This is a genomic window from Cellulosimicrobium sp. AB352, assembly GCF_049538415.1.
Lineage (GTDB): Bacteria > Actinomycetota > Actinomycetes > Actinomycetales > Cellulomonadaceae > Cellulosimicrobium > Cellulosimicrobium funkei.
The window spans coordinates 1-53,710 of sequence record NZ_JBMVFX010000028.1 but is presented as its reverse complement, the minus strand read 5'-3'; the positions used below and the strand labels follow the sequence as shown (position 1 = coordinate 53,710).

The following is a 53,710-nucleotide window of genomic DNA, read 5'->3' as shown; positions in this document are numbered from 1 at the left end:
AGGAGCGCGCGTCGTACTGCTCGGTGACGGTCGTCGACCTCCCCTCGGCGTCGGTGGCCACGACCGTGACCTCACCGGCCTCGACGGAGGACGCGCGGGAGGCGAAGGACTGGTAGGCGTTCTTCCCTGGTTCGACGCCGTTGACGGTCCTGGTGCCGAACGGCGTGTCGAGGCGCACCGTGAGGGGCGCGGCGTCGTCGTTCTGCGCACGGACCGCGACGTAGACCTTGCCGGCGAGGCAGCGGGTCTCGGTCGTCACGGTGACGGCCGGGCCCGCGGGAGCGCCGTCGCCCACAGTGAGGGTGAGCGTCGTCGTCGTGGTGCCGGCCGTGCTGACGTAGTCCGGGAGGACGAGGTCGCCCCGGACGACGTACACGCCCGGCGTCTCGACGACGCTCTCGTCGAAGTCCCACTCGACCCCGACGGCCTGGTTGTCGCGCGAGCCGTCGTTGTAGGAGACGAGGACCTTGGTGGGCAGCCACGGCTGCTCGCCGACGTCGACGCTCTGCTCGAACTGCTCGGCGCCCTGGATGGAGATGCCGCCCTGCGAGCTCTCCGGCCGCACGTACACCTGGGCCTCGGCGATGAGGCCGTAGGTCGTGTTGGTGCCGTAGACGGTGAACGGCTCGACGTTGGTCTCGGCGACCATGGCGGGCGTGATCGGCTGCCACGTGAACTCGACGGCACCGCGGCGCCCGCTCGAGTACACGACGTCGAGCGTCGAGGGGAGCTCCGGCACCTCGCCCGTGACGGTCCGCAGGATCACGGGGCTCGCCACGGAGTCGACGGTGTCGCCGTTGACGCGCCACCGCAGGATGCCGGTGCCGGCGCCGCCGGTCTGCACGCCCGTGATCCGGACCCGCAGGTAGCTGGCCTCGACGGGCTCGAACTCCAGGTGGTTGTACGCGTTGAGCTGGAGCGCGCCCGCGTACGTGGAGCCCTCGGTCAGGGTGACGGGCGTCCAGTCGGTGCCGTTCTGCGAGTGCTCGACCGTGTACGTGTCCGCACGCGGCATGCGCGTCCCGCCGTTGTCGTCGTACCAGTAGATGTCGGTCGACGCGACGAGCACCGGCGACTCCCACGCGTACCGGATCCACGCGGCGTTCTGCGCGCTCGTGCCGTTCGCGGGCTGTCCCCACGTGCCCCAGCCGTTGCCCGCACCGGGGTTCGAGCTCGCGGGCGTCGAGGACTCGTTGACCCGCAGCGGGTTCTCCCAGGAGGCGGACCCGCTCGTCGTGACGGTCGCGAGCGCCCCGAACTCGGCGGACGTCGCCTTCTCGGTCAGCTCGACCTCGACGTCGCGCTCGGTCGTGAGCTCGCCGTCGGACGCCGTGAGCCGGAAGGTGTACACCCCCGGTGCCGTGCCGGTCACCGTCGTGGTGAGGGCGTCGGCGGCGCCGAAGATGACGCTCGCCCCGTCGGGCGCGGAGACCGTCGACCACCCGTAGGTGAGCGTCCCGTCCTCCGGGATGCCGTCGTCGGTCACCGTGCCGACGAGCGTGGTGGAGAGGTTCCCGTCCTTCGACCGGTCGACGTTCACCCCGACCGCCGGGGCGTCGTTGACGACCTCGGGGACCTCGCGGCCGGAGTCGAAGACCTGGATCTCCGAGATCGCGGTCCAGGTCGACGGCGTGTTCGTGAACGCGACCCGGACCTTGTCCGACGTCACGGCCTCAAACAGCGCCTCGTTGAACTTGGGCCCGGGGACCTTGGGCGCCTTGAACGCGTCCGGCACGCTCGTCCAGCCGCCCGACCCGTCGGGCACCTGGACCGAGTACCGCAGCGGCTCGCGGTACCCGCCCGCCTGCCGGTCGCTGACGAACCAGACCTTGACGTTGTCGAAGGTCGTCGGCTCTCCCAGGTCGAGCTCCACGTAGCCCGTGTCGCCCTCCGTGCCGTAGTTGCCCCAGAAGGGCTCGTTGGCGGTGCTGCCGTCCGTGACCGCGGCGAGCGACACGGGCCGCTCCGTCTCCTTGATCGCGCCCGGCGTGTAGTTCATTGAGCCGGTGCTCCAGCCCGGGGTGTGGAACTGGCGCCACGGCGTCGGGCGCGCGCCCTGCTGGGTGTCCGACGACGACAGCTCCGCCCCGAGCGCGAGGTTGCCGGCGTCCTCGGTGAGGTCGATGCCCGCCGTCTTCAGGTACGACACGACGCGCTCGTCCTCGATCGGGGTGTCCACGGCCGTGGGCACGTCGGCACCCTCGTCCGCGACGACCTCGACCGCGAGACCCTCGTCCGACTCCACGACCTCGTTCGCCGCCGGGTCGTAGACGAACCGGCCGAGGCCGTCGGCCGCGGCCTTGCGCTCACCGTCGACGAAGAGGCTGTAGCCCTCGCCGAGGCCGTAGTGCGAGCCGTCCTCGTCCCAGACGATCGTCACGTCCTTGCCGTGGTACCGCAGGTTGTTGACCATGAAGTGGTCGTACCCGAGGTCGATCGGCCAGAGCTCGATCTTGTCGTCGGACCGCGGCTGGATGCCGCCCATGTCCTCGACGTAGATGTAGTTCATGTTGCCGAGCATCACGTGGTTCGGGTTGTTGCGGTTGAACGTCTGCGTGCTCGCGTTCCAGTTCGAGTAGTACTCGGCCTGGTTGGGGACGAGGGTGTCGCCGTTCGGGTAGATGCTCCACGCCATCCAGTCGAGGAGCTTCGCCGCGTACTCGGGCGTGACGTAGGTGTGGTCGGGGTCGTAGTGCCGCAGCGCGGACCGCACGCCCCGGTACTGGACCGTGAAGTTGATGTTGGAGAAGTTGTTCGACCCCCCGATGCCGTACTTGGCCCGGTCGTACTGGTTGGCCGTGTAGAACGGGAAGATCGGGAAGTTGTCCCCGTACCGCAGGAAGCGGAACCCGTCGACGTACGTGTCGGCGTCCTCGACCGGGATGAGGTTCTCGGCGTAGATGTCGTAGAGGTTCGACTCCTTCGCCGGGATGAGGTCGCGCTCGGCCTGGCTCAGCGGGTTCTGGTTCCCGCCCGACGTCGCGCCGTGCGACGTCCCCGCGAGGAACATGCGCGTCTCCTCGCTCCACAGCCGCCCGAGGATCGCGTCCCGGATCTCGTCGGCGGTCTGCCCCATCTCTGCGACCTTCTCCGGGTCCGCCCCCGCCATCGCGTAGAGCTGGCGGGCGGCGTCGAACGCGCCCCACACGTACGCGGACTCCGGGCGCTCGATCGTCCGCGCGCCCGGCGCCCCCGCGTCGACCTTGGGGTACCCGAAGCTGATCGCGTCGGAGTCGTTGCCCGGCATGTAGTTGGTGTCGTACGCGATGAGCTTGTCGTCGTTGCCGTCGTAGTGCTCGAGCTGCCCGGTGCCGTCGCCCTCGAAGTACGTCGCGAAGCGCTCGGCGACCGCCGGACCGCCGCCGTGCACGTTGTACGCCTCGAGGCCCGCGGTGCCGAGGTACTGCGAGTAGTGGTTGTTCCAGCTCGTGTGCCCCGGGCTGTCGAGGAACGCCGACGCCCCGGAGAGCTCACCGATGTTGAGGATCTGCCCGTACCCGAGGTACGGGTTGCGGATCCACTTGGTGTCCTGCAGGTGCATGGGCTGCGTGAGCGCCACCGAGTTCTGGTAGAGGTTCACGCCCTCGATCGTCGTCGGGTACTGGTACACGTAGCCGGGCTCGTTCGCGTCCAGGCTGTTGTACCGCTCGCCCCACCAGCGGTAGACGATCGCCTTCTCGATCGCCTCGTCCGGGACGTCGATGTACGGGATGTCCTCCGCCCACTGCCGGTTGAACTCCGTGACGCCCGTGCGGAACGCCTCCGCGGGGGTCAGCGCGGCGTACTCGTGGAAGCTCTCCACCGACTCGGGGAGCGTGTCGCTGGACAGCACGCCGAGCACGGACAGGTCGACCGAGCCGCCCGCCGGCACCGTGACCTCGCGGTCGAGGTTGGTCCCCGTGCGCTCGAACCCCGGGGCCTTGAGCCCCACGGTCACGGTGGACCACGGCGTGTCCACGAGCCCGTTGTTCGACCCGCTCGTCAGCGTGCGGGTCCCCGTGAGCTCGTCGGCCGCGTCGGCTGCGGCCGTCGCGAGCGGCGAGGACGCGCGCACCGTGAAGGTCACGTCGCTCGCGCCGGGGTTGGTGAAGGTCAGCGCGGACAGCGCCACGTTGTCGTACGTGATGAGCTTCTTGAGGTCCGCGACGACGCCCGTCGTCCCGACGGTGTAGCGCGCCTTCGCGTGGCTCGGCGCGTTGAAGCGCTGCGCCCCGACCTCGGTGATCGTCTGCCCGGGCACGGTCACGGTGTAGAGGTTGCCGAGGTTGTTCGGCCCGCCCGCGAACGCGGAGCCCGCGAACCCCATGACCGCCCAGTTGCTGTTGCCCCGCAGGTACAGCGACCGCCCGCGCGTCTGGAGCACGCTGTTGCTCGCCGTCCCGCTCACCCCGAGCACGCGGTCGAGGTAGTAGTCCGTGCCGCCCGCGGCCAGGTCCTTCTCGAAGATCGACCCGTGCATCGAGCCCGCGGTCCACGGGACGCCCGGCTCGAGGGCGGCGGCGACCTGGTCCAGGTTCCTGTAGACCGGGTCGCCGATGTCCATCGAGTCCGTCGTGCCGTCGGTGTAGACACCGATGTCGCTCTCGTTCCCCGGCACCACGTCGGCCTGTGCCGCCGGTGCCAGTGCGACGCCGGTGGCGGCCATCGCACCTGTCATCGCCGAGGCGACGACCCTTCTCCACGCTCTCCCCGACATCACCAAGTCCTCTCCATCGGGAACCGGAACAGGTCCGGGACGACGACGGCACCACGCGTCGCGCGGGTGGACTGCTTCGTCCGCCCGCCCCGCTGCGGGACGCGTGAACCCGATCGTCGTGCCGGCTCGCGCCGCGCCGCGGAAGTCCCGTACCCGGGGCTCGTGGCCCCCGCTCCCTCCGCGATGAGGTCGCCAGTCGCGAGCCAGTCAACCAGCCGGAAGCGACTACCGCAATGGTTTTCGGTCTCGACTTCGCGGTGCCGCCGGGTCAGCGCGCCGCGACCCTGCTGACGGATACTCGCTCTGCGCGCTGCGATATCGGACGCTGCGACGCGATCTCATCGACCGGCAGAGCCATCGACACGGCCAGTCTCCGAAAACTCTCTTCCATCCGTTTCGCCGAGGTGACCCACACAGGGGCGACCGCCCCGCCCCCTCGTGGGCGGAGCGCCGCGGGTTCCGCGAGGACGGGGCGGCGAGGAAGAGGGGCACGGGCGAGCACAGGGCACAGGGAGGAGCGGGGAAGGTCCGGCCGGCAGCGGGTCGCAGGGTGCGAGGAGCGCGACGTCGCCGCGCAGCGGGCTCGGCCCTACGCCCCGTCGGTCGTCGCGTCCGGCGGCGCGGCGCCCTCCGCGGGCGCCGTCCCGTCCGCGGGAGCCGTCCCGTCCGCGGGCGGGGTCCCCTCGGCGGGAGGAGCGGTCCCGTCCGCCGGGGTGGTGCCCTCAGCGGGTGCGGTGCCGTCGGCCGGTGCGGTGGTCTCGGCCGGGTCCGGCGTGGGCGCGGGCGGTGCGAGCAGGGTGAAGGTCACGGGCTCGCTCGTCGCGCCGTCGACGCCGGCGATGCTCACCACCGCCGTGTACGTGCCGGGGTCGACCTCGGGCTGGTCGGGCGCGCAGCCCTCGACCGAGCGGTGGCGGTCCCACCGCACGAGCCGCGACGGGTCCTCGTCGCCCGTGCTCATGAGGAGCAGGCGCTCGGTGGACCCGCAGTGGGCCGACGACCACACGAGCTCGTCGCCCGAGTAGACGAGCACCTGACGGCCCGCGTCCGACCCGTCGACGAGGCACGGCCGCCCGCCGGACTGCCGGACGGTCACGTCGAGCTGCACGGCGCGACCGGGCTCGTACTCCGCGGCGTTCGTCGTCACGGCGAGCTCGAGCGACGCCGCCGTGCAGTCGCGGGGCGGGCCCGCGGCCTCGGGCGTGGGGGGCGGGGACTTGCCCTCCTGCGCGCTCGCGTCGCCGCTCAGCAGCGGCCCGACGGCGCGGACGGCCACCTGGCCGAGCAGCACGAGGCCGACGACGAGCGCCACGAGGAGGAGGAGCGCGACGAGCCGACGCCGCACCAGGGCGGCGCGCGTGGGCGCGCCCGGCCCGGTGCTCGGGCGGGTGCTCGGCCTCGGGGTGCGGTCGGTCCGCGGCGTGCTCACGGGTCCTCCGTCGTGCTCGTGCTGGTCGGGACCACGCTAGCCGTGGGGGCGCCCCGCGGGACCGGTGCCGCGCCGACGGCGGCCCAGGTCGGGGCACAATGTGTGCGGCCCGACCCCGACCCTCCCGAGGACCCACCACCCGTGCCAGCCCCCGCCCCCCGCCCGGCGCGCGCCGACGGCCCCGCCCGCACGGCACCCTCGACCGCGCTCTCGACCGTGGCCGGAGACCCGCACGCGGGGCTGCGCGACGCCGTCGGGCGCTGGTTCGGCGCGACGGCCCGCGACCTGCCGTGGCGCGCGGCCGACCGCACCGCGTGGGGCGTGCTGGTGAGCGAGGTGATGCTGCAGCAGACGCCGGTCGTGCGCGTCGAGCCGGCCTGGCGGGCGTGGATGGAGCGCTGGCCCGAGCCGGCCGACCTCGCGGCCGCACCGACCGCCGACGTGCTGCGCGCGTGGGGCCGGCTGGGCTACCCGCGGCGCGCACTGCGCCTGCAGGAGTGCGCCCGGGCGATCGTCGAGCGGCACGACGGCGAGGTGCCCCGCGGCGAGGAGGCGCTGCGCGCCCTGCCGGGGGTCGGCGAGTACACCGCCGCGGCGGTCACCGCGTTCGCGCACGGGCGCCGCGCGGTCGTCGTCGACACGAACGTGCGCCGCGTCCTGGCGCGGGCGGTCGGGGGCGTCGCGCTGCCCGCGCCGTCGTACACGGCCGCGGAGCGCGCGACCGCCGCCGCGGTCGCCCCGCCGGACGACGACGACGCGGTGCTGTGGGCGGCCGCGTCGATGGAGCTCGGCGCGCTCGTCTGCACGGCGCGCGCGCCCCGGTGCGGCGTCTGCCCCGTCCGCGACGCGTGCGCGTGGCGGCTGGCCGGGCGCCCCGGCGACGAGCACGCGGCCCGACGCCGCACGCAGGCCTGGGCCGGCACCGACCGGCAGGCGCGGGGCCGGGTCATGGCGGCGCTGCGCGACGCGCCGGGCCCGGTGCCGCGCGGCGTCGTGGCCGAGGTGTGGCACGACGCCGCGCAGCTCGACCGGTGCGTGGCGAGCCTCGTCGAGGACGGGCTCGTCGAGCAGGTCGACGGGCCGGGCGGGGTGCTCTACCGGCTCCCCGCCTGACCCGGCGTCAGACGGTCGGGAGCCACACGCGCATCGTCGACGGACCCCGGCCCGCCCAGTCGTGGTACGGCACGAGCCGCACGTCGACGGGCTCCGCCGGGGCGACCCCGGCGCGCGCGGACCCGGTCCGTCCCGGGGCACCGCCGTGCAGGGGCGCGTACGGCCAGTGGCCGGGCGCCGGGTCGACGAGCAGCCCGCGGACGACGACGTGCCCGTCCTCCTCGCGCGGCGCGACGGCGACGTCGACGCGCAGGTCGGCGACGTCGCGGCCGCCGGGCAGGTCCACCGACTCCACGCACAGCACCTCGGGGCCCCGCTGCACGGCCACGCACCCGCGCACGGCGTCGATCCGGTCGTCGGGCACGAGGAACCGGGGCGCCACGTCGAGATCGAGCGTGACGACGCTCCCCGGCCGCAGGTCCGGCACCGCGACGGTGCCCGCGGGCACGTGGCGGGCGGGGCCGTCGTCGACCACGAGCAGCCCCGAGCCCGACCACGCGGGGACGCGGAGCGTGAGCGCCCACCGCTCCGGCGCCTCGACGACGCGCACGCGGACGCGGCCCGTGGCCGGGTAGTCGGTCTCGACGTCGAGCGCGACCGGCTCTCCCGACGGGAGCGTCGCGCGGACCTCGCTCGGTGCGTACTGGTGGAGCTGCACCCCGCCGTCGTCGACGGTGGCGAGGTACCCGGCGAGGCTCGCGAACGTGCGCGCGACGTTGGGCGGGCAGCACGACACCTCGAACCACGGCGCGCGCAGCGACGACTCGGCGCGCTTGCTCACCTGGTCCGGCGCGGCCGGCTCGCCCGGGACGCGCTGGTGGAGCGTGTTCGCGTAGTAGAAGGCGCGGCCGTCGTGCGCGGGCGACGTCGCGACCACGTTGAAGAGGGCGCGCTCCACGACGTCGGCATAGCGCGCGTCGCCCTGCGCGAGCAGGAGGCGCCACGCGACCATGACCGACCCGATCGACGCGCACGTCTCCGAGTAGGCGCGGTCCGGCGGCAGCACGAAGTCGTCGCCGAACGCCTCGTCTTGGTGGTGGGACCCCTGCCCCCCGGTGACGTAGGTGCGCGCGGCCTGCGTGCGCTCCCACTGCCGCGCGACCGCGGCGACGAGCTCGTCGTCCCCGGTCTCCACGGCCACGTCGACGGCCCCCGCGGCGAGGTAGTTCGCGCGCACCGCGTGGCCCCGGAACACCGTGGCCTCGCGCACCGGGACGTCGTCCTGGTAGTACGAGCGGCCCCACTCGATGTCCGCGAGCGTGCCGTGCCCACGGCGCTCGACGAAGAGCGCCGCCTGGCGCACGTAGCGCGGCTCGTCGAGCGCGCGCCCGAGCTCCGCGAGCGCCACCTCGACCTCCGCGTGCCCGCACACGCCCTGGATGCCGTCGGGCCCGAACGTCTCGCACACGTGGTCGGCGGAGCGCCGCGCGACCTCGACGAGGAGGTCGTCGGGGTGGCCGGTGCGCACGCGCGCGACGGCCGCCTGCAGGAGGTGGCCCTGCACGTAGAGCTCGTGGCCCCACTCGAGGTCCGTGTACCGGGCGGGCTGCCCCGGGTGGCCGAACCGCGTGCACAGGTACCCGTCGGGTGCCTGCGCCGCGGCGACGCGCTCGACGATCGCGGCGAAGCGGCGCTCGAGGGCGTCGTCGGGCCGGCGCCCGAGCTCCCAGGCCATCGCCTCGAGCAGCTTGTACACCTCGGAGTCGCTGAACTCGCGGCCGCGCCGCGTCGTCGCGACGTCGCCCCGCACGACGGCGTCGAAGTTGCCGAGCCAGCCCTCGGCCTCGAGCCAGTGCTCGATGTGCGCGAGCGTCGCGGTCCGGTTGACCTCCTGGCGCTCGCCCCAGAACCCGCCCGTGATGCGCACCTGCGCCAGCCCGAGCGGCTGCAGCCGCCCGGTCGCGGGGACGACCGGGCGTCCGCCGTCGGTCGGGCGGGCACCGGTCCCCGTCGTCCGGGGCACCGTCGGGGTCGTGGTCATGGCAGCACCTCCCGAGGCGACGGGGTCGCCTCGTCGTTCGTCGGGGACGACGCCGGACGGCGTCGGATCGGTAGGCCGCAGGGCGGGGTCGAGGTCGGGGACGTGCGTCGTCATCCCTTCAGCGCCCCGGACATGAAGCCGCGCACGTAGTGGCGCTGGAGCAGCAGGAACAGGACGATGCACGGCGCCGCGAGCACGACGACGCCCGCCTGGGTCGCGCCGTAGTCGACGATCCCCATGACCTGCTGGCGCATGTTGGCGACCGCGAGCGGCAGCGGCGCCTTCGTCGAGTCGGTGATGAGGATGAGCGGCGCCACGAAGTCGTTCCACGCGGCGAGGAACGCGAACAGGCCCACGGTGATGAGCCCGGGCTTGACCGCGGGGACGAGCACGCGGCGCAGCGCCCCGAAGGACGAGCACCCGTCGACCATCGCCGCCTCGTCGAGCTCACGCGGGACGGACTCGAACGAGATCCGCATCATGAACGTCGCGAACGGGAGCTGGAACATCGTGAGGACCAGCGCCAGGCCGAGCAGCGAGTTCTGCAGGTGCAGCGTGTTGAGCAGCACGTAGAGCGGGATGAGGAGCGTCGCGTACGGCACCATGAGGATCGCGAGCGTCACGAGGAACAGCACGTCGCGCCCGGGGAACCGGAACCGTGCGAACGCGAACCCGCCGAGCAGCGAGACGGTCAGCGTGAAGAGCACCGTGAGCCCGGAGACGACGACGGAGTTCCACAGGTACTGGCCGATGCCGGCCTGGTAGCCCGCGAGCGTCACGTAGTTGCCGAAGCCCCAGCCGTCGACCTGGTTGCTGCCGGGCTGCGGCGAGAACGACGCCACGCCGGCCCACACCAGCGGGAAGAGGAAGACGATCGCCAGCCCCCCGGTGAGCACCCAGTACGGGGTGCGCGTGAGGATGCCCGCGATGCGGGCACGAGGAGCCGGCGCGGGACGTGCCCCGGGTGCGGGGCGGGCGGGGGCGGTTGCCGTGACGGCCATGTCACTTCTCCTCGGGTGCGCGCATGCCACGGACCTGCGCGACGTTGATGAGCACGAGGGCCGCGAGCACGATGATCGACAGCGCGGCGGCCACGCCCAGGTCGTTCTGCCCCTGGAAGGCGATGTTGTAGATGAGCTGGACGACGGTGATGGTGCTGTTGTCCGGCCCGCCCTTGGTGAGGATGTAGAACTGGTCGAACGCGAGCAGCGACCCGGTGACGCAGAGGATCGTGCAGAGCGCGAGCGACGGGCGCAGCAGCGGGACGGTCACGCGCGCGAACGTCTGCCACCGGTTGGCGCCGTCCATGCGGGCCGCCTCGTACACCTCGTGCGGGATGCCCTGGAGCCCCACCATGAGCAGCAGCATGTAGAAGCCGGCGAAGCGCCAGACGATGAGGAACACCGTCGACCAGAGCGCGCCGTCGGGGGACCCGAGGAACGAGACGGGCTCGTCGACGAGCCCCAGGCGCTCCAGCAGCGGTGAGATCGGGCCCACCTGCGGCGAGTACAGCGCGTAGAAGAGCAGCGACGCGGACGCGAGGCCCAGCGCGCTCGGCACGAGGATGGACGTGCGCAGGAAGCTCTTCCACCGGCTCGACTCCTGCACCAGGAGCGCGAACCCCAGCCCCAGCGCGATGAGGAGCACGGTGGCGATGGCCGTGTACTTCAGGGTGAAGACGACGGAGTCCCAGAAGAACCGGTTCTCGACGGCGTCGCGGAAGTTGTCGGGGAAGTTCACGCCGCGGTTGCCCGCCAGGAGCGGCCAGTCGGACGCCGACATCTGGCCGACGAGCAGCACCGGCAGGACGAAGAGGACGAGGACGAAAACGGCCGTCGGCGCGGCGTAGGCCCACCCGCGGGCGGACTGCGACCGACCGGGTCGACGGCGGCGCGCGGCGCCCGCGGTCCCGGCGGCGCGGGGCGGTCGGTCGTCGCTCGGGACGGGCCCGCGGGCCGCCGGGCCGTGCGGCACGGGTGGTGGCGGCGTCGAGGGCGCGGACTGCACGGACATGGCTGGTCTCCTGGGACGGGGGCGAGGGAAGCCGGACCGGGCTCGCCGCCGCGCGGCCTGCGGGCGGCGGCGAGCACCGTGGTCGACCGGGTCGGTGGTCGGGCGGTGGACCCGCGGGAGGTCGCCGGCGGCGCCGGGACCTCCCGGGGCCTCACTGCGACAGGACCGCCGTGATCTCCTCGTTGTCCGGCTCGATGCTCGAGCCGTCGCCGAACACGGCGTTGCGCACGAGCGTGAGCCACGGGCTGTTCGGCGCGTTGAACGCCTGCTGGAAGTTGCGCGCGACGGGCGTGCGGCCCTGGCTCGCGATCTCGTTGATCGTCATGACGCGCGGGTCGGCGGACGAGAACTCGTTGTCGACCAGGTCGGCGCGGGACACGACGTCGCCGTTCTTGGCGAGCACCTGCACCTGGGCGTCCTCGGACATCATCCAGGACAGGAAGTTCCACGCCTGGTCCGACTTCTCGCTGTCCTTGGAGATGCCGATGCCGTCGCCGCCCACGAAGGTCGACCCGCCGCCGTCGGGACCGGGGATCGGCGCGACGCCCACGTCCACCGTCTCGTCGGCCGTCGACAGGAGCGTCGCCGGGTACGGCATGACGCCGACCTTGCCCTCCTGGAAGGGGGCGACCCACGTGGCGCCCGTCTCGTCGCGCGTGCCTGCGCCGACCGCGTCGGAGTCGACGAGGTCCTTGTAGACGGCGTACACGTCCTGCGCGGTGTCGCTCGCCAGGAGCGACTCGGCGCCGCCGTCGCCGAGGACGTCCTCGTCCGCGGCCCAGATCGACGGGAACCACGTGAAGACGAGGCACCCGCCGCAGTTGCCGCCGAAGAACGTGCCGTCCACCCCGCCACCGAGCGCGTCGACGGCCTTGGCCTGCTCCGCGAACTCGGCGAGCGACGTCGGCGGCGCCTCGGGGTCGAGGCCTGCCTGCTCGTAGAGGTCCTTGTTGTAGAAGAGGACGGAGACGTCGAGGACGAACGGGAGGATGTACTCCTGGTCCTCGTACGTGCCGGCCTCGAGGTGGCCCGGGTTGATCTCGTCCGCGAAGTCGAGCTGGTCGATGCGCCCGGTGACGTCCTGGTAGAGGCCCTGCTCGACCCAGTTCGGCACATACACGATGTCGGCCGCGAACAGGTCCGGCAGGCCGCCGCTGCCCGCGGCGGCACCGACCTTCGCCACGTAGTCGTCGTTGGGGACGATGGTGAGCTCGACCTCGTTCTCGTGGCTCGCGTTGTACGCGTCCACCAGGAGCTTCGCCTGCTTCTCGAGCGGCGCGCGCGTCCACAGGGTGAGCGTGCTGCCGTCGTCGACGCCCTCGACGCCTCCCTCGCCCGTGCCGCCCGTCGCGGCGTCGTCGCCGCCGGAGGCGGACCCGCACGCGGCGAGCCCCAGCGCGACGAGGCCGGCGAGCGTCGTCGTGGCCACGGACCTCTTCCACGAGGTCCCGCGGTGGTGTGTCATCTCGTGTCTCCTCGTACTCGTCTTCGAGCCGTTGCACCTGCGCCCCGTGCTCGCGCTTCGGGCGAACACGTTTTCGGTCACGGTGTCGCGCTGCGGCGCGCTCCACCTGGCCGACCCTCCCCTCAGGCGGCTAGTGTTCGATGTCCTAGCGTCGACCGTGAGCCGGGTGCTCGCGTCGTCGCCTGGCGCCGAAACCAACCGAAAAGGTTTTCTGAATGTATGGCAGCGCGATAGCCTCGTCAAGCAGGGCAGCGGGTTACAGTTCGATCACGGCTCGATCGTCGAGGGCGCAGCGCAGCGCACCGGCAGGAGGGGGAACGGCCTCATGACGACCCAGAGCGGGAGCGCCTCGCCGCGCGCGGCGACCCTCACCGACGTCGCACGCCTCGCCGGCGTGTCCATCGCGACCGCGTCCAAGGCGATCAACGGCCGCGACCAGGTCAAGGCCGAGACCCGCCTGCGCGTCCTCGAGGCCGCCGAGCGCCTTTCGTTCGCGCCCAACGCGCTCGCCCGCGGGCTGCTGAAGGGCCGCACGGGCACGGTGGGCCTCCTCACGAGCGACCTCGAGGGCCGGTTCTCGATCCCGGTCCTCATGGGGGCCGAGGACGCGTTCGGGGCGGGCCGCGTGTCCGTCTTCCTCTGCGACGCGCGCGGCGACGCCATCCGCGAGCAGCACCACGTGCGCGCCCTGCTCTCCCGGCGCGTGGACGGCCTCATCGTCGTGGGGTCGCGGACCGACCCGCGCCCCCCGCTCAGCGCCGACGTCCCCGTCCCGGTCGTCTACGCCTACGCGCCGTCGGAGGGCCTCTCCGACGTCTCGATCACCGCCGACAACGTGGGCGCGGGCCGCCTCGCCGTCGAGCACCTGCTCTCGTGCGGGCGGCGCCGCGTCGCGCACGTCTCGGGCGACCCCGGGTACAAGGCCGCGCAGGACCGCGCGGCGGGCGCCGAGGCCGCGGTGGCCGCCGCCGGGCTCGAGCTCGTCGGCGGTCAGACGTTCTTCGGCTCGTGGAGCGAGGGCTGGGGACGCGGCGCGGCGCGCATGATCGTCGAGCAGCACGGCGACGTCGACGCGTTCTTCTGCGGCTCCGACCAGATCGCTCGCGGCGTGCTCGACGCGCTGCGCGAGCTCGGCCGCGACGTCCCGGGCGAGGTGTCGGTCATCGGGTTCGACAACTGGGAGGTGCTCACGACGAACGCCCGCCCGCAGCTCACGAGCGTCGACATGAACCTCGAGCGGCTCGGGCGCGTCGCGGCGCAGCGCCTCTTCGCCGCGATCGACGGCACGGTGCGCCCGGGCGTCGAGGAGCTCCCCTGCCGCGTGGTGACCCGCGCGTCGACGGTCCCGATCAGCTGAGCACGGCGTCCGCGGCGGCGCCGCTGCCGCGGTCGTCGACGTCGTCGAGATCGAGCAGCATGCGCGTGTTGCCGAGCGTGTTGGGCTTCACGCGCGCGAGGTCGAGGAACTCCGCGACGCCGTCGTCGTGCGAGCGCAGGAGCTCGGCGTACACCTCGGGGGACACGGGCGTCCCCTCGATGGTGCGGAAGCCGTGCGCGCGGAAGAAGTCGACCTCGAACGTCAGGCAGAACACGCGCCGCAGGCCGAGGGCGCGGGCGCGGGCGACGAGCTCGACGACGAGCGCGTGCCCGACGCGGTGCCCGCGCCACGCCGGGTCCACCGCGAGCGTGCGGATCTCCGCGAGGTCGTCCCACATGACGTGCAGCGCCCCGCACCCGACGACGCGCCGCGCGTCCGCGCCGTCCGCCGCGTCCGGGTCCGGCACCTCGGCGACGACGAACTCCTGGACCGCCTCGTAGTACCCGACCATCTCCTTGGCCAGGAGGATGCGGTCCTCGGCGTAGGGCTGCACGAGCGCACGCACCGTCCGCACGTCCGCGGGCAGGGCGGGACGGACACGGACGGCGGAGGTCGTGGGCACCGCGACACTGTACGCGCGCGGAGCACCTGCTGCATAGTCATGCATCAGGACGCATATCTGCGCTCTGCGCTCACGAGCCCCCGACGAGGTGGGCCGCCGTGATCTCGTCGACGACGAGGTCGGTCACCACGCCCGCGCGCAGGGCTGCGCGCAGGGGCGCCACCTTGTTGTCGCCCGCGACGGCGCACACCCGCCGCGGCACGCGCCGCAGCTCCTCGGGGGCCGGCCCCGTCGCGCGCTCGTTGAGCGCGATGTCGCGGTAAGTCCCGTCGGCGCGGAGGAACACCGTGCAGACGTCGCCGACGACGCCCTCGGCGTCGAGGACCGCGATGTCGTCGGGGTCGAGGTACCCCGCGGAGTACACGTGCGACGGCACGCCGCCCGCGACGGCCCCGACGGAGAACAGCGCGATGTCCGCCCGGTGCTGCACGTCGAGCACGCGGCGCACGGACCGCTCGCGCCACATCGCGCGCTTCGTCTCCGCGTAGTCGAAGAACGCGGGCACTGGGAAATGGTGCACGTGGGCGTCGAACGCGCTGCCGAAGCCCGCGATGAGGTCGCCCGCGTAGTGCACGCCCGACGTCCGCGTGTTCGCCGCCCCGTTGAGCTGCACGACGGCGCTCCCCCGGGTCGGCTTGCGCGGCAGGTGCCGGGACACGGCCGAGAGCGTCGTGCCCCACGCGATCCCGAGGATCATGTCGGAGTCGAACCACGTCGACAGCAGGCGCGCGGTCGTCAGCGCGACCTGCTCGAGCCGCTCGACCTGCGGCGCCTGGTCGGGCACGGGGACCACGTAGGCGTCGATCCCCCACGTGCTCGCGAGGTGCTGCCCGAGCCCCGGCCCGCGGCTGCGCGCGGGCCGCAGCGAGATCTCGACAAGACCCGTGTCGCGCGCCCGCTTCACCAGCCGCGACACCGTGGACCGCGACGTGTGCAGGTGCTTGGCGATCGCCTCCATCTTCATGTCCTGGAGGTAGTACATCGACGCCGCGCGCAGGACGTCCTGCTCCCGATCGACCATCGCGGTCTCCTTCCCGTCACCCCCATTCTGCACGTTCGTGCACCACGGTTGCGCGGGCGTTCGCCGCGTGGTGGTCTGGAGCGTGTGCCTCCGCGCCGGAGACCCCGGTGCACGCACGGCGGTTCCCGCTCGCGCACCCTGGTCGGGCGTGGGACCGTCGCTGTGAGCGCACCGTGGGCGCGATCGTCCCGCGGCGTGCCGCAGCACCGAGGGACGAGAGAGGAAGACGGATGGCATCCACGAGACTCACCGCGGACTCCCGGCGGCAGGCGCTCGCCGCGCTCGAGGCCAGCACCAGCGCGGACGCCGAGCTCGACGTCCTCGTGATCGGCGGCGGGGTCACCGGTGCCGGGATCGCGCTCGACGCGGTCACGCGCGGGCTCTCCACCGCGATCGTCGAGGCGCAGGACTGGTCGGCGGGGACGTCGAGCCGGTCGAGCAAGCTCGTGCACGGCGGCCTGCGCTACCTGCAGATGCTCGACTTCCACCTGGTCAAGGAGGCGCTCACCGAGCGCGACCTCCTGCTCAAGGAGATCGCGCCGCACCTCGTGCGCCCCGTCCCCTTCCTGTACCCGCTCGAGCACCGCGTGTGGGAGCGTGCCTACGTCGGCGCCGGCATCGCGCTCTACGACACGCTGGCGAGCATCGCGCCCGGTCGCCGCGCGATGCCGCTGCACCGGCACCTGTCGCGCAGCCGCATGGAGAAGAAGTTCCCCGACCTCGCGCACGACGCGGCCGTCGGCGCCGTCCAGTACTGGGACGCGTCGGTCGACGACTCCCGACTCGTCTCGACGCTCGTGCGCACCGCGGCGTCGTACGGCGCGCACGCGGCCTCCCGCACGCAGGTCGTCTCGCTCACCAAGGGCTCGACGGGCGCCGTGAACGGTGCCGTGCTCCAGGACCTCGAGACGGGCCGCGAGATCACCGTCCGGGCACGCGCCGTCATCAACGCGACCGGCGTCTGGACGGAGGACACCGAGGCGCTCGCCGGCAGCGAGGGCGGGCTGCGGGTCCTCGCGTCCAAGGGCATCCACATCGTCGTGCCGCGCGAGCGCATCAAGGGCCAGGTCGGGCTGATCCTGCAGACCGAGAAGTCGGTCCTGTTCGTCATCCCGTGGTCCCGCTACTGGGTGATCGGCACGACCGACACCCCGTGGGAGCAGGAGCTCCAGCACCCCGTCGCGACCGCGGCCGACATCGACTACGTGCTCGAGCACGCGAACGCCGTGCTCGCCCACCCCCTGACGCGCGACGACATCATCGGCACGTGGGCGGGCCTGCGGCCGCTGCTCCAGCCGGGCACCAAGGAGGGCACCAGCTCCGCGAAGGTCTCGCGCGAGCACACGGTCGCCTCCCCGACCCCGGGCCTCACGGTCATCGCCGGCGGCAAGCTCACCACCTACCGCGTCATGGCGAAGGACGCGGTGGACTTCGCGATCGGCCAGCGCGCGAGCGCCCTGCCGTCCATCACGCACAAGATCCCGCTGCTCGGCGCCGTCGGCCTCGACGCCGTGCGTCGCCAGGCGCGGCCCTGGGCGTCCCGGTACGGCTGGACCCCGGCCATGGTCGACCACCTCCTGCACCGGTACGGGTCGAACCTGCGTGAGCTCGTCGAGCTGTGCGAGGCGCAGCCCGACCTCGCCCGCCCGCTCGAGCACGCGCCGGCCTACCTGCGCGCGGAGGTCGCGTACGGCGTCTCCCACGAGGGGGCGCTGCACCTCGAGGACCTGCTGCTGCACCGCACGCGGCTCAACTACGAGGTGCCCGACCGGGGCCTCGCCGCGCTGCCCGAGATCGCGGCCGTCGCCGCCGAGATCCTCGGGTGGGACGACGCGACGCGCGACGCCGAGATCGCGAGCTACACCGCCCGCGCGGAGGCCGAGGCCGCCGCCGAGCAGGAGCCCGACGACGCGTCCGCCGAGCGCACCCGGCTGGAGGCGCCCGACGTGTCGCCGCTCCAGCCGCTCCGCACGACCTGACAGCTGCACATCGCCGCGAGCGAGCCCCGGGTGCCGACCGACGGGTCGGTCCCCGGGGCCCCGCACACCGACCCCACGGGGCGCACGCCGACGGCGGACCGACCCGAGGACCCGGCGCTCAGGTGCGTCGGGACGGTTGAGACAGAGAAGTCCACCACGAAAGAGAGAGCACGATGGATCAACTCCTCATGAACGCCTTCTGGTCCGAGATACTCGGCACGGCGACACTGATCCTCCTCGGCGCGGGCGTCGTCGCGAACGTCGTCCTCCCGAGGACCAAGGGCTTCAACGGCGGCTGGCTCCTCATCAACTTCGGATGGGGCCTCGCGGTCTTCGCCGGCGTCTACGTGGCCTACAAGTCGGGTGCGCACCTCAACCCGGCCGTGACCATCGGCCTCTTCACCGCCCAGGAGCCGTTCTTCTCCGCGACCGGCCCCGAGGGGCTCGTGACGGCGACCATCGAGCCGACGGTCGGCAACATGTTCCTGTACTTCGGGGCCCAGATGATCGGTGCCTTCGTCGGCGCCGTGCTGGCGTTCCTGGCGTACAAGAAGCACTTCGACGAGGACGCGCCCGGCGCGACCAAGCTCGCGGTGTTCTCCACCGGCCCGGAGATCCGCTCCTACGCGTGGAACTTCGTCACGGAGGTCATCGCGACGTTCGTGCTCGTGTTCTTCGTCGTGGCGTCCGGCAAGACCCCGTCGGGCCTGGGGCCGCTCGCGGTCGCGCTCATCGTGGTCGGTATCGGCGCGAGCCTCGGTGGTCCCACCGGCTACGCCATCAACCCTGCCCGTGACCTCGGTCCCCGCATCGCGCACGCGGTGCTGCCGATCCGGGGCAAGGGCTCGAGCGACTGGGCCTACGCCTGGGTCCCGGTCGCCGGTCCGCTGGTCGGCGGCGTCCTCGCCGGCCTGCTCGGGGCCGCCTGGGTCTGACCGACCCGGACGACCGGACCTCTCCCCCGCGTGACCGGGGAGCCGGGGGCCTCCCCGGTCACGCGACCCGCGCCGTCGGGCGCCGGGCACCTACGCCGCAACCACACCCACACCGACGTGAAGGACTGAACGCACCATGGCCGACTACGTTCTCGCCATCGACCAGGGGACCACGAGCTCCCGGGCCATCGTCTTCAACCACTCCGGGGAGATCTACTCCACCGGGCAGCTCGAGCACGACCAGATCTTCCCGCGCGCGGGGTGGGTCGAGCACAACCCCGAGCAGATCTGGAACAACGTGCGCGAGGTCGTCGGTCTCGCCCTCACCCGAGGCAACCTCACGCACGAGGACATCGCGGCCGTCGGCATCACGAACCAGCGCGAGACGGCCGTCGTCTGGGACAAGACCACGGGCAAGCCCGTCTACAACGCCATCGTCTGGCAGGACACGCGCACCCAGAAGATCGTCGACGAGCTCGGCGGCGACGAGGGTGCCGAGAAGTACAAGTCGGTCGTCGGCCTGCCGCTCGCCACCTACTTCTCCGGCCCGAAGATCAAGTGGATCCTCGACAACGTCGAGGGCGCGCGCGAGAAGGCCGAGAAGGGCGACCTGCTGTTCGGCAACACCGACACCTGGGTGCTGTGGAACATGACGGGCGGGACCGAGGGCGGCGTGCACGTCACCGACGTGACGAACGCGTCGCGCACGATGCTCATGGACCTCGACACGCTCTCCTGGCGCGAGGACATCGCCGCGGACATGGGCATCCCGCTGTCGATGCTCCCCGAGATCCGGTCGTCGTCCGAGGTGTACGGCCACGGCCGTCCCCGCGGTCTCGTCCCCGGCGTCCCGATCGCCGGCATCCTCGGCGACCAGCAGGCGGCCACGTTCGGCCAGGCGTGCTTCGAGGTCGGCCAGGCCAAGAACACGTACGGCACCGGCAACTTCCTGCTGCTCAACACGGGCACGGAGAAGGTCATGAGCAAGAACGGCCTGCTCACGACCGTCTGCTACAAGATCGGCAACGCACCCGCCGTGTACGCGCTCGAGGGCTCGATCGCCGTGACCGGCTCGCTCGTGCAGTGGCTGCGCGACAACCTGGGCATGTTCGAGGACGCGCCCGACGTCGAGTGGCTCGCGGGCAAGGTCCAGGACAACGGCGGCGCCTACTTCGTGCCGGCGTTCTCCGGCCTGTTCGCGCCCTACTGGCGGCCCGACGCGCGCGGCGCGCTCGTGGGCCTCACGCGGTACGTCAACCGCAACCACATCGCGCGCGCCGCGCTCGAGGCGACGGCGTTCCAGAGCCGCGAGGTCGTCGACGCGATGAACGCCGACTCGGGCGTCGACCTCACCGAGCTGCGCGTCGACGGCGGCATGGTCGCCAACGAGCTCCTCATGCAGTTCCAGGCCGACCAGCTCGGCGTCGACGTCGTGCGCCCCAAGGTCGCCGAGACGACGGCGCTCGGTGCCGCGTACGCCGCGGGCATCGCCGTCGGCTTCTGGAAGGGCGAGCAGGACGTCATCGACAACTGGGCCGAGGACAAGCGCTGGAGCCCGTCGATGGAGTCCGGCGAGCGCGAGCGCCTGTACCGGAACTGGAAGAAGGCCGTGACGAAGACCATGGAGTGGGTCGACGAGGACGTGGAGCAGTAGCCCGTCCCGGGACCACCCGCCGAGGGGGTGGGGAGCACGGCGTCGCGGCGCCGGGCACCCCACCCCCTCGTCGTCCTCCCACGGGGCGAGTCGCGCGCGTCGTGCCTAGCGTCGAGGTGCCGCGCCCCGCGGCCCGACGACGGGAGACGACATGACCGGCACGCACCACGAGCAGCCCCACGCGAGCTCCGACGAGGTCGCGAAGGTCCGCGACCTGATCAAGGACGAGAAGATCGCCATGCTGACCACCGTCGCGACCGACGGGAGCCTGGTGAGCCGGCCGATGGGCGTCCAGGCCGTCGACTTCGACGGCGACCTGTGGTTCTTCGCCGCCGCCGACTCGCACAAGGTCGCCGAGATCGCGCGGGACTCGGCGGCGAACGCGGCCTTCTCGGGCTCGACGTCCTGGGTCTCGGTGTCCGGGCGGGCCGCGGTCGTCCGCGACCGCGAGAAGATCCGCGAGCTGTGGAACACGGTCGCCGACGCGTGGTTCCCCGACGGCCCGGACACGCCCGGCGTGGTGCTCGTCCGGCTGCACGCCGACTCCGCGGAGTACTGGGACTCCCCCGGCGGCCGCGTCGCGACGCTGTTCAGCCTGGTCAAGGCGAAGGTCACCGGCTCGCGCTACGACGGCGGGGAGAACGAGACCGTCGAGCTGTGACACGTGCCGCCGGCCGCCCGGAGCGGCGCGGCTAGGGTGGCGGGGTGAGCGTCGCCCGCGAGACCGCGTACACCCTGCCCGGCATCCACGTCACCGACCGCGAGCTCGAGGTGCCGCTCGTGTGGGACGACGACACGGACCCCCGCCGCCTCACGCTGTTCGTGCGCGAGCTCGTCGACCCGGTCCGGCGTCACGACGACCTGCCGCTGCTCGTGTTCCTCCAGGGCGGCCCGGGCGGCAAGGGGCCCCGGCCCACCGGGCCGGACGGCTGGGTCTGCACCGCGCTCGCGACGCACCGGGTGGTGCTGCTCGACCAGCGCGGCACCGGCCGGTCCTCGGCCGTGCGCGGGGCGGCGCTCGCCGCGCGCGGCCCGGGGGCCGCACAGGCGGAGTACCTCTCCCACTTCCGGGCGGACGCGATCGTCGCCGACGCCGAGCACGTGCGCCGGACGGTGTACGGCGGGCGGCGGTGGACGTCGCTCGGCCAGTCCTACGGCGGCTTCCTCACGATGACGTACCTGTCCCGGGCGCCCGAGGCGCTCGCCGCGTGCTACGTCACGGGCGGGCTGCCGGGCCTGACGGCGGACGCGCGCGAGGTGTACCGCCGCACCCAGCCGCGCGTCGTCGCGAAGAACGCCGCCTACCGGGAGCGGTACCCGGACGACGCGGCCCGCCTCGCGCGCGTCGCGGACCTCCTCGCCGCCGACGACGTGCGCCTGCCCGACGGCGACCGGCTCACCGTGCGCCGGCTCCAGTCGCTCGGCACGGACCTCGGGATGAAGCCCGGCCCGGAGCGCATCCACTGGCTCGTGGACGAGGCGTTCGACGCGGACGCGCCCGACACCCTGACGGACACGTTCCTCGCGGAGGTCGCGGCGGCGACGTCGTTCCGCACCAACCCGCTCTACGCCGTGCTCCACGAGTCGATCTACGCGCAGTCGGGCACCGGCCCGACGGCGTGGGCCGCCGAGGCGGTCCGCGCCGAGGAGCCGGCCCTCGACCCGGCGGCGCGACCGCTGCTCCTCACCGGCGAGATGATCTACCCCTGGATGCTCGAGGAGATCGCCGCGCTCCGGCCGTTCCGCGCGGCGGCGGAGGCGCTCGCCGCGCGCGAGGAGTGGCCCGACCTGTACGACCTCGACGTCCTCGCGCGCAACGAGGTGCCGGTCGAGGCGGCGGTGTACTTCGACGACATGTTCGTCGACGCCGGGCTCTCGCTCGACACGGCGGCGCGCGTGGGCAACGTCCGCACGTGGGTGACGAACGAGTTCGAGCACGACGGCCTGCGCACGGGCGACGTCCTCGCGCGCCTGGTCGAGCGGCTCGCCGCCCGCGGCGGCCCGCGCGCCTGAGGTGTGCCGCGCCCGGCCGGCCGGGCTGCGGAGCAAGGCCCCCTGACTCCTGGTGGACAGAGTCAGGCCATCTGGTCGCGGCGCGCGCGCAGCACCCACGCCCCGGACACGAGCGCCCCGCCCAGCACCAGCGTGAGCAGGTCGAACCCGGCGTCCCCGCGCGGCGGGGCCGGTGGCACCGCGGCGAGCGCCTCGCCCGCGGCCACGACGACGGCGCGCGACGGGTCCGCCGTGCCGACCACCGGCGCCAGGTCGAGCGCGGGCCCGTCCGCCGTCGTCGGCGCGGACGCGTCCGGTGTCACAGCGGGCGCCGGGGCGGCCGGAGCAGGCGACGCGGGCGGGGCGGCGGGCGCCTCGGGGACGGCCGGCCCGTCGAGCACGAGCTCCCACGACGTCTCGCCGACGAGGACGTAACCGTCGAGCGCGCGCGCCGTCACGGTCACCGTGCCCCGGGCGGGATGGCGGCCCGGGGCGAGGACCCGCTCGTCGAGGACGAACTCCACGCCGTCGGCCCGCGGCACCTCGACCTCGGCCGCCGCGCCCGGGCGCGCGGCGACGACCACGGGCGCCGGCGCCCGGACCTCGGTGAGGCCGGAGAACACGAGCTCGACGGCGCGCGACCCGTCCGACCCCGGCAGCACCGGCTCCGCCTCGCCCTGCGCCGCGAGCCGCAGGCCCGCGGCCGGGGAGAGCGTCAGGACGACGCGCGCCACGTGGTCGAGGTACCCCTCGACGGCGTGCGTGCTGCCGGGCGGGAGCACCGCACCGGTCGCGTCGCGGACGACGAGGCCCTCGGCGTCGGGCACGGTATACGTGTCCGCCTCGCCCGGGCCGTCCTGCGCGGCGGGGAGCACCGCCGTGACGACGGGGAGCAGCTCCGTGACCGCCTCGGCGGCGGACCGCCCGTCCGGGAGCTGCAGCACGTGGCCGTCCTCCGCCGCGGCCGTCGCCCGCAGGACGCCGCCGTCCCGCGGCGCCTCGACGGTCCGGTACCCGTCGACCACCACCACGGTGCACGCCATCGGCTCGCCGCCCAGGGACCAGCGCACGCCCTCGACCACCGGCACGAGGTAGACCGCGTCCCCGGCCGCCGCGCGGACGAGGACCGGCGGCAGCACGACCACGCGGGGCGCGGGCTCGCCGTCGGGCACGGTGGGGTCGGGGCCGGGGGGCGTCTCGCCCTCCTCCGGGGCCGCCGGGTCGGGAGCGGGGACGGAGGGAGACGCGCCCTCCTCCGGAGCGGCCGACCCGGGCGCGGGAGGCTCCGGTCCGTCCGGCACGGGAGCACCGGGCACGGCAGGCACGACGGGCCCGACGCCCACGGTGCCGGCGCCCGCGCCGGCACCGGAGTCCATGCCCGCGCCGGGGTCCGTGCCCGATGCCGCGTCGGGGCCCGTGCCGTCGGCCGCAGCGGTGGACGCCGCCGCACCCGCGGCACCGGGCCGGCCGTCCTCCACGACCCGCACGAGGGTCTCCGTCGCCACGGGCGCGACGCCCGGGTCTGCCGCGGCGCGGGCGACCGGGACGGCGTGGGCCGTCGTGGACGCGCCGACCAGGACGGCGCCCACCAGCACCGCGGCGAGCGCGGTCCGCGGGCGGGCCCGGTGCACAGACATGGGCGTGCGGCTCCTCTCCGGTCGCGTCCGCGGGTGGGCGCGCCCGAGGCCCCTATGCACGCGACGGGCCACGCTGTCCGCATCGTCCCCGCGCGTCCCGTTTCGTCCGGGCTGGAGGGAGCCGCGGGCGACCCGGTTCGAGCGCTTCACCCGCCTTCCCCGAGAACCGGCGCACCTCCTCGCCTAGGGTGAGAGCGGATCACGGCGCGGTGCCGGCTCTCGGGGCGGAGCCGTGGCCGGACGCGGTTCGCCGCCGTCCGTCCGCCCGCCCGTGGAGCGGGGGAAGCACGGAGGCAGCATGTCGGTGACGGACACGACGACGTTCCGTCTGTACGGGGCGCCACGCCCCCCGCACACCGAGCTCGTCCGCGAGCGCCTGCTCGACCGGCTCGAGGTGGACGCCGCGCTCCGCGTGGTCCGCGGCCCCGCGGGTGCGGGCAAGACCTCCCTCCTCGCCGAGTGGTCCCGACGCCGGGCCACGCCGGGGCTCTGGCTGTCCGTCATCCCGGAGATGTCCCGGACGGACCTCTGGCGCGCGGTCGCGCGCCGTGCCGCGCGGGCCGGGCTCGAGGCGTTCGAGGCCGCGCTGGGGCCGGCGGAGCTCGCCCCCGAGGACGTGCCCGGCCGCCTGGCCGACGCGTTCCTCGCGGTGCCCGGGGAGGTCGTGGTCGTCATCGACGACTACCAGGACGTCACGGACGCCGCGGTCCACGAGGACGTCCTCGCCCTGCTGCGCCTGTGCCCGAACCTCTCCGTGGCCGTGGCCACGAGCACGGTCTCCCCCCTGGAGGCCGCCTCGGTCGGGCTCGAGCTCGACCGGACCGTCATCACCGCGGACCAGCTGCCGCTGACCCGGGACGAGACGGCCCGCATGCTGCGCCAGGCAGGCGTGGACCTCGACCCCGCCGAGGCGCACGTCCTCACCGGCGGCCAGCCGCTGTACCTGCGGGTCGCGATGCTCGCCGCGGAGATGGCCGGTTCCCACGGGACCCCGGCGCACGTCCAGGTCGCCGACGAGCTGCTGCGGGCCGCGCTCGAGAAGCAGCTCGAGGGCGCCGAGCGCCCTCGGCTCGAGCAGGTCCTGCGGCGGTGCGCGGTCGCGGACGTCCTCACCGCCGACCTCGCCGTGGCGCTGACGCGGGAGCCCGCGGCGCCGCAGCTGCTGTGGATGCTCGAGGAGCGCGGGCTGGGTGCGTGGGAGCGACGTCCCGCGGGCCGGGTCTTCGTCCTGTTCCCGGTGGTGCGGACGTTCGTGGCGGAGCGCGTCCGCGAGGAGCACCCGGACGAGTGGGGGCTCGCCCAGCTCGCCGCCGCGCGCTGGTACCTGACGAACGGCTATCCCGTCGAGGCGCTGCGGCACGCGGTCGGCGCGGGCGACCTCGGGCTCGCGTCCTCGGCCGTCTCGCGGTACTGGGGCGAGCTGCTCGAGCCGCAGGCGCTGGCCCGCCTCGACGTCCTCAAGAGCCTCCCGCAGACGGACCTGCGGCGCTGGCCGCTGCTCGCCGGGGCCCTCGCGATCCACCACGACAGCGTCCCCGGTGAGCGCACCGAGGCGATCGAGACGTACCAGCTGACGCTGGCCGCCCTGCGCCCCCGGGCGAGGACGACCTCGACGGCGGAACGCGTCGTCCTGGACGTGCTCGAGAGCGTCGCGCTGCGCTCGACGAACGCGACGCAGCGCGCGCTCGAGCCGGCGCGCCGGGCTCGGCAGACGCTCGACGAGCTGGGTGTGGACGAGCGCCGGGAGCTCGTCCGCGAGCTGCCCCGGCTCCGCGCCGAGGTCGCGATGTCGTTCGCGCGGGCGGGCGCGGACGACGAGGCGCTCGCCACGCTCGAGGACCTCGGCGGCTCCCCCGCCGTCGACCCCCGCACGCTCTACGGCCTGTCGCTGCGTGCGCTCGTGCTCGCGCTCCGCGGCGACCTGCCGGAGGCCGTGCGCGACCTCGAGGTCATCGAGGCGTCGCCCCACGCCGAGGTCCGCGCGGGGCGCGACGACCACCTGTACCGCATCGCCCGCGCGATCGTGTGCCTCGAGCGCTTCGACGCCCGCGGCGCCCAGGCCCACCTCGACGTGCTGCGACCGCACCTCGCGACGCTGGAGACCCGCCCGGTCGTCGCCACGGTCCAGGCCTACGTCGACCTGGTGTCCTTCGAGCCGGCCCTGGGCATCGAGCGGCTGCGCCGCTACATCGAGTCCGAGCGCGGCCGCCGACGCATCTCCGCGCGCGACATCGACCACCTCGACTACGTGAGCGGCCTGCTCGGGCTCGCGCGCGGCCAGGTCGGCGCGGTGCACTCCTGGCTCAAGGTCGCCCCGGCGACGTCGTCGCTCACCTGGCTGCTGCGGGCCCACGCGGCGCTGCTCACCGGCCGGTGGAGCACCGCGCGGGACGTCCTCGTCGCGCACACGCCGCCGCGGACCGCCGCGCCGCGCCTGCGGGCCGCGCACGCCGTCCTGCTCGCCGCCGCGCTCACGCACGCGGAGGAGGAGACGCAGGCGCGCGACGCCCTGGACAAGCTCGCCGGCGTCGCCGAGGACCGGCGGCTGCGGTTCGCCCTCGCGCTCCCCGCCCGGCACGACCTCCTCACGCTGGTCGAGCTCGCGGCACGGAGCAAGGACCAGACGGCGCAGCGCCTCATCGGGGACGCGGAACCCGTGCCGGAGCTCTTCGCCGCGACGGCCGACCTCCCCCAGCCCCTGTCCGACCGCGAGGTCGTCGTCCTCGACACCCTCATGCGCCACGCGACCGCGGTCGACATCTCCCGGAGCCTCACCGTGTCCGTGAACACGGTCAAGAGCCAGCTCCGCTCGATCTACCGGAAGCTCGGCGTGCGCCGGCGCGAGGACGCCCTCGCCCGCGGGATCGAGCTGGGACTGCTCCCGGCCCAGCGTCCCCTGCCCGCGAGCGGCACGGACGGGCGCTGAGGCCCGAGCCGGTCAGACGAGGTCGTCGACGATCTTGGCGGACGCGCGCATCTCGGCGCGCGCGAGGTCGTCGTCGATCTCGCGTCCCGCAGCGATGAGCGCCGCGCGCGGCAGCCACGAGAAGACCACGAGCACGGGGTAGCTGTCCTCGCCCACGTACACGCGGCGACGCCAGGCGGCCCACGCCACGGCGCGCGTGAGCGTGCGCACCGGGTCCTCGAGCTCGTTCGCCGCGTGCGCGGCGTTCTCCCACCCGTGCTGCGCCTCGCTCATGACCCGCGCCCCGCCGTGCCCGAGCGGCCGGGCGAGCGCCGCGAGGCCGATGTCCTCGGCGATCACGACGGCCTCCGACGGGACCAGGTCCAGGCCGTCCCGGTACGTGCCGAACGTCGCGGGGTCCAGGTGGCGCCACGGGTCGTCGTCGGGCAACGAGTCCAGGAGGTCGGTGAGGGCGCCGGCGAGGAGCGTCATGGCACGCAGCGGGTGCGCCTTCGCCTGCGCGCGCATCGCGGCCATGGTCGCGAGCCGGTCGTCGGGGTCGATGAGCGGCTCCACGAGGCCCACGGCCCAGATGGCCCAGGTCGTGTCGTCCCATGGCGCGCCGGCGCCGTCCTCCTCCGGGGTCACCGCGACACCACCCCGCCCGGGGCGTCGGCGGCCCGGCACGGCGACGCCGTCGAAGCGCAGGACGCTGCGTGCACCCGGTCCACCTCCTGATCTCGTCCTGCCCTGTCCAGCCGGCGAGCCCGTCGCCGAGGACAGCATCCCACCGTGGCGACGTCCGCGAAACACCCGCGGCGGGCGAAGCGTGCGGAGATCACCCGCTGCCCGGGGCACCTGAGGGTGAAGTCCGGTGTGAAAGACGGTGTCCCGCGCGCCAGGAGCCCCTCCGGGTCCGCATGCTTGGACCGTGACCGACCGGACCCTGCTCGACCCGCGCCCGCAGCGGGCGCGCGACGCGCGTCCCGTGCGCGCCGTCGACGAGGGCCCGCGGGAGGACGACGACCCCGGGGCGCTCCGGGACGAGGTCGCCCGCGTCGTCGCGATCGAGGACGACGACCGATACCGCACCGAGGTCTCGTCCCTCCTCGCCGCCCATGCGACGCAGTGGCGCCGGATCGCGGCGCGCCTGTGCCGCACCAACTCGGTGCCCGCGGCGCAGCACCTCGACGACGTCGCGGCGATCGTCGTGGAGACCGCCTGGGAGATGCTCGAGCGGTCCCGGCGCGACCCCGCGTACCTGCGCAGCATGCGCTCGTTCCTCGCCATCGTCGTCTACACGGCACGGCCCCGGGTCCGCTCGTTCCTCGACCACGCGACCGCGCCGGCGTCGGGCATGGTGGCCGCGCAGCGTCGCCGCCGCGAGCTCGCGCGCACGCGCTCGGAGCTCGCCGCGCTGCGCGGCGCGGCGCCCACGGTCGAGGAGGCCGTCCGCGCCACGAACGAGCGCCTCGGCGCCCACCGAGCCGACGTCGTCCGGCAGGGCATGGTCGTGACGGAGGCCGACGAGCTCGTGCTGCGTGGCGCGCTGTCGTTCGACGAGGCCCTCGACTCCGCGCGCACGACCGACGCGCACGCGGACTGCGTGCTGCACGCGGTCGAGGTCCCGGCGCTCGTCCGCTCCGTCGTCGACGCGGCGCACGCGGAGGACCCGGTCCGCGGACGGGTCGCGGCGCTCTGGATGTCCGAGGCGTACGGGGGCGGCGGGCCGCTACCGGGCCACGACACGGTCGTGTGGATCGCCCGGACCCTGGGTCTGCCCCGGCACCGGACCGTCGCCCACATCGACCGGGTCCGGGTGCTGGCGGCGCAGCACCTCCGGGACGTCGGCATCGTCCTCGACGCCGTGGACAGCGTGTGAGCGCGAGCGTCGCTCCACGACCCGCACCTGCCGGGAGGCCCGCGGCGTACCGCGGCGAGCAGGAGAACCGCACCGTGGCGCGCACGGGGACCAGGGGGCGGCCGCAGGGCGGGCGCAGGAGCACGGGGGCAGCAGGACATGTCTGACGAGGGACCCGGGTCTCGACGCTCGGTCGTCGAGGACGCACGCGTCGTCGCCGCGACGGTGCCGGAGGGCGAGCGCGAGCGCGCGGTGGCCGGCCTCGTCGCCGCGCACGCCGTCGGGCTCGCGCGCGACGCCCGGCGGCACGTCCGCGCCGCCGGGGTCTCGGGGACGGACCAGGTCGCCGCGCTGCGGGCCGTGACCGACGCCCAGCGCGCCGTGCTCGACGACCTCGTCGCCGGCCGTCGTCCGCTCGAGGGCCGCGCCTGGTCGCCCACCGTGCGCTTCGAGGCCCTGCGCGCCGTGCGCGCGCTGGCCGCGGAGGGCGCGGTCGCCGTCCCTCCGTACCGCCACCGCCTCGCGGCCGACCGCGCCGCCCTGCTGCTGCTCCGGGAGACCGCCGCCGTCGTGGACCGTCCTGCCCCGCGGGAGGTCGTCCGCACGGGTGCCGTGGCGGCAGGACTCCCGCCCACGCCGCACCCGCTGGACGAGGCCACCGCCACGCGCCCGCTCCCGACGTCCCGGTCGGCAGCGACGGTCTCGTCGGCGCACGCCCCCGCACGCCCGGAGCGTCGCCGTGCGCTCGGGGTCCGGGGCCGCGCGCGCTCCAGCGGCCCGGGTCGTCCCGTGCGCTGGGGCGCCGCCGCGGTGCTCTCGGCGGCGACGCTCGCGTTCGGGGTCGTCGTCGCGCCCGCGCAGGACGAGGTCGGTGGTGGCCCGGGCGTCTCGGCACGGCCCGAGCAGGTGCTCCTGGGCACGAAGCCGGGCACCGGCTCGACCGCGTGGGCGCCGCTCGACGGCGTCGGCGCCGCGTCCGTCCGCCTCGACCTGTCCTCCCCGGTGCTCACGGGCCTGGCGCCGTCGCCGGCACCCGCCGTCGAGCTCGTCGACGAGCCGGCGGACGAGCCGGTCGGTCCGCGGGTGGACGACGCCGTCGACGAGCCCGGCGGCGAGCCCGTGGTCGAGCCGCTGCCCGTGGTCGTGCCGGCCGCACCGGGCCCGGCCGTCCCGGAGACGCCCGCGCCGGCTCCCGCCCCCGCCTCGGGAGCGGCGCCGGCACCCGCACCGGCTGCTCCACCTCAGCCCGCACCCCCGGCTGCGGCGAAGCCGTCGCCGAAGCCGACGCCGAAGCCCGCGCCGGCCGTCCGGCCCGCACCGACGCCCGTGCCCGCGCGACCGGGGCCGCCCGTCACGCGCCCGGCTCAGCCGAAGCCCGACCGTCCCGCACCGCGGTCCGACGAGGCGCGCGGCTCGTCCCGGCCGGGGACGGCGAAGCCGCAGCCGCAGACCCGCGACGACCGGCGCACCGACAAGGACGCGGGCCGGCAGGACCGCGGCCACGGTGGCGGCCGCGGCGGACGCGGGTAGCGCTCGGCGGGCCTCCCGACGGGAGGGGCACCCCCGACGGCTGCTCTTCGCCGCCGAGGACCCCGCACGTCCCGTGCGGCGCGTCAGGAGGGCGCGTCGAGCCCCAGCAGCGCGCGGGCGCGCGCCTCGCCCCCGGGCGCCCCGAGCGCGGCGGCCCGGTTGTCCGCGGCGACCTGGTCGACGATCTCGGCCCGGTGGACCCGCACCTCGCGGGGCGCGTCGATCCCGACGCGCACCCCGTCCCGGCCCACCGACACGACCGTGACCACGACGTCGTCGCCGACGAGGATCCGTTCTCCCACCTTGCGTCCCAGCACCAGCATCGCCACGTCCTCCTGACGTCCCGCGTGTCATCCTGACCGTTCGGAGGACCTATGCGGGCGCGGCCCGGGTCAGCCTGCGGGCCGCAGCTCGGGGAGCCCGAGCGCGAGCACGGAGTCGGGCGTCGTCGTCAGCTCGCGCCCGACCACAACCATGGCGCGGACCAGCACGAGCCGCTGCACCTCGGCGACCCAGCGCTCGGTGTCCGCGGGCTTGCGCGAGGCGTCGACCACGACCGCGACCTGCTCGGCGCCCAGCTCGTCGACGACCCGCGCCACCCCGGCCGCGTCCACGCGCACCCCGACGGCCACGACCGTGGCGCGGGCGGCGCGGACCCCGCGGGCGCGCGCCTCGGTCGCCGCGCGGCGGTCGTCGACGCGCACCGTGTCGCCGTCGGTCGCGCTGCCCGCGCAGGCCGTGAGCAGGCCCTCCCGCTGCGCCAGCGCGCGGGCCGCCGCGACGACGTCGGCGGCCAGCCCGACGAGCGCCACGAGGTCGCCCGGCGCCGCGCGCGGCAGCGGCGACACGGGCGCGGGCGGGGCGGTGACGGCCGCGGGCGGCGGCTCCGCCGTCTCGGCCACGAGCTCGTCGAGCAGCGCCGCGAAGTCGTCGCCGCGGGTCGAGACCTCGACCGCGGCCGACGGCGCCGGGCGCAGCGCGTCGCCCTCGTCGGCGTCGTCGAGCAGCGCCGCGATGCCCGCCCGGCGGGCGGCGGGGAACCGGACCGGCCCGACGGCGGTCCGGGGCGGCGCGTCGCCCACCTCGACGACCGCCTCGTAGTGCTGCCGCCCGAAGAGCCCCTTGAAGCCGCCCGTGATGACCCGCTCGGCGGAGACGATCCGCGCGTCCGGGCCGTGCAGGCGCCGTGCCTGGGCGAGCACGGCGTCGAGGGACTCACCCTCGAGCCGCAATCGCCGGGGCATCGTTCACCACCCCGACCGTCTCGATGAGCGCGTTGCCCGCCGTCACCTCGGTGTACGACAGCACGGCGAGGTCGGGCACCTGCGTCGCGACGAGGCGCCGGACCGCCGCGCGCAGCGACGGCGCGCACACGAGGACGACGTCCTCGCCGGTGGCCCGGGCCGCCTGCACGCGGTCGCCCACGGACGAGCGGAACGCGTCGAGGCGCGCCGGGTCCACGACGATCGCGGTGCCCTGGTCGCCGCCGGGCTGGCGGCCCGCGAGCATCGCCTGCTCCAGGGCCGGGGCGATCGTCACGACCCGGATCGTGCCCGCGACCGTGTGCCGGGCCGGGATCGCCGGCCCGAGCGCCGCGCGCGCCGCCTCGACGAGGTGCTCGGGGTCGGTCGAGCGCTTCGCGGCGAGCGCGAGCGCCTCGTAGATCCGGGGCAGGTCGTTGACGGCGACCTGCTCCTCGAGCAGCCCCTGCAGGACGCGCTGGACCTCCGCGAGCGACAGCAGGGCCGGCGTGAGCTCGTCGACGGCCGACGGGTTGGTCCGCTTCACCTCGTCGGTGAGCACGCGCACGTCCTCGCGGGACAGCAGCCGCGCCGCGTTCGCGGCGATGAGGGCGGACAGGTGCGTGACGAGCACGGAGACCCGGTCGATCACCGTGGCGCCCGCCATCTCGGCGCTGTGCCGCATCTCCACCGGGACCCACTTGCCGTCCATGCCGAACACCGGGTCGACGGTCGCCAGCCCGGGCAGGGCGGCGAGGTCGTCGCCGAGCGCGAGGACCTTGCCGGCCGGCGCCTGGCCGCGACCGGCCTCGACGCCGGCGATCCGCACCGCGTAGGTCGACGCCGGGAGCTCCAGGGAGTCGCGCGTGCGGACGGGGGGCACGACGACCCCGAGGTCGGTCGCGATCTTGCGCCGCAGGGCGCGGACCCGTCCGAGCAGGTCGTCGTGCGCGCCGGTGACCAGGTCGACGAGGTCGGGCGCGAGCAGGATCTCGAGCGCGTGCACCCGCATCTGCTCGAGGAGGTCCTCGGTGCCGTCGCTGCGCGTGCCCTCCTTCTCGATCTGCTCGGCCGCGGCGCGCGCCACCTCGGCCCGCCGCTGGCTCGCCTTGATCTGCTGGGCCGCGATGATCAGGCCCACCCCGAGCACGAGGAACGGGAGCTTCGGCATGCCCTCGATGAGCGCCATGGCGAACGCCGCGACGCCCGCGATGGCGAGCGCCTGCCGCGACTGGACGAGCTGGCTCGACGCCTGCGAGCCGACGTCGCCCTCGCCGGAGTTCGAGCGCGTGACGATCATGCCCGTGGCGACCGCCATGAGCAGCGCGGGGACCTGGGTGACCAGCCCGTCGCCCACCGTGAGGATCGAGTACGTGTCGACGGCCTCCATGGCCGGCGTGCCGTGCATGACGACGCCGATCACGATGCCGCCCAGCAGGTTGATGAGCGTGATGACGATGCCCGCGATGGCGTCGCCCTTGACGAACTTCGACGCGCCGTCCATCGCCCCGTAGAAGTCGGACTCCGCGGAGATCTCGGCGCGGCGGGCCCGCGCGTCCTGCTCGCTGATGAGCCCCGCGTTGAGGTCGGCGTCGATCGCCATCTGCTTGCCGGGCATCGCGTCGAGCGTGAAGCGCGCCCCGACCTCGGCCACGCGCTCCGCGCCCTTGGTGATCACGAGGAACTGGATGACGACGAGGATGAGGAACACGACCATGCCGATGACGAGGTTCCCGTCGACGACGATGTGGCCGAACGCGCCGATGACCTCGCCCGCGTAGCCGTCCCCGAGCACGAGCCGCGTCGAGGCGACGTTGAGGCCCAGCCGGAACAGCGTCGCGACGAGCAGCAGCGACGGGAACACCGAGAAGTCGAGCGGCTTCTTGACGAACATCGACGTCAGCAGGATCACGAGCGACAGCAGGATGTTGACGATGATGAGCACGTCGAGCAGGGCCGCGGGGATCGGCACGACGAGCAGCAGGACGATGCCGACGACGCCGAGCGGCACGGCGATCATGGCGAGGGATCGGTTCTTCACGCGGAACGCTGGTCCTTCCGGGTCCGGGGCGTCGGCGGCTGCTGACGCGACGTCCTATGCAGGTCGTGGCCGCCGCAGCGCGCGCCGACGGCTCGGCCGGGCGAGGTCATGCGGCCCGCGCGTCGTCGGTGGCGGGCCACTCGCCCGGCGCGATCGCCGGGCGGGCCATGCGGTGCGGGACGGACGAGGCCGCCGCGCCGCGGCGCGTGAGCGCCATGACGAACGCGAGGACGCGCGCGACGGCCATGTAGAGCTCGACGGGCACCTCCTGCCCGACGTCGCACGCCCGGTGCAGGGCGCGCGCGAGCGGGACGTCGCGGACCATCGGCACCCGCGACTCCTCGGCCTTCTCACGGATGCGGGCGGCGACGTGGTCGGCGCCCTTCGCGACGACGCGCGGCGCGGAGCGCCCGGGCTCGTACCGCAGCGCGACGGCGACGTGGGTCGGGTTGACGACGACGACGTCCGCGTCGGCCACGGCGGCGAGCATGCGGTTGCGCGTCATCGAGCGCGCCATCGACCGGCGCTGCGACTTCACGAGCGGGTCGCCGTCGGTGCTCTTGTTCTCGTCCTTGAGCTCCTTCTTGGTCATGCGCGTCTTCTTGCGGTTGCGTCGTGCCACGACGAGCACGTCGAACAGCGCGAGGGTGAGGCCCGCCGCCGTCGCCCAGACCAGGAGCGAGCGCACGCCGGAGCCCGCCGCCTCGAGCAGCGACGCGATCGGCAGGCCGCCCGCGGCCAGGAGGACCGGCATGAGTGACTGGACGACCGCGTAGAGCACGACGCCGACGACCGTCGTCTTGAGCAGGGCCTTGGCGCCGTTCCACAGCGCCTGCGCCCCGAACATCCGCTTGAGCCCGCTCATCGGGTTGAACTGGTCGGCCTCGGGGCGCAGCCGCTTCAGGTGCAGGCCGCCCTGCGCGACCGACGCGAGCAGCACGGCGACGGCGATCGCCCCGAGGAGCGGCAGCATGGTCGGCACCACGGAACCGAGCGCGTCCTGCGCCAGCTGGAGCGCGACCGCGGGCTCGGGGTTCTCGATCACGGTGCGCAGCGACAGCACCTGGTCGGTCGCGGCCCGCGCCGCGGCGCTCACGGTCAGCGGGATCACCGCGCCGGCGATCCCGACCCCGACCCAGGCCGTGAGGTCCTGCGACTTGCCGAGCTGGCCCTTGGACCGGACCTCCTTCATCTTCCGGTCGGAGGCCTGCTCGGTCTTCTCCTCGGTGGAGTCGGCCATCAGCCCACCCCGCCCATGCGCTCGACGGCCTCGGCCGTGAGCACCGAGACGACGTGGGGCAGCGCGACGAGCACCGTCCCGACGAGCGCGAGCGTGAGGAAGATCTTCAGCGGGAAGCCCATCGCGAACGCGTTGAGCGCGGGGGCGACCCGGTTGACCAGGCCGAGCCCGGCGTCGGCCAGGAAGAGCACGACGACGATCGGCCCGGCGATCTGCAGCCCCGCCACGAACGACCCGGTGAGGGCCTCGACGAACGACGCCGCCGGGACGCTGGCCAGGCCGCCCACCGGGACGGCCTCGTAGGAGCGGGCGAGGCCGAGCACCATCAGCTGGTACGCGTCGGAGACGAACATGAGCACGACCGCGAGGAGCGCGAAGAGGCGCGTGAACTGCGACCCGTTGACGTTCGTCTGGGGGTCGTACGCCATGCCGAGCGAGAACCCGCCGAACAGGTCGAGGTGGGCGCCGGCGGCGGTGATCGCCGAGAAGACGACCATGACGAGCGTCCCGAGCATCGCCCCCGTGACCGCCTCGGCGACGAGGTGCGCGAGGAACGTCGCGGTGCCGGTCGCCTCGTACCCGGGGGCGGCACGACCGGAGACCACGAGCCCGAGCGACACCGCGAGGATCGCGCGGACCTGGCGCGGGATGGCGTGGTGCGAGAACGGCGGCGCGATGGTCATGAACGCGGCCATGCGGACGCCCGCGAGCATCGTCGCCTGGAGCCACGCGAGGTCGATCTCGAGCTGCACGGGACGTCAGCCCCCGTTCAGCAGCGACGGGATGAGGTCGAACATCTCGTGCGTGAACGTCACCATCTCGCCGATCATCCAGTTGCCGCACACGACGAGCGCGACGGCGACCGCGAGCGCCTTGGGGACGAACGAGAGCGTGATCTCCTGGATCTGCGTGACGGACTGCACGATCGAGATGGCGAGCCCCACGACGAGCGACGTGACGAGCACGGGGGCCGCGAGCTTGGCGGCGAGGACGAGCGCCTGCGTGGCGACGTCGAGGACGGCGGCGGTCTCCACGGTCAACCCATCCCGTACGAGCCGATGAGCGAGGTCGTGATGAGACCCCACCCGTCGACGAGGACGAAGAGCAGCAGCTTGAACGGCAGCGAGATCATCGTGGGCGGCAGCATCATCATGCCCATGCTCATGAGGGCCGCGGCGACGACGAGGTCGATGACGAGGAACGGCACGAAGACGACGAACCCGATGATGAACGCGGCGCGGAGCTCCGAGATGACGAACGCGGGGACGAGCGTCGTGAGCGGGACGTCGACGGGGGTCGCCGGGTTCTCGAGGTCGGCGGCGCGCGTCATGAGCGCGAGGTCCTCCTCGCGCGTGTGGGCGAGCATGAACTCCCGCAGCGGCACGGCGCCCGCGTCGAGCGCCTGGCTGAAGGTCGTGGTGCCGTCGAGGTAGGGCTGGACCGCGGCGTCGTTGATCTCGCCGAACACCGGCCACATGACGAACAGCGAGAGGAACAGCGCGAGCCCGGCGAGGACCATGTTGGGCGGCACCGTGGCGGTGCCCAGCGCGTTCCGGGTCAGGGCGAGGACGACGAAGATCTTGGTGAACGACGTCATCATGAGCAGCAGCGTCGGCGCGAGCGACAGCAGCGTGATGCCGACCAGCGTCACGAGGGACGACGACGGCTCGCCGTTCGGCCCGTTGATCTCCACCGAGAGCGTCGACCCGCCGTCCTGCGGGTCGACCGGCTGGGTGGGCGGGGCCGGGTCGGTCGGGTCGACGACCGCGGCGCCCGCGTGGGGCGCGAGCAGGACGGTCGCGACCGCGACGAGGAGCAGGACCGCCCCGACGAGCACCGCGACGCGCAGCGCGCGGCGCGACGGGAGGGCGCGGGTCACCGGGCACCTCCTCGCACGACCCGCGCGGCCTTGCGCCACGTGTCGGGCGCGAGGAAGGTGCGCAGGGCGCTCGTCGGCACGGGCGGCGCGACGACGACGGCGGTCCCGGGGGTCCCGACCCGAGGCCCCGAGACGGCCGGGGGCGCGGCGGCGGGCACGTCGGCGCGCACGTCGGCGGGAACCGAGCCGGGCTCGCCGTTCCACGCCGGGGCGTCCCCGTTCGCGGGCGGCTGCGCGAGCCACAGTCGTGCCGCGGTGACGGCGTCGTCGAACGACGGCTCGTCCGAGGTCGGAGCACCGGGCGTCGCGTCCGCTGCGGGGACCGCGGTGGGCGGGACGTCGGACGGGACGGGTGTCGGGCCGTCGATGACGGTCACGGACGACTCCGTCACGCCGAGGAGGTACCGCCGGCCCCCGGCCTCGAGCAGGACCGCGGCGCTCTTCTGCGACAGCCCCTGGCGCGCGACCACGGTCAGCTGCTCCTGGCGCCCGCGCGGCGCGGAGCGCGAGGTCTTGCTCGCGACGCGGTACGAGACCCACAGGAGCCCGAGCACGACCGCCAGCGAGAAGGCGACGCGCAGCACGGTGGTGACGTCCATGCCGGTCAGTCGTCCGCGTCGAGGATCTTGGTGATGCGCACCCCGTAGTCGCCGCCGTCGACGACCACGACCTCGCCCTTGGCGATCGTGCGCCCGTTGAGCTGCACGTCCGCCGGCGCCCCGGCGGACCGGTCGAGCTCGACGACGGCGCCCGGCTCGAGGCTGAGCACGTCCCGCACCGGCATCCGGGTGCGGCCCACGATCACGGAGAGGCGCATCTCGACGTTGGAGATGCGCGCGAGCCGCGCGCCGGTCACGGCCTCGTCGGGCAGGCTCTGGAGCGCGCGGCGCGTGCGCACGACGAACCAGCCCGCCGTCGGGCCGTCGTCCGTGGAGAGCTCGAACACGACGGACTCCGGGTCCTCGAAGAGCGCGGTCGCGTCGGCGACGCGCACCTCCCCGAGCACGCCGACGCCGGTGGTCGCCCCCGCGGCCTCCAGGGCGGGGCGCAGGACGTCGGTGACGTCGAGCGCCGCCTCCTGGGAGGCGTCGGCGAGCGCGTCCTGGTCGATGAGTGCGAGCGCGAGGTCGGTGCCGGAGTCCCCCACGTACGAGGCGACGACCGCCCGCGCGGCCTGCGGGCCGACGGGGGCGCCGCCGCGCAGGGCCGCGCGCAGCGGGGTGCTGGTCGGGACGAGCTCGACGAGCGCGTGGGCGGCGGCCGACGCGGCCTCGACGACGGACTGCTCGACCGGGGTGGCGGTGCTCATGGGTCAGTTCTCCTCGGTGGTGACGATGCGGCAGGCGAGGCGGGAGCCGGACGAGCCGACGGCGCCGCGGGCCAGGACGTGGCCGTCGACGATGACGTCGAGCGGGCGGGACTGGGCGTGGGGGACGTGCACGACGTCGCCGACGGCGAGGTCCAGCACCTCGGTCGGCGTCATGGACGCGCCGGTGAGCTCGACGGTGACGTCGACGAGCGAGCGCGCGACGTGCTGGCGCGTGCGCCGGGTGGCGTCGGCGGGGTCGTCCGCCGGGTTGGCCTCGCCGAGGTGCGGCAGCAGCGCGACCGACGGCACGGCGAGGGTCGCCCGGCACGCGCGCTCGCCGACGCGGAGGTCGAACTCGGCGACGATCATGAGCTCGGCGGTCGGGGCGGCCTGGGCGAACTGCGAGTTGTGCTGGATCGACGAGATCCGCAGCGGGTTCTCGAGGAGCCGGCCCATCGAGTGGCGCAGGTCGCGCAGCGTCTCGGTGAGCAGCGACGTCACGAGCGTGCGCTCGACGTCGGTGAACTTGCGGTCGACGACCGGGATGCTCGGTCCGGCGCCGAGCATGTGGGCGATCCACGTGAGGGCGTCCGTGTGCGGGAACTGCAGGACGGCGCGCGGGCCGATCCCCTCGAGCTCGCACACGACGAACGTCGTCGTCACGGGCAGCTCGGCGACGTAGTCGTCGTAGGTGCGCATCGCGACCGCGGCGAGGTTGACCTGGCTCACGACCCGCACGCGGGCCGTGAGCTGCGTGCCCCACTGGCGCGCGAAGCTCTCGAACGCCATCTCGAGGATGCGGTGGTGCTCGCGGACGAGCGTCGTCGGGCGGCGGAAGTCGTAGACCTCGACCTTGCGGCTCGGTGCGGGCTGCTGGACCCGCTCGGGTGTCGTCGTGCTCACGACCGCTCCTATGCGGGCGCGCACGACGCGAGCCTGCGCGACGCCGCGCAGGCTCGACGGACCCCGTCACTCCCCCGGTGCGCCCGCCTCTCCCGCCGTCTCGGCGGCCCGCGCGAGAGCCCGCGCGTCCGCCTCCGCGGCCGGGACGTCCGCCGCGCTGAGCTGCCCCGAGAGCACCTGCGGGATGAGCGCGCGCACGGCCTCCGGCGCGGACGAGAGCACCATGATGTCGACGCGGCGGTTCGTCGCGAGCGCCTCGGGGCTCGTGCCCTCGGCGAGCGGGCGCGCCGAGCCGAAGCCCACCGCGGCGATCCGGTGCTCGGCGAGGCCGTCCTGCTCGACGAGGTGGCGCAGCACGGCGGTGGCGCGCGACGAGGACAGCTCCCAGTTCGACGGGAAGACCGACGTCACGGTCGAGGTGTAGTCCGCGTTGCCCTCGATGCGGATCTCGTGCGCGGTCGGCGCGAGCGCCGGGCCCACGACGTCGAGCACCGCCCGCGCCTCCTGCGTGAGGTCCGCGCTCCCGGGCGAGAAGAACGTGTCCGCGGACACGAGCCGCACGGTCAGGCCGCGCTCGTCGATGTCGAACCGGACCGTGTCGGACCGCCCGTGCGCGGCGAGGTCGCGGGCCATCGCGTCGCGCAGCGCCGAGAGGTCCGACACCTCGTCGAGCGCGCGCTCGAGGTCCGTCTCGACGTCGACCGGCTCCTTGGCCGGGTTCTCGACGACCTCCTCGACGACCGCGGCGTCCTCGACGTTGCCGAAGCCCTCCGCGAGGGAGGACTTCAGCTCCTGGTACTTGCCCTGGTCGACCGAGCTGATGGCGAACAGGACGATGAACAGGCACATGAGGACGGTCACCATGTCCATGTACGACACCATCCAGCGGCCGGAGCCGCCCGTGTCGTGCCCGCCACCGCCGCCCCCGCCGCCGTGGCCGCCCCTGCGACGCCGCGCCATCAGGCGGCCTTGTCCTCGGGCAACGACCACTCGGGGACCATCGTCTTGAGCCGCTCGTCGATGACCCGGGCGCGCGAGCCCGCCTGGATCGACATGTAGCCCTCGAGGAGGACGTGGAGCCGCTCGATCTCGAGGTCGGACAGGCGCTTGAGCTTCGCGCCGATGGGCAGCCAGATGAAGTTGGCGGAGAGGATGCCCCACAGGGTCGCGATGAACGCCGCGGCGATCATGTGCCCGAGCTTCTCGGGCTCGGACAGGTTCTCCAGCACGTGGGTCAGCGAGACGACGGTGCCGACGATGCCGATCGTGGGGGCGTAGCCACCGATCGCGTTGAAGAAGTCGTACGCGACGGCGTCCTCGCGGGCCTTGGTCTCGATCCGCTCCTCGAGCAGGGTGCGCAGCTGCTCGGCGTCCGAGCCGTCGGCGAGCGACTGCAGCGCGCTGCGCTGGAACGGATCGTCGGTCTTCTGGGACTCGGCCTCGAGGGCGAGCAGGCCGCCGTCGTTCTGGACGATCTCCGCGGCCCGGACGACCTCCTCGATGGCCTCCGCGGGACGGGGCGCCTTGCCCGTGAACGCGCGCGGCAGCGTCTTGAAGGCCCGGACCGAGTCCTTGAGCGTCCCCGACGCGACGGCGGCGAAGATGCTCGCCCCGAAGACGAGGATGATCGGTGCCGGGAGCAGGATCGAGGTGATCTGCGACCCCTCGAGGTACACCATCGCGATGAGCGAGCCGAACGCGACGAGGATGCCGATGATGGTTGCGGGGTCCATGGCCTACTTCGTCCTCGTGTCGGGCAGGGGTGCGAGGGCGACCGGGCGGTCGCCGGGGGCGGGGGCGTCGTCGGGCGCGGACCGGACGACCTCGAGCGGCGCGCGCTCGGCGGGGGCGGGCAGGGAGCGCGCGAGCGCGAGCACGCGCGCCTTGTGCTCCTCGACGAGGCGGATCACGACCTCCATGGGCTCGGTCACGATGTAGCGCGAGCCGTCGATGAGCGTCACGCGCGTGTCCGGGTTGGTCTCGACGCGGGCCACCAGGTCCGCGTTGATCGCGATGCGCTCGGAGCTGAAGCGCGTGAGGACGATCACGGCTCTCCCTTCGGGTGGGACGGGTCCGGGTCAGGTGCGGACGGGTTCGGGACGGAGGTGCGGGTCGGAAGGCGGTGCGGGGTCCAGCGCGGGGTTCGGTGGGGTGCCTCCCGGTCGGGCCGGGAGGCACCCCACCGCGCCCGGGTCAGCGCTTGAGGTTGACGAGCTCGGTGAGCACCTCGTCGGACGTCGTGATCACGCGCGAGTTCGCCTGGAACCCGCGCTGCGACACGATGAGGTTGGTGAACTCCTGCGAGAGGTCGACGTTCGACATCTCGAGAGCGCCCGCGGTGATCGAGCCGAGGCCCGGGTCGCCCGCGGCGCCGACCAGCAGGTCGCCCGAGTACTGCGTCGCCGCGAAGAGCGAGTCGCCCGCCTTCTCGAGCCCGCCGGCGTTGGTGAACGTCGCGAGCGCGACCTGGCCGAGGACCTCGGTCCGGCCGTTCGAGTAGCGGCCGACGATCGAGCCGTCGCCGGAGACGGAGTACGACGTGAGCGACCCGGCGGCCCCGCCGTCCTTGCTCGCGACGGCGACGTTGGACAGCCCCGCGTACGAGGTGAGCCCGTCGAGGCCGACCGTCACGCCGCCGACGGCGAGGGACCCGCCGCCGGTCAGGGCGCCGCCGGTGAACGTGAGGGCCTGCGGGCCGGCGACCGTGGCGCCGGTCGCGCCGTCCCGGGCGCTCACGGACCAGCCGCCGCCCGCGGCCGCGAAGACGAGCGAAAGCTTGCTCGCCCGGCCCGCCGCGTCGAAGACCTCGACGTCACGCACGAGCTCGGTGCCGTCCGCCGCGTCCGAGGGCAGGTTGCCCCCGAACGTCACGCCCGTGGTCGCGCGGGGCGGGATGACGTCCCCGACGGGGATCGTGAGGTTGCCGAGCGGGCTGCTCGTGTTCACCACGCCGTCGGTGGCGGTCCAGCCCTGGACGAGGTCGCCGCTCGCGTTGACGAGCCGGCCCGCGCCGTCGAACGTGAACCCGCCGTTGCGCGTGTAGTACGCCTGGCCGCCCCGCTCGACGACGAAGAACCCGTCGCCGTCGATCATGAGGTCGGTCGGGACGCCCGTCGTCTGCGCGGCGCCCTGGGTGAACTGCGTCGTGATGGCGGCCGTCGTGACGCCGAGGCCGATCTGCGCGGGGTTCGCGCCGCCGACCTGCTGGTCCGGCGCGACACCCGCCGCGACGAGCTGGGACAGCGTGTCCTGGAACTGGGTGCGCGAGGACTTGAAGCCCGTCGTGTTGACGTTGGCGATGTTGTTGCCCGTGACGTCCAGCATGTTCTGGTGGGCGCGCAGGCCGGAGATTCCGGTGTTGAGGGAGCGGAGCACGAGAGTCCTTTCGGGTCAGGCGGCGGAGCTGCCGTGGTCGTCGGTGGCGCCGTCCGTGGCTGCCGGGGTCCCGGTGGCATCCGTGCTGACCGAGGAGGTGACGGCGGAGACGTGGTCGAGGTCGACCGTCACCCCGCCGATCGTCACGGTGGGTACCGCGTCGCGGTACGACACCGCGGTGGCGGTGCCCGTGTGCTCGACGCCGTCGGCGTCGAGGTAGGAGACCTTGTTGCCCAGGAGGTCGGCGGCCGACTGGCGCATCTGGAGCGCGAACGACTCCTCGACGAGCCCGGTCATCCGCGTGAGCGCCTCCATCATGGCGAGCGACGTCGTCTGCGAGACGATCTCGCCGGTGTCCATGGAGCTGGACGGGTCCTGGTTGCGCAGCTGGGTCACGAGGAGCCCGAGGAAGAGCTCGCTGTCGTACTCCTGCTTGGGCGCGCGCACGCTCTTCGTGGCATACATCGATGCCGGCGCCGGCGCGCTCACGGGTTCGACGGGCACGTGGTTCCTCTCCTCAGACGAGGACGTCGAGGCGCCGGGCGGCGCCGTACGTCCTGCCGACCACTGTCGGCTCGGTCTCGGGCTCGGTGGCCCCTCGGTGCGCGCGGGCCGGGCCGCGGTCGTGCGCGCCGGGCTCCTGCGGGTCGCGACGCGCGCCGGACCCGTCGGCGGTGGCGCCGCGGCCGTCCCGACCGTCCACGGCCGTGCCCGGTGCTCCCGCGTCCGCGACGGTGACCGACGACGCCCCGCCCGCGATGCCCGCGAGGTCGCGCCGCAGGTCGGCGACGATGGCGCGCAGCGCCTCACGGCCCGTGTCGTGCGGCGCGTAGAGCTCGATGCGCAGGTCACCGCCCGCGACGTGCGCGCGGACCGTCACGGGCCCGAGGTTCTCGGGCGTCACGGAGAGCGTGAGCACGTGGTCGCCGTCGCCCGCCTCGGCGAGCCGGACGACGGGCCCGGTGACCTGGGCGTGCAGCGGCTGTGCCGGGTGCGACGCCGCCGCCGGGGCGGTCACCGCGGGCGCGCCGGCGGCGGCCGGTGCGGCAGGGGCCGCGACGGGGGCGGCGGCGAGGAGCTCCGCGGCGGCCCGCGGCGCGGCGTCCGGCGCGGGGGTCGTGCCCTCCGGGCCGGTCGGGACCGGTGACGTCACGCCGTCCGCCTCCGCCGGTGCAGGGGCGACGGCGACGCCCCCCGAGCTGGTCGGCGCACCCGGCGCGGCGGGGACCGGCGCACCCGGCGTGGCGGGGACCGGACCCGGCGGCGGGGTCGTGGTCGTCCCGGCCCCGGGCCCGGCGCTCGCCAGGGGTCCGGCCGTCGCGACGGCCTCTCCGGCAGCACCGCTCGCCCGCGTCGCGGCCGGCACGGTCGCCGGGCCGTCCGACGTCGCCGTCGCGTCGGACGACCACGGCGCACCGGTCGGCGTCCGGGCCTCGCCCGGCCCGGCCGCCGAGGCTGCACCGACCGCCGAGGCGGTGCCGACCGCCGAGGCTGTGCCGGCTGCGCCCGGCCGGTCGGCCGCGGCCGGGGCGGGCGCGTCCGGGGCCGCCGTGGCGTCGTCCGACGGCGCCGTGCCCACCGGGCCGTGCGCGTCGCCGGGCGCCGCGTCGTCCGCGACGGCGGCAGGCGCCGCGCCGTCCGGCGTGGCGGTGCCGGCGAGCGCGCCGTCGAGACCGACGGGCGCCGCGTCGGGGAGCACCGGCAGGCCCGGCAGGCCGACGGGCACGGGCGGCCCGGCGGGCTGGTCGTCCGCGGCGGTCGCGCCGTCCGCCGAGGAGTCGGCGCCGGGGGTCCCGATGGTCGCCGGTCCGTCGGTCGAGGGCCCGTCGGTCGAGAGCCCGGCGGTCGTGGTGCTGTCGGTCGAGGACCCGGCGGTAGTCGCGCAGTCGTCGACGGCCCGGTCGGCAGGGGTGCCGCCGGGAGGCCGCGCGGGCTCGGGGCGGCCGCGGGCCGCCTCGCCGAGCGCGGCGTCGAAGCTGCGGCCGAACGCGTCGGCCGACGCTCCGGACGCCGCGCCGGACGCCGCCCGGGGCCGCGCTGTCGTGGCCGGTGCCGGAGCCGCGACCAGGGCGTTCGTGGTCAGGGTCATCGTGGTCCTCCTCAGCCGATCACGCGGCGGACGGTCGTCACGGAGGCGTCGGTGACGTCCGTGATCTCGACGGTGCGGCCGGGCTTGGGCGCGTGGATCATCTGCCCGTCGCCCACGTAGATGCCGATGTGCTTGCCCCCGCGCTGCACCACGAGGTCGCCGGGACGCGCCTCGGCGAGCGAGCCGACCTCGGTCCCCTGGCGCATCTGGTCGCGCGCGACGCGCGGCAGGTCGACGCCGTGCGCGGAGTACACGAGCTGGACGAGGCCCGAGCAGTCGAGACCGCCCTCGCCGAGGCTCTCGCCGCCCCACACGTACGGCACGCCGAGGTACTGGCGCGCCGTCTCGACGACCGACCGTCCCGCCACGCCGTCGGTCGCGCCGTCGGGCGCGGTCGCCGGGCCGGCGGGCGCCGCAGGGGCCGCGGGCACGACGGCCGCCCCCGCCGCGGCGCCCGGCGACACCCCCGCCCCGAACAGCGCGCTGCGCGCGAGCTCGTCGGCGCCCGTCGCCCCGGACAGCGTGCCGAGCAGGCGCCCGACCACGTCCGAGCCGGTGCCCGCCGCGCCCGTCGTCGGCAGCGCCGCGAGCGCCGAGAGCGCCGACGCGAAGTCGGTCGCGCTCGTGGACGACGACGCCGGAGTCGACCGGCCGGGGGCGGTCACGACGTCGTGCAGCGCCACGATCTCCGTGCGGATCTCGCCCACGCGGGCGAGCGCCTGGGTCATGCTCACGTCGTCGACCCCCCGGCCGTCGTGCGCCGCGCGGCCGAGGCGATCTCGTCGAGCGCGGCCTGGTCGGCGCGCCCTTCCGCGCGGGCCGTCTCGGCGTCGTGCCGCTCCTCGAGCTTCTCGAGGCCCAGCGCGGCGGCGCGGGCGCGCGCGAGCTCGGCGCGCGCCTCGTCCACGGCGTGCGCGCGCACGCGCTCCTCGGACTCCAGCACGGAGAACAGCGCGCTCGCCGCCGCGCGCGAGGCCGCGAGACCGGACAGCGCCGCGCTCGTCGTCGGGCGCTCGGGCGAGGCGTCGAGGTAGGCGGCCAGACCGCCAGCCTCCTCCACGGTGCGGGCGAGGTCCGCGTGCGCTCCCGCGAGCGCCGCCTTGGCGCCGTCCTCCTCGAGGCGACGCAGGCGCAGCACGCCCGCGAGCCGGAACTTCCCCGCCATCAGTCCTCCCCTCCGGCCAGCACCTGGGCGAGCCGCGTGAGGCGCGCCCACGACTCCTCGGCCGGCGTCCTGTCGGTCATGACCTGCTGCAGGAAGGCGTCGATCGCCCCCTGGTGCTCGAGGCTCGCGTCGACGAGGGGGTCGGTGCCCTTCTTGTACGCCCCGATGTCGAGGATGTCCTGGGCCTTGCGGCGCGCCGCGAGGACCCGGCGCAGCGTCAGCGCGACCGACCTCTGCTCGGGCGTGGTCACGCGCGACGCGACGCGCGAGACCGACGCGAGCGCGTCGACCGCCGGGTAGTGGCCCGAGACGGCGATGGACCGGTCGAGCACCACGTGCCCGTCGAGGATCGAGCGCGCCTGGTCGGCGATCGGCTCGTTGTGGTCGTCGCCGTCGACGAGGACGGTGTAGATCCCGGTGACGGAGCCCGTCGCCGCGGTGCCCGCGCGCTCGAGCAGGTTCCCCATGAGGGAGAACGTCGACGGGGGGTAGCCGCGCGTCGCGGGGGGCTCCCCCACGGACAGCCCGATCTCGCGCTGCGCCATGGACACGCGCGTGAGGGAGTCCATCATGAGGACGACGTGCGACCCGGCCTCCCGGAACGACTCGGCGATCCGGGTCGCCGTGAAGGCTGCGCGCCGGCGCATCATCGCGGGCTCGTCGGAGGTCGCGACGACGACGACCGACCGGGCCAGGCCCTCGGGGCCGAGGTCGTCCTCGAGGAACTCGCGCACCTCGCGCCCGCGCTCGCCGACGAGCGCGATGACTGACACCTCGGCGTCGGTCCCGCGCGCGACCATCGACAGCAGCGACGACTTGCCGACGCCCGAGCCGGCGAACAGCCCGATGCGCTGGCCCCGGCCGAGCGTGGTGAGCGTGTCGAGGACCCGCACGCCGGTCTGGAGCGGCGTGTCGATGCGCGCCCGCTCCATCGCGGCGGGCGCGTCCGCGTCCACGGGCACGCGGGGCGCGCGCCCGAGCGGGCCGCGCCCGTCCACGGGGCGGCCGAGCGCGTCGACCACGCGGCCGAACAGCCCGCGCCCGGTCGGGACGAGGACCCCGGTGCCGCGCGTGCGCACCGGGTCGCCCGCGCGGATGCCGGAGAGCCGGCCGAGCGGCATGCAGCGCGCCCTGCCCTCGGCGGTCGCGACGACCTCCGCGTCGAGGGGGTGCGGGCCGTCGCCGACGTGGACGAGGTCGCCGATGCCGCAGCTCAGTCCCGCGACCTCGAGGCTCAGCCCGACGGCCGACGTCACGACGCCGACCCGCTCGGGCCGTGCCACCGCGACGAGGGAGTCGAGCGCGGGCGGGCGGGAGTGCGGGCGGGTCGCGCCCGCCGCGGTGCGGGTGCCCGGCACGGCCGAGCCGACCGGGGCCGTCACGACGACCCTCCGGCTGCGCCGGGCCCGGCGTCGGGCGTGAGGTCGGGCCCGACGTCGAGCAGCGCCAGCTCGGCCCGCGCCCGGTCGACGGCGGCGCGCACGCGCGCGTCGAGGAAGCCGTGCTCGAGCTCCGCGACGGCGTCGCCGCGGTCGAGCGACGCGTCCGCGACGAGGCGGACGTCGTCGACCCCGGCCTCGGTCAGCAGGCTCACGTCGTCGGGGTGCAGCCGGACGGCGACGACCGCGCCGTCGGCCACGGCCGTCGCGCGCGCGAGGGCCGCGCGGGCGGCCCCCGGCCGGTCGGTGAGCTCGTACCCGAGGACCGACCCCGCGAGGTCGAGCGCGCCCCGGACCGTGGCGTCCTGCGCCGCGGCGACGACGGGGACCGTCCGCTCGCCGAGCGCCCGGGCGGCCTCGCGCAGGACGGCGACCGCGCGCGCGGTCCGCTCGTCCCGCTCGGCGGTGCGCCGCGCGTGGTCCGCCTCGAGCGCGGCGCGCAGGCGCTCCGCCTCGTCGCGGGCCGCGCGGGCCCCGGCCGCGTAGCCGGCGGCGTACCCGCGGGCCGACGCCGCCGCCTCGACCTCCGCGACGCGGTCGCTGCGCAGGACCGGCACGGCCCGCGGCACGAAGTAGGCGTCAGTAGACAAGCTCGTCCCCGTCCGTGCGGTGGATCGTGATCTTCTCGTCGGCCTCGAGGTTGCGGACGACGCGGACGATCTCCGCGCGCGCCTCCTCGACCTGGCTGATGCGCACCCCGCCGAGCCCGGCGACCTCCTCCTCCAGCAGCGCCCGGTTGCGCTCGGAGATGTTCTTCGTGATCGTCTCGACGACCTTGGCGGTCGTGCCCTTCATGGCGAGCGCGAGCACCGACATCTCGACGCCGCGCAGGATGATCTGCACGTCGCGCGCCTCGAACGAGGCGATGTCCTCGAAGGTCAGCATGCGCGAGCGGACCTCCTCGGCGAGCTGCGGGTCGCGGGCCTCGAGCCCTTCGAGGACCGCCTTCTCGGTGGCGCCGTCGGAGCGGTTGATGATGTCGACGAGCGGCTGGACGCCGCCGAGGATCTCGACCGGCTGGCGCGGGGTGATGCTCGCGCCCATGCGGGTGCGGAACTGCTCCGACACGATCTTCACCGCGTCGGGCGACGCGGTGCCCATGGTCGCGAGCGCCTGCGCGACGTCGGTGCGGTAGTCGTCGGCCAGCTTGGCGAGCACCGCGGACGCGACGCCCGAGCTGAGGTGCGCGAGGACGAGCGCGACGGTCTGCGGGTGCTCGCCGTCGAGCAGGGACACGATCTGTCCCGGCTCGGTGCCGTCGAGGTACTCGAACGCCTTGCCCTGCATGCTCGCGACGAGGCGCTCGACGACGTCGGCCGCCCGGTCGGCGCCCATCGACGCCTCGAGCAGCCCGACGGCGAAGTCCTTGCCCCCGCGCGGGCGCGGCGTGCCGGACAGCGCCATGTCGTAGAACTCGTCGAGGGCCGCGACCGCCAGCTCCTCGTCCACCACCTGGGTGCGCATGATCTCGGCGGCGACCTCGGAGGCCTCCTCCTCGGAGAGCAGCGACAGGACCGTCGCCGCCCGCTCCTGGCTGAGCTGCATGAGCACCAGGGCGACCTTCTGCACCCCGCTCATCGCGGCGACCTTGCGCGCGGCCTCGGTCGCGAGCGCCGCGGCGGCGGGGTCGAGGGCGGCCGCCAGGCCGGCGGCGCCGGTGCCCGCGGGCGCCGTCTCCGGCGGTGCCGTCGTGACGCTCATCGCTGCGCCCCCGCCCGGTCCTCGGCGAGCAGCACCCGCAGGTACTCGGCCGTCTTGTCGGGGTCGGTCGCCGCGAGCGCGTCGATCTCGGCCCGACGCTGGTCGAGGCTCGTGAACCGCGGGGTCGGCGGCTGGATCTCCGGCCGCTCGGGCACGGGCTCGAGCTCGCCCTGACCGCCGCCGGACAGGAGCGCCGGGTGCTCGTCGTCGCGGTCGAGCTCGTGCAGGGTCGTCATGCGGAGGTCCTCGAGGTCGACCGTCTCGCGCCGCTCGCGGCGACGACGGGCGCGCCGCACGGCCACGAGCACGATCACCAGGGCGATGAGCACCCCGGCGACGACCGCCGCGGTGCGCAGCATCTGCGCCCGGCTCTCGGCGGCGGCCGCCTCCTCCGCCGCGGCGAGCGCGGCCTGGGCCGACTCCGCGGCGCCCGTGTCGAACGGCAGCACCGCGACCTCGACGGTGTCCCCGCGCTCGGCGTCGATCCCGGCGGCGGCGGAGACCATCGCGGTGATGGCGGCCGTGTCCATCCCCCGGGCCACCTCGGCGTCGAGCGCGACCGACACGGCCTGCCGGGTCAGCGCGCCGGCGGGCGTCGTCGTGGTCTCGGTGACCTTGTCGATCGCGTTGTTGCGCGTGGCGTCCTCGGACGTGTAGCTGCTGTCCGCGCCGGCGCCGCCCGGGACGGCGATGTTGTCCGGGCCGAGCACCCCGGCCTGGCCCCCGGCCCCGCCGGTGTACTCCTCGGTCGTCGTGGACTCGTTGAGGACCGGGCCGCCCTCCGGGGTGCGGAACGTCTCCTCGAGCCGCTCGGAGCTCGCCACGTCCATCTGGGCGGTGACGGCGACGGTCGAGTTCCCCGCGCCGACGACACGGTCGAGCATCGCCTGCACCTGCCCGGAGACCTTCTCCTCGTACTGCCCGGCCTGCTCGCCCGACGACCGCGCCCCGACGCCGACCTCGGAGAGCACCTCGCCCTGCGCGTCGACGACCGCGACGTCGGTGGGCGCCATGCCGTCGATCGACGCCGAGACGAGGTGGACCATCGCCTCGACCTGCTCGGTCGTGAGCTTCTGGCCCCGGGCGGGAGCGACGAACACCGACGCGGTCGGGGTGCCCTGCTCGGCCGCGAAGACCGTCTCCTCGGGGATCGCGAGCTGGACGGTCGCCGTCTCGACGCCGTCCATCGCGGAGAGGGTGCGGGCGAGCTCGCCCTCGAGCGCGCGCTTGTACGTCACGTCCTGCTGGAACTCGCTCGACGTGACGCCCATCTCGTCCAGCAGCGAGTAGCCGCCCGTCGACTCGTCGGCGGGCAGGCCGGCCGTCGCGGCCGCGAGCCGCTGCTCGTAGACCCGCTCCTCGGGCACGAGCACCGTGCCGCCGCCGTCGGTCAGCTCGTAGGGCACGCCCTGCGACCGGAGCTGGTCGACGATCGCGGCGGCGTCCGCGCTCGACATGCCGGAGAACAGGGGCGTGTAGCTGGGGCGCGACGCCCACGACACGAGCGCGACGATCCCGACCACGAGGATCGCGAGGGCGAGCAGCGCGAGCGTGCGCTGGGCGATGGTGAAGTCGCGGACGGCGCCGAACGCGCGGCCGAACGTCGACCTGATCTTCTCGGGCATCGTCAGGCCTGCATCCTCATGATCTCGTTGAACGCGTCGACCGCCTTGTTGCGCACGGCGGCGACGAGCTCGAGGGTCGTCTGGGCACGGGTGGAGGCGATGGTCGCCTGGTGGACGCTCTCGAGGTCGCCCGTGACGGCGGCGATCGCCAGCTCGTTCGCGGCGCCCTGGAGCTGCTGCGTGCTGTCGACCGCGCCGCCCAGCACGTCGGCGAAGGCGCTCGCGCCCGCGGCACCGGTCGACCCGGTCGCGGCGGCAGCGGTCGCGGAGAGGCTCTCGACGCCGGTGAGGTACCCGGTGCCGGTCGTGGCCTCGACGGAGGGGATGGGCATGAGGATCACTTCCCGATCTGGAGTGCTGCTTCGTAGGCCGTCTTCGCGCGGTCGATCACGGCGGCGTTCGCCTGGTAGCCGCGCTGGGCGAGGATGAGGCTCCCCATCTGCTCGGACATGTCGATGTCCGGGTAGCGCACGTAGCCGTCCTCGTCCGCGAGCGGGTGGTCCGGCTCGTACGTGAGCCGGCCCTCCGCGCTCCCCCACGCCGCCCCGGCGACGTACGCGCCGGGGTTCTTCTCGCCGCCCTCGGTGGCGAGGACGTAGCGGGCGCGGAACGCCGCGTCGTCGGTCGACGTGACGGTGTTGACGTTGGCGAGGTTGTCCGCGACGGCGTCGAGCCACTTGCGGTGCAGGGTGAGGCCGGTGCCGGCGATGCCGAGAGCGTCGTAGGTCATGTCAGGCCGTCCGCATCGCCGCGCGCAGGGCGGCGGCCTCGCCGCCGACGGCCTGGGTCGCGAACTGGTAGCGCAGGACGGTGTCGACGTTCGAGACGGTCTCGGTGTCGAGGTTGACGTTCGAGCCGTCGAGCCGGGTCGGCTCGAGCGAGCGGTCGACGGTGAAGGCGGTGCGCCGGGCGTCGCCGTCGGCGACGGAGGCCGCCAGCGCCTCCTCGAACTGCACCCGCTTCGCGGTGTAGCCCGGGGTGTTGATGTTGGCGACGTTCTCGGCGATGGCGCTCTGCCGGGCGGACAGCCCGTCCAGCGCGCTCTGGATCGCTACGGAGGTGACGGAGTCGAACACGGTCGCGGATTCCCCACGTCGTCGGTGTCGGCCGTCCGATGGCCTGCGGGGGGAGCGGTCCGTGCTCACCCTGAGCCGACGACGACCGAGGGGCCGCCGCCGTGCGTCGTGCACGCGCAGCGGGGACGCGTGCTGCGCGGTCGGTCGTGTGCTCACCCGACCCCTATGCAGGGTCGCGACGCGTGAGCCGTGCTCGCCCGGGAGCGCCGCCGGGCCGGAGGTGTCGCGAGGGTCAGGCGCTCACGTCGAGGTACGCCGCCGCGGTCGAGTCGTGCGCGCGGGGCACGCAGGTCAGGGCACGGGAGTGCCGCCGGTTCTCCACGATGGCCGCGTGCAGGCGGTCCACCACGTCGGCCTGGCGGACCAGGACCTCGAGCGCGCGGTCCACGAGCTCGGCCGGGAGCCGCCCCAGGCCGGTCGGAGGGGTCCACGCGGCCAGGTGGGCGACGGCCGTCTCGCCGGCGTGCTCGCCCGCGACCGACGCCATCGCGTCGAGCTCGTCGAGGGCACGGGCCCAGGCCGTGAGCGCCCCCGCGCGGTCAGGCGACACCGGTCGCTCCGCCGCCGTGCGCCGCGGCGCTCCCGTGCCCGGCGGGCAGCACCTCCGCGGCCTGGCGCCACGTCTCCTGGAGCGGCACGACGATCTCGAGGACCTCGTGCGTGCGCCCGATGTCGCGGTGGACGTTCGCGGCGACCAAGGCTTCGTGGACGTAGACGTAGAGGGCCATGAGGTCCTCGGCACCGTCCCAGACCGTGGTGTCGAGCGAGCCCATGAGCTCGGCCACGATCGCCTGCGCGTGCAGGAGCTGCTCGGACGCGGCGGCCCACCGCTCCTCGCCCTGCGCGGCCTCGGCCCGGCGCAGGTCGAGCACGAGACGGTCGTAGAGCAGCGTCAGCAGGCGCGCGGGGGACGCGGTGAGGATGGCGTCGCGCCCGTAGGCGCTCCGGGCGAGGTGGGTCACGGCGGTTCCTTCGCGGGAGGTGCGGCTCAGCGCTTCGAGGACGAGGAGGGCATGAGGGTCGCGAGCTGGCCCGTCAGCCACTGCTGCTGCGAGTCGAGCTTGGCGAGCTGGACCTCCATGACGGTGTACTGCGCGGTGAGGCGCTTGAAGCGCTGCTCGAGCCGCTGGTCCCACCGGGCGATCTGGTCGTCCAGGCGGGTGGCCTGGGTCTCGCGGTTCTTGACGGACGTCGTGAGGAGGCCGTCGTACTTGTCGGAGAGCATCTCGGAGGCCTTCTGGACGCGCGTCGCGACCTGCGTGAACGTGCTCATCGTCGTGTCGGGGTCGGCGGCGAGGGCCGCCGAGAGCTTCTCGGCGTCGAACGTGACCTCGCCGTAGCGCGTGATCTCGATGCCGATCGACGACAGGGACGCCCCGTCCACCGGGTCCGTGACGGCGCCGAGCAGCGACTGGCGCGCGTTGCGCACGATGGACTCCCCGGCGAGCGTCGCGCCGGAGGTCGAGCCGTCCGACCCGATCGTCACCTTGGTCTGCGTCCCGATGCGCGCGAGGATCGCGCTCACGGCGTCGACGAGGCTGCGGACCTTGTTCGCGCGCGCCTCGGGGTCCTCGCCGACGGTGACGGTCACGGGGTCGGCGGACGCCTTCGAGACGGTGACGTCGATGCCGGGGAGGAGGTCGGTGAACGTGCTCGACGCCGAGGTGACGGTCTGCTCGGCGGCGGTGCCGGCCCACAGGCGCACCACGGAGTCGGCGGCCGCCGTGACGGTGGCCGCGCCGGGAGCGGCGAGCAGGTTCGTCGCGGTGCCGGCGTCCACCTCGGCGGCGGTCCCGGCGTGGAACGAGAACGCGCCCGCGGCGCCCGTCGCGGCGCCCGTGAGCTGGAGGCGGTAGAGCTTCTCCCCCGTCGCGGCGTCGGTGCCCGCGCCGACCTTGACCGCGGTGACGCCCGCGTCGGCGCGGTTGATCGCCGCGACGACGTCGTCGAGCGACGTGGAGGCCGCGGTCAGCTCGGTGTGCTCGCCCGCGGCGTCCGTGAGGGTGAAGCGCGTGGTGGGAGCCGTCGTGAGGGTCGCGGTGACCGACTTCTGCGCGGTGGCGACGGCGTCGACGACGACGTCGATGCTCCCCGGGGAGGCGCCGGCGCGGGCGGCGACCGAGACCGCGTCGGACGAGCCCTTCGCGGTGAAGAGCGCGAGCGCGTCGCCGGCGGTGAGCTCCTTGGCGAGCTTCGCGAGCGCGGCCACGCGCGTGTTGAGGTCCTGGAGCGCGGTGATCTCGGAGCGCTCGGCCTTGACCTTGGCCTGGAGCTGCTGCTGCGGGATCGACTCGACGGCGATGAGCTGCTTGACGAGGTCTGCCGTGTTGAGACCGCTCGACAGCCCGGTGAAGGAGATGCCCACGCGGATCACCTCCAGGTGTGGGACGGGGGACGTGCTGGGGACGTGGTGCGGAGAAGACCCGGCGGACGGCGCGGAGGGCGGTCCGTGCCGCCCGCCGGGTGGCCGTCAGGG

48 protein-coding genes are annotated in these 53,710 nt (G+C 74.6%); 10 read left to right on the top strand and 38 right to left on the bottom strand.

What is annotated here, in order from left to right; genetic code table 11:
* Together ACPCUX_RS17075 and ACPCUX_RS17070 are read right to left on the bottom strand one after the other, a co-directional pair.
* A partial coding sequence (locus tag ACPCUX_RS17075) for a discoidin domain-containing protein (RefSeq protein WP_423389226.1) occupies nt 1-4,645 on the bottom strand: 4,645 nt, incomplete at its 3' end.
* 640 nt (nt 4,646-5,285) lie between these two features.
* Complete coding sequence (locus ACPCUX_RS17070) at nt 5,286-6,125, bottom strand: hypothetical protein (RefSeq protein ID WP_086149030.1); 840 nt, start codon at nt 6,123-6,125, stop codon at nt 5,286-5,288.
* A gap of 216 nt (nt 6,126-6,341) precedes the next feature.
* Between ACPCUX_RS17070 and ACPCUX_RS17065 the strand changes: the two genes are divergently transcribed.
* On the top strand, nt 6,342-7,238 hold the full coding sequence (locus ACPCUX_RS17065) for an A/G-specific adenine glycosylase (RefSeq protein ID WP_370512482.1): 897 nt from the start codon (nt 6,342-6,344) through the stop codon (nt 7,236-7,238).
* Between the two features lie 7 nt (nt 7,239-7,245).
* Here the strand turns inward: ACPCUX_RS17065 and ACPCUX_RS17060 are convergent, their stop codons facing one another.
* The 4 genes from ACPCUX_RS17060 to ACPCUX_RS17045 form a co-directional block, all read right to left on the bottom strand.
* Nucleotides 7,246-9,219: a glycoside hydrolase family 127 protein gene (locus ACPCUX_RS17060; protein ID WP_340697797.1), complete on the bottom strand. Its 1,974-nt coding sequence runs from the start codon at nt 9,217-9,219 to the stop codon at nt 7,246-7,248.
* A 110-nt stretch (nt 9,220-9,329) separates the two neighbouring features.
* On the bottom strand, nt 9,330-10,220 hold the full coding sequence (locus tag ACPCUX_RS17055) for a carbohydrate ABC transporter permease (RefSeq protein ID WP_086149031.1): 891 nt from the start codon (nt 10,218-10,220) through the stop codon (nt 9,330-9,332).
* Nucleotide 10,221: 1 nt separating this feature from the next.
* Complete coding sequence (locus tag ACPCUX_RS17050; protein WP_144721683.1) at nt 10,222-11,232, bottom strand: carbohydrate ABC transporter permease; 1,011 nt, start codon at nt 11,230-11,232, stop codon at nt 10,222-10,224.
* A 151-nt stretch (nt 11,233-11,383) separates the two neighbouring features.
* On the bottom strand, nt 11,384-12,661 hold the full coding sequence (locus ACPCUX_RS17045; RefSeq protein WP_423389225.1) for an ABC transporter substrate-binding protein: 1,278 nt from the start codon (nt 12,659-12,661) through the stop codon (nt 11,384-11,386).
* A 361-nt stretch (nt 12,662-13,022) separates the two neighbouring features.
* Here ACPCUX_RS17045 and ACPCUX_RS17040 point away from each other — a divergent pair, with 361 nt between their 5' ends.
* The gene (locus ACPCUX_RS17040) at nt 13,023-14,054 is read left to right on the top strand and encodes a LacI family DNA-binding transcriptional regulator (protein WP_144721679.1); all 1,032 of its coding nucleotides are present in this window, start codon (nt 13,023-13,025) and stop codon (nt 14,052-14,054) included.
* Here the strand turns inward: ACPCUX_RS17040 and ACPCUX_RS17035 are convergent.
* Both ACPCUX_RS17035 and ACPCUX_RS17030 read right to left on the bottom strand, forming a co-directional pair.
* Complete coding sequence (locus ACPCUX_RS17035) at nt 14,047-14,682, bottom strand: amino-acid N-acetyltransferase (RefSeq protein ID WP_423389224.1); 636 nt, start codon at nt 14,680-14,682, stop codon at nt 14,047-14,049. The genes ACPCUX_RS17040 and ACPCUX_RS17035 overlap by 8 nt on opposite strands.
* A 25-nt stretch (nt 14,683-14,707) precedes the next feature.
* A complete protein-coding gene (locus ACPCUX_RS17030) occupies nt 14,708-15,658 on the bottom strand; it encodes a sugar-binding transcriptional regulator (RefSeq protein WP_034655252.1) in 951 nt (316 codons plus the stop codon).
* Between the two features lie 230 nt (nt 15,659-15,888).
* Between ACPCUX_RS17030 and ACPCUX_RS17025 the strand changes: the two genes are divergently transcribed.
* From ACPCUX_RS17025 to ACPCUX_RS17005, 5 genes are all read left to right on the top strand, one after another.
* A complete protein-coding gene (locus ACPCUX_RS17025; RefSeq protein WP_423389223.1) occupies nt 15,889-17,637 on the top strand; it encodes an FAD-dependent oxidoreductase in 1,749 nt (582 codons plus the stop codon).
* Between the two features lie 173 nt (nt 17,638-17,810).
* Nucleotides 17,811-18,572, top strand: coding sequence for an MIP/aquaporin family protein (locus tag ACPCUX_RS17020; protein WP_085388461.1), 762 nt, complete (start codon nt 17,811-17,813; stop codon nt 18,570-18,572).
* Between the two features lie 136 nt (nt 18,573-18,708).
* A complete protein-coding gene (glpK, locus tag ACPCUX_RS17015) occupies nt 18,709-20,226 on the top strand; it encodes a glycerol kinase GlpK (protein WP_423389222.1) in 1,518 nt (505 codons plus the stop codon).
* A gap of 151 nt (nt 20,227-20,377) precedes the next feature.
* A complete protein-coding gene (locus ACPCUX_RS17010) occupies nt 20,378-20,887 on the top strand; it encodes a pyridoxamine 5'-phosphate oxidase family protein (protein WP_144721672.1) in 510 nt (169 codons plus the stop codon).
* Between the two features lie 44 nt (nt 20,888-20,931).
* The gene (locus tag ACPCUX_RS17005; RefSeq protein ID WP_423389221.1) at nt 20,932-22,239 is read left to right on the top strand and encodes an alpha/beta fold hydrolase; all 1,308 of its coding nucleotides are present in this window, start codon (nt 20,932-20,934) and stop codon (nt 22,237-22,239) included.
* Nucleotides 22,240-22,301: 62 nt separating this feature from the next.
* On the opposite strand, the gene ACPCUX_RS17000 is transcribed toward ACPCUX_RS17005, so the two are convergent.
* A complete protein-coding gene (locus tag ACPCUX_RS17000) occupies nt 22,302-23,855 on the bottom strand; it encodes a hypothetical protein (RefSeq protein ID WP_423389220.1) in 1,554 nt (517 codons plus the stop codon).
* Between the two features lie 298 nt (nt 23,856-24,153).
* On the opposite strand from ACPCUX_RS17000, the gene ACPCUX_RS16995 reads away from it, so the two are divergent.
* Nucleotides 24,154-26,781, top strand: a complete 2,628-nt coding sequence (locus tag ACPCUX_RS16995) for a LuxR C-terminal-related transcriptional regulator (protein WP_423389219.1) — start codon at nt 24,154-24,156, stop codon at nt 26,779-26,781.
* A gap of 12 nt (nt 26,782-26,793) precedes the next feature.
* On the opposite strand, the gene ACPCUX_RS16990 is transcribed toward ACPCUX_RS16995, so the two are convergent.
* Nucleotides 26,794-27,408, bottom strand: a complete 615-nt coding sequence (locus ACPCUX_RS16990) for a hypothetical protein (protein WP_423389218.1) — start codon at nt 27,406-27,408, stop codon at nt 26,794-26,796.
* Nucleotides 27,409-27,691: 283 nt separating this feature from the next.
* Between ACPCUX_RS16990 and ACPCUX_RS16985 the strand changes: the two genes are divergently transcribed.
* Together ACPCUX_RS16985 and ACPCUX_RS16980 are read left to right on the top strand one after the other, a co-directional pair.
* On the top strand, nt 27,692-28,642 hold the full coding sequence (locus tag ACPCUX_RS16985) for a hypothetical protein (RefSeq protein ID WP_423389217.1): 951 nt from the start codon (nt 27,692-27,694) through the stop codon (nt 28,640-28,642).
* 138 nt (nt 28,643-28,780) lie between these two features.
* Nucleotides 28,781-30,151 carry a hypothetical protein gene (locus ACPCUX_RS16980; protein ID WP_423389216.1) on the top strand — a complete coding sequence of 457 codons (1,371 nt, stop codon included), beginning with the start codon at nt 28,781-28,783 and terminating at the stop codon, nt 30,149-30,151.
* An 83-nt stretch (nt 30,152-30,234) separates the two neighbouring features.
* On the opposite strand, the gene csrA is transcribed toward ACPCUX_RS16980, so the two are convergent.
* The 28 genes from csrA to fliD all read right to left on the bottom strand — a co-directional run bounded on the left by csrA (nt 30,235) and on the right by fliD (nt 53,599).
* Nucleotides 30,235-30,474: a carbon storage regulator CsrA gene (gene csrA, locus ACPCUX_RS16975; RefSeq protein WP_144721664.1), complete on the bottom strand. Its 240-nt coding sequence runs from the start codon at nt 30,472-30,474 to the stop codon at nt 30,235-30,237.
* Between the two features lie 69 nt (nt 30,475-30,543).
* Nucleotides 30,544-31,395 carry a hypothetical protein gene (locus ACPCUX_RS16970; RefSeq protein ID WP_144721662.1) on the bottom strand — a complete coding sequence of 284 codons (852 nt, stop codon included), beginning with the start codon at nt 31,393-31,395 and terminating at the stop codon, nt 30,544-30,546.
* Nucleotides 31,367-33,412, bottom strand: coding sequence for a flagellar biosynthesis protein FlhA (locus tag ACPCUX_RS16965; RefSeq protein ID WP_255438006.1), 2,046 nt, complete (start codon nt 33,410-33,412; stop codon nt 31,367-31,369). Before ACPCUX_RS16965 ends, ACPCUX_RS16970 begins: the two co-directional genes overlap by 29 nt.
* A gap of 127 nt (nt 33,413-33,539) precedes the next feature.
* The gene (locus tag ACPCUX_RS16960; protein ID WP_171467510.1) at nt 33,540-34,673 is read right to left on the bottom strand and encodes an EscU/YscU/HrcU family type III secretion system export apparatus switch protein; all 1,134 of its coding nucleotides are present in this window, start codon (nt 34,671-34,673) and stop codon (nt 33,540-33,542) included.
* The gene (locus ACPCUX_RS16955) at nt 34,673-35,425 is read right to left on the bottom strand and encodes a flagellar biosynthetic protein FliR (RefSeq protein WP_144721656.1); all 753 of its coding nucleotides are present in this window, start codon (nt 35,423-35,425) and stop codon (nt 34,673-34,675) included. Before ACPCUX_RS16955 ends, ACPCUX_RS16960 begins: the two co-directional genes overlap by 1 nt.
* 6 nt (nt 35,426-35,431) lie before the next feature.
* Nucleotides 35,432-35,707 carry a flagellar biosynthesis protein FliQ gene (gene fliQ / locus ACPCUX_RS16950; RefSeq protein ID WP_021482560.1) on the bottom strand — a complete coding sequence of 92 codons (276 nt, stop codon included), beginning with the start codon at nt 35,705-35,707 and terminating at the stop codon, nt 35,432-35,434.
* A gap of 2 nt (nt 35,708-35,709) precedes the next feature.
* Nucleotides 35,710-36,552 (bottom strand): flagellar type III secretion system pore protein FliP, encoded by an 843-nt coding sequence (gene fliP / locus ACPCUX_RS16945; protein WP_076403290.1) that lies wholly within the window; start codon nt 36,550-36,552, stop codon nt 35,710-35,712.
* Nucleotides 36,549-37,151 (bottom strand): FliO/MopB family protein, encoded by a 603-nt coding sequence (locus tag ACPCUX_RS16940; RefSeq protein ID WP_171467508.1) that lies wholly within the window; start codon nt 37,149-37,151, stop codon nt 36,549-36,551. Before ACPCUX_RS16940 ends, fliP begins: the two co-directional genes overlap by 4 nt.
* Nucleotides 37,152-37,156: 5 nt before the next feature.
* The gene (gene fliN / locus ACPCUX_RS16935; protein WP_034652790.1) at nt 37,157-37,861 is read right to left on the bottom strand and encodes a flagellar motor switch protein FliN; all 705 of its coding nucleotides are present in this window, start codon (nt 37,859-37,861) and stop codon (nt 37,157-37,159) included.
* Nucleotides 37,862-37,864: 3 nt separating this feature from the next.
* Nucleotides 37,865-38,764, bottom strand: coding sequence for a flagellar motor switch protein FliM (locus ACPCUX_RS16930; protein WP_034652792.1), 900 nt, complete (start codon nt 38,762-38,764; stop codon nt 37,865-37,867).
* A 66-nt stretch (nt 38,765-38,830) separates the two neighbouring features.
* Nucleotides 38,831-39,724, bottom strand: coding sequence for an OmpA/MotB family protein (locus tag ACPCUX_RS16925; protein WP_081600165.1), 894 nt, complete (start codon nt 39,722-39,724; stop codon nt 38,831-38,833).
* On the bottom strand, nt 39,724-40,497 hold the full coding sequence (locus ACPCUX_RS16920; protein WP_021483317.1) for a motility protein A: 774 nt from the start codon (nt 40,495-40,497) through the stop codon (nt 39,724-39,726). The genes ACPCUX_RS16925 and ACPCUX_RS16920 overlap by 1 nt, the downstream gene beginning before the upstream one ends.
* Nucleotides 40,498-40,500: 3 nt before the next feature.
* On the bottom strand, nt 40,501-40,812 hold the full coding sequence (locus ACPCUX_RS16915; RefSeq protein WP_034652796.1) for a flagellar FlbD family protein: 312 nt from the start codon (nt 40,810-40,812) through the stop codon (nt 40,501-40,503).
* Between the two features lie 145 nt (nt 40,813-40,957).
* Nucleotides 40,958-42,139 (bottom strand): flagellar hook protein FlgE, encoded by a 1,182-nt coding sequence (locus ACPCUX_RS16910; RefSeq protein ID WP_034652798.1) that lies wholly within the window; start codon nt 42,137-42,139, stop codon nt 40,958-40,960.
* 15 nt (nt 42,140-42,154) lie between these two features.
* Entirely contained in the window at nt 42,155-42,643 is a 489-nt protein-coding gene (locus tag ACPCUX_RS16905; RefSeq protein ID WP_233139604.1) for a flagellar hook capping FlgD N-terminal domain-containing protein, read from the bottom strand.
* A gap of 13 nt (nt 42,644-42,656) precedes the next feature.
* The gene (locus ACPCUX_RS16900; RefSeq protein ID WP_423389215.1) at nt 42,657-44,228 is read right to left on the bottom strand and encodes a flagellar hook-length control protein FliK; all 1,572 of its coding nucleotides are present in this window, start codon (nt 44,226-44,228) and stop codon (nt 42,657-42,659) included.
* Nucleotides 44,229-44,239: 11 nt separating this feature from the next.
* Nucleotides 44,240-44,956 carry a C40 family peptidase gene (locus ACPCUX_RS16895; RefSeq protein ID WP_423389228.1) on the bottom strand — a complete coding sequence of 239 codons (717 nt, stop codon included), beginning with the start codon at nt 44,954-44,956 and terminating at the stop codon, nt 44,240-44,242.
* 2 nt (nt 44,957-44,958) lie between these two features.
* On the bottom strand, nt 44,959-45,393 hold the full coding sequence (locus tag ACPCUX_RS16890; protein WP_043660553.1) for a flagellar FliJ family protein: 435 nt from the start codon (nt 45,391-45,393) through the stop codon (nt 44,959-44,961).
* Complete coding sequence (locus ACPCUX_RS16885; protein ID WP_423389227.1) at nt 45,393-46,676, bottom strand: FliI/YscN family ATPase; 1,284 nt, start codon at nt 46,674-46,676, stop codon at nt 45,393-45,395. Before ACPCUX_RS16885 ends, ACPCUX_RS16890 begins: the two co-directional genes overlap by 1 nt.
* Before the next feature lie 95 nt (nt 46,677-46,771).
* A complete protein-coding gene (locus ACPCUX_RS16880; protein WP_423389214.1) occupies nt 46,772-47,422 on the bottom strand; it encodes a FliH/SctL family protein in 651 nt (216 codons plus the stop codon).
* Nucleotides 47,412-48,533: a flagellar motor switch protein FliG gene (gene fliG, locus ACPCUX_RS16875; RefSeq protein WP_081600280.1), complete on the bottom strand. Its 1,122-nt coding sequence runs from the start codon at nt 48,531-48,533 to the stop codon at nt 47,412-47,414. The genes ACPCUX_RS16880 and fliG overlap by 11 nt, the downstream gene beginning before the upstream one ends.
* Nucleotides 48,530-50,158: a flagellar basal-body MS-ring/collar protein FliF gene (gene fliF, locus ACPCUX_RS16870; protein ID WP_144721647.1), complete on the bottom strand. Its 1,629-nt coding sequence runs from the start codon at nt 50,156-50,158 to the stop codon at nt 48,530-48,532. The genes fliG and fliF overlap by 4 nt, the downstream gene beginning before the upstream one ends.
* Nucleotides 50,159-50,160: 2 nt before the next feature.
* The gene (gene fliE / locus ACPCUX_RS16865) at nt 50,161-50,490 is read right to left on the bottom strand and encodes a flagellar hook-basal body complex protein FliE (protein ID WP_043658833.1); all 330 of its coding nucleotides are present in this window, start codon (nt 50,488-50,490) and stop codon (nt 50,161-50,163) included.
* Nucleotides 50,491-50,495: 5 nt separating this feature from the next.
* Complete coding sequence (locus tag ACPCUX_RS16860) at nt 50,496-50,888, bottom strand: flagellar basal body rod protein FlgC (protein WP_021482578.1); 393 nt, start codon at nt 50,886-50,888, stop codon at nt 50,496-50,498.
* A gap of 1 nt (nt 50,889) precedes the next feature.
* Nucleotides 50,890-51,234 carry a flagellar basal body rod protein FlgB gene (locus ACPCUX_RS16855; RefSeq protein ID WP_021482579.1) on the bottom strand — a complete coding sequence of 115 codons (345 nt, stop codon included), beginning with the start codon at nt 51,232-51,234 and terminating at the stop codon, nt 50,890-50,892.
* Nucleotides 51,235-51,466: 232 nt separating this feature from the next.
* Nucleotides 51,467-51,784 carry a hypothetical protein gene (locus ACPCUX_RS16850; RefSeq protein ID WP_194522094.1) on the bottom strand — a complete coding sequence of 106 codons (318 nt, stop codon included), beginning with the start codon at nt 51,782-51,784 and terminating at the stop codon, nt 51,467-51,469.
* The gene (fliS, locus tag ACPCUX_RS16845) at nt 51,774-52,196 is read right to left on the bottom strand and encodes a flagellar export chaperone FliS (RefSeq protein ID WP_021483132.1); all 423 of its coding nucleotides are present in this window, start codon (nt 52,194-52,196) and stop codon (nt 51,774-51,776) included. The genes ACPCUX_RS16850 and fliS overlap by 11 nt, the downstream gene beginning before the upstream one ends.
* A 26-nt stretch (nt 52,197-52,222) precedes the next feature.
* Nucleotides 52,223-53,599 (bottom strand): flagellar filament capping protein FliD, encoded by a 1,377-nt coding sequence (gene fliD, locus ACPCUX_RS16840; RefSeq protein WP_043658829.1) that lies wholly within the window; start codon nt 53,597-53,599, stop codon nt 52,223-52,225.
* Nucleotides 53,600-53,710: the final 111 nt, after the last annotated feature.

What these genes read in the sequence shown, in the direction of transcription:
- ACPCUX_RS16860 (WP_021482578.1), bottom strand. Translation starts at nt 50,888, where the DNA reads ATGACCTACGACGCTCTCGGCATCGCCGGCACCGGCCTCACCCTGCAC.
- glpK (WP_423389222.1), top strand. Translation starts at nt 18,709, where the DNA reads ATGGCCGACTACGTTCTCGCCATCGACCAGGGGACCACGAGCTCCCGG.
- ACPCUX_RS16890 (WP_043660553.1), bottom strand. Translation starts at nt 45,393, where the DNA reads ATGGCGGGGAAGTTCCGGCTCGCGGGCGTGCTGCGCCTGCGTCGCCTC.
- ACPCUX_RS16960 (WP_171467510.1), bottom strand. Translation starts at nt 34,673, where the DNA reads ATGGCCGACTCCACCGAGGAGAAGACCGAGCAGGCCTCCGACCGGAAG.
- ACPCUX_RS16970 (WP_144721662.1), bottom strand. Translation starts at nt 31,395, where the DNA reads ATGCCCCGGCGATTGCGGCTCGAGGGTGAGTCCCTCGACGCCGTGCTC.
- fliG (WP_081600280.1), bottom strand. Translation starts at nt 48,533, where the DNA reads ATGAGCGTCACGACGGCACCGCCGGAGACGGCGCCCGCGGGCACCGGC.
- ACPCUX_RS17020 (WP_085388461.1), top strand. Translation starts at nt 17,811, where the DNA reads ATGGATCAACTCCTCATGAACGCCTTCTGGTCCGAGATACTCGGCACG.
- fliN (WP_034652790.1), bottom strand. Translation starts at nt 37,861, where the DNA reads ATGAGCACCGCCACCCCGGTCGAGCAGTCCGTCGTCGAGGCCGCGTCG.
- ACPCUX_RS17030 (WP_034655252.1), bottom strand. Translation starts at nt 15,658, where the DNA reads ATGGTCGATCGGGAGCAGGACGTCCTGCGCGCGGCGTCGATGTACTAC.
- ACPCUX_RS17025 (WP_423389223.1), top strand. Translation starts at nt 15,889, where the DNA reads ATGGCATCCACGAGACTCACCGCGGACTCCCGGCGGCAGGCGCTCGCC.
- fliF (WP_144721647.1), bottom strand. Translation starts at nt 50,158, where the DNA reads ATGCCCGAGAAGATCAGGTCGACGTTCGGCCGCGCGTTCGGCGCCGTC.
- ACPCUX_RS16940 (WP_171467508.1), bottom strand. Translation starts at nt 37,151, where the DNA reads ATGGACGTCACCACCGTGCTGCGCGTCGCCTTCTCGCTGGCGGTCGTG.
- ACPCUX_RS17035 (WP_423389224.1), bottom strand. Translation starts at nt 14,682, where the DNA reads ATGCATGACTATGCAGCAGGTGCTCCGCGCGCGTACAGTGTCGCGGTG.
- ACPCUX_RS17060 (WP_340697797.1), bottom strand. Translation starts at nt 9,219, where the DNA reads ATGACCACGACCCCGACGGTGCCCCGGACGACGGGGACCGGTGCCCGC.
- ACPCUX_RS16995 (WP_423389219.1), top strand. Translation starts at nt 24,154, where the DNA reads ATGTCGGTGACGGACACGACGACGTTCCGTCTGTACGGGGCGCCACGC.
- ACPCUX_RS17010 (WP_144721672.1), top strand. Translation starts at nt 20,378, where the DNA reads ATGACCGGCACGCACCACGAGCAGCCCCACGCGAGCTCCGACGAGGTC.
- ACPCUX_RS16895 (WP_423389228.1), bottom strand. Translation starts at nt 44,956, where the DNA reads ATGACCCAGGCGCTCGCCCGCGTGGGCGAGATCCGCACGGAGATCGTG.
- ACPCUX_RS16965 (WP_255438006.1), bottom strand. Translation starts at nt 33,412, where the DNA reads ATGATCGCCGTGCCGCTCGGCGTCGTCGGCATCGTCCTGCTGCTCGTC.
- ACPCUX_RS16980 (WP_423389216.1), top strand. Translation starts at nt 28,781, where the DNA reads ATGTCTGACGAGGGACCCGGGTCTCGACGCTCGGTCGTCGAGGACGCA.
- ACPCUX_RS17000 (WP_423389220.1), bottom strand. Translation starts at nt 23,855, where the DNA reads ATGTCTGTGCACCGGGCCCGCCCGCGGACCGCGCTCGCCGCGGTGCTG.
- csrA (WP_144721664.1), bottom strand. Translation starts at nt 30,474, where the DNA reads ATGCTGGTGCTGGGACGCAAGGTGGGAGAACGGATCCTCGTCGGCGAC.
- fliE (WP_043658833.1), bottom strand. Translation starts at nt 50,490, where the DNA reads ATGCCCATCCCCTCCGTCGAGGCCACGACCGGCACCGGGTACCTCACC.
- ACPCUX_RS16925 (WP_081600165.1), bottom strand. Translation starts at nt 39,724, where the DNA reads ATGGCGCGGCGTCGCAGGGGCGGCCACGGCGGCGGGGGCGGCGGTGGC.
- ACPCUX_RS17040 (WP_144721679.1), top strand. Translation starts at nt 13,023, where the DNA reads ATGACGACCCAGAGCGGGAGCGCCTCGCCGCGCGCGGCGACCCTCACC.
- ACPCUX_RS16900 (WP_423389215.1), bottom strand. Translation starts at nt 44,228, where the DNA reads ATGACCCTGACCACGAACGCCCTGGTCGCGGCTCCGGCACCGGCCACG.
- ACPCUX_RS16920 (WP_021483317.1), bottom strand. Translation starts at nt 40,497, where the DNA reads ATGGACCCCGCAACCATCATCGGCATCCTCGTCGCGTTCGGCTCGCTC.
- ACPCUX_RS17050 (WP_144721683.1), bottom strand. Translation starts at nt 11,232, where the DNA reads ATGTCCGTGCAGTCCGCGCCCTCGACGCCGCCACCACCCGTGCCGCAC.
- ACPCUX_RS17055 (WP_086149031.1), bottom strand. Translation starts at nt 10,220, where the DNA reads ATGGCCGTCACGGCAACCGCCCCCGCCCGCCCCGCACCCGGGGCACGT.